Genomic DNA, 57,671 nt, shown 5'->3' with positions numbered 1-57,671 from the left:
GATAATCATTTACTTCAATTTCACGTATTATAACTTCCATATTCACACCGCCCAATATATTTAATTACAAAGGATTCGAACTATTTTTATCCCGACGATTTCAGGTAACGTTCTTAGTTGACTCTTCTTTGAGCAAGCTTCCTAATTTCAATGATCTTCTAAATAAGAATTTGTTAGTAAGCCAATTATTTGAACTACTTCAGCTTCTGCTACTCTTTTAGGTCCTTGCATAAAATATCCCTTCAACCCTACTTCTAATGTTCTTCTATGTCGAGCTCTAGAAATAGAACCCACATCCTTGCTGTTCCACTTGAGTTTACTTGTTTGTTTCATCCATAATAAGATTACCGTATTCATCCTCAAATTCTGGGTGTATCACTCTTAAATCTGTTGAATTTTTCATAAAATCCGATTCTATAGCAAAGTCACTTCTATATCCTTGAGTAGGAAGATTTCGTATACCACCTTCTTCAGGTGTATAAAAACAATTCTGTACAAGAAAAATCTAGAGGATGTTTTCTTATTGTTTCATAAGGAACCCACATAAGTATATCTTCCTTTCTTTTTTATAATGCTTTGCTTTAGGCAATTGCGTATAACGCGCGAACCCGAGAGGCTTAAAGGAGAGCCAGCGACTGGGTTCGACGGACTTAGCCTCACAAGGTTGTGAGTTGAATTCACTTCTCTTGTTCCCCGAAGCGTAGATACGATGTTATACGATGGACCTTTTGAGTAAAGCACCCTATTCTTTATTCCATTTTGTCTTGTTTATTTCTTCTTTTATTTCAAAGCTTATTTCAAACCTATTTCGTACACATTGGTAAGGCTGCTACGTAATATAATACATCATATCAATTTGTTACCCATTGGAAAAATCCAATGGCGGTGACCAGATCACTCAAGTAGTGTATGAGTGGCTCAAGTCGGTGAGTAGAGATAAGGAATGAAGTAAGGGACAGTATAAGGAAGAACATAAAATAAGCCGAAGCGTGTAATACTGAGGCTTCGGCTTATTTTAGTTCAATTCAAGGTTGTTTCGCTTTATGGACATTCGGCTTTTCGCTTTCTCCATCTGATCTCATCGAATGACTCAGCAAGGATACAGTGAGTTGAATGCCATCCCGTAGCCCTTGCATGTACAGCAGCTCATTCTGTATCCCTTTGCTTATGATATGATGATTCTCCCACTCTGCATATTCAGGCATCCGCTTCACGTCCTTGCCTGCAAACAACGCTTCAAACGTCTCGTCTGCTTCCCCACATACCTGACTTAATTCAGGATCATGTTCGATTCGTGCAGACACTTCATCCAGTCTGCTTTGAATCGCTTGTTGAAACCACGGTGGAAATTCCATTGTTTTGCCTCCCCTACCTCTCATTTACAGTACTCATCGTGCAACCCGATTACGTCTCGCTTTCATGTCTTCATATCGGGCTACCAGTTCATCGACCCTTCGGCTCTGTGCCAGAACCTCAGGGTTATCGGATAACGGAATCGACTGCTTCACTGACTCTTCTCCAAGCTTATTCAGCTTTCGCCGTTCCTCCTCCAATAAGTTGTGCAACCGGCTCATCCATCCACACCTCCGATGTGTCTAAAATTCATCTTCTCTTGTTAATGCTAGAAGGAGCAGTCTTTTTAATGCGATTATCGGTTTATTTTATTTTAATTCGATATTCGCATTAAAACAACCGTAATTTCTCTTACAATTTGGATGAAATGAGGGGTGTTACTGATGAAGCATAGACAAGAACCACCTGGGAACAAAAATATTATCGGTTCCCGAGTGATAGCTATCCGGAAAAGTAGAGGGATCAAGCAAAGAGAATTCCTTGCCAGATTGCAAACATTAGGGCTAGATATCAGTCAGACCAGTCTCTCACGTCTGGAGGGTCAAGATCGTCTCGTTCAAGACTATGAAGTCGTGATGATCGCCAAAGCTTTGGAAATCTCTGTGGGGTATTTACTTGGGGAAGAAACTGAGTAAAGAAAGTAAGGTTGCACTACAGTACCATCATTCCGTACACGATCTAGCATTTCCCTCATATCTATAAGCACCATAAAATTAATAATATATCTATTCGTCAACGACCGGATCCTGGTAATTTACTGGTTACTTCTTCTATGACTGTCGGAGCAGTTACAAAAGCCAAAAAGAGGCAGTACGATAATTACTCCCTCCTTACAAGCAGACGACCTTCCAATAGATTGAGCTGATTCACGAATAATTGATTAGAGTGGAATTAAGACAAGAGTCTTCTACAAAATATTCCAAGTTCTTCTCCCGCTCATTTTGTATACAAGTAACCATTAAATGACCTTCTGCGCAAACAGAGGGAGTTAGTCATGAATGTAAGCGATTAAAATTGATAATGAAAGTTTTTATTATCAGAATATTTAGAACTTAAAGGAGGGCGTCCTTCAGCCATGTAGATGGCTGAGGGACGCCCTCTTTAAAATGTAACACAAGGAAATCTGTCTTTGGTAAAGAAAGAAGTTCTTGAACAGTATTTACCCATGTGCTGGAGTTTCTCGTTCAAAAATAATATGCTCACAGGAACATTATTTTTAGTTTGGAACAAGAGCGAAGCGAATACCTACTGTAACCATTATTTTTTAAAAAAAGTACATATTCTGTTCCGAACCTTTGAAGCCGCTGAAACGAGAAAGACGCACTTCGTGCGGACACGGACCTCCCTGAACTCGGTGAAGCGTCAGCCGTTCGGCAGAAAAAATGGAGCGTTGCGCCAACTGCTAGGATCCTGTTGCCAAGGCTTTAAAAGGCTTGAACATCACATTAAAACCGCAGGACAGCACAACAGCTACTCATTTTACGATGTTCTTAAAAAATGTTTTAATAATAATTTCAGCACATTCTTCTGGCGTATTCAAACTGGTATTGACAGAGCAACTATAGTTAATGTTTTCCGCCATTATTTTACTCTGCCAATCTGATTGATCTTCTGTTCTGTCACCACGCCCTATATTGCGTTTCCGACATATATCTAAAGGACAGTACACCTCAACTACTTCCAAAGGATACCCCTTGAAAATATCTTTGACTTTTTCATAATGTGGCTTTAATTCAGGTCTATCAACAAGTATCCCATCAATTAAAATATTCTTTCCGCTATCTGAAAATATTCTGGCTATTTGATACATCATAATTATTACTTCACTTAAATGCTCCCAATAATCTTCTTGGAGATGCTTATCGCCTATCATTTGTTCAAAAAGATCATTAGCAACGACATAAAAAAACGGTTCAGAATATGATTGAATGGCATCTACTATGGAAGTTTTACCGGAGCTTGTCACTCCATTCAAAAAGATAATTTTCCCTTTATCTATGTTTCTCATCTCCCTTAGATGGGTTAAATTAATAAACTAAGTCTATGTTGATATCTCCTCATAAAAATGCCAGTGCTCTATATAAAGGATAATAGTACCATCTTACTTGTCCCCTATGATATATTGATAAATCTACCTTAATAGTATTTGTCTGCGATTTCAATCATTTTATCGACCCATAAGTCAAAATACATTGAACCTCATTTAGGGTTCTTACGATTAACTTTAAAACACATTTATCATAACTATATTGGCTTCCAAGTTAATATTGTTCAATTAAAAGTGAAATCTCTTTTCCGCTCATCCCATTGCACCTCACCGATAATAAAAAAAGCCCCACACAAGCTTGAACTCGTGTGAAGCCTCTTATTTACTTCATATTCCCTACGACTTTTACTCTCAGTCTTGTCGCATTTCCCGGATGATAAGCCAGAGGAGTTTCTTCCACTTCCACCAACTCAACCGTCGCCGGATCAGCGCCAGCCAGTACCGCCTGTTTCACGGCTTTTTCGCGAGCATCTTTTAATGATTCCTCACGTGGCTCTGTAGAATAGATGTAAATTTGCTCATATTGTCCGCTGATTTGGGCAATACACGCCCCAATGGCGTTAGCCACGCCCCCGTTCTCAGGCTTGATCATATGGGATACCCCGCGAATGGTATCAGGGATCACGACACTGCCTCCACCTACCAACACAAGCTCAACATCGCCTGAAGATGTCTTCATTTTATCAATGGCCTGCTCAACGATGGATGCAATTTCAGCTTGCACATTTTTAGCGAAGTCTTCATCCAGATGCGCTACCAAGCTCTTATCCCCGACATCCGCGAGACCCAGCCGAACGGCAATGTCTGTTGTAGTCAGCGTATGCCCGCCAAAGACCAGCGCTTCCTGTCCAATCTTGTATCCTACGCTGTCGGGGCCAACCGTAATTTTGCCGTTCTCCGAGCGAACAATGCTTCCGCCGCCCAGCCCAACGGAGATAATATCCGGCATGCGGAAATTAGTGCGAATATCGCCAACCTCGACCGCAACCGAGGATTCTCTCGGGAAGCCGTCCTGCAAAACCCCGATGTCCGATGTCGTCCCGCCCACGTCGAGAACCATCGTATCTTTGATCTTCGCCAAATAAGAGGCACCGCGTATGCTGTTCGTTGGCCCGCATGCAATGGTTAGGATCGGAAATTGTTTAGCGAAATCTATCGACATTAAGGTACCGTCATTCTGGCATAAAAACACCGCTGCGTCTGTGATGCCTTCTTCTTCTAACGCCTGCACAAATCCTTGGGTCGTCGTTTCAATAACCTTACACAAGGCTGCATTGAGTATGGTCGCATTTTCCCGTTCGATTAAACCGACAGAACCGATCAGGGATGAGCAGGAAACAGGGAATCCCGCTCCATACACTTGATGGATGAGATCGCGAACCTGGAGCTCCTGATCATTTTTAATGGATGAAAACACCCCGATGACTGCGATGGACTCGACACTGCTCCGCCATTTCTCTAATAGAGCTGTAATTTCAGCTTCATCGACTTCTCCAAGCACTTGGCCGTCATATTCATATCCGCCATGAACGAGAGCATATTTACCCGACAGCTTCTGAACCATATCCTCAGGCCAAGACGTGTACGGAGCAACGGAAGCCGTTGCCGGGTAACCCAGACGAATGACGCCGACTTGGGCCAGCTTTTTGCGCTCAACAATGGCATTCGTGCACTGTGTTGTACCTAACATAGCATGCGTTATTTGGGTTTTATCAATTTTCGATTCCTGCAGTAAATTCCGGAGCGAGGTTTCAATACCCGCTTTAATATCCAGGCTTGTTGGTGATTTCACCGCATGAATCAAATGATAATTCTCATCCAAAATGATGGCATCCGTATTGGTGCCGCCTACATCGATCCCGATTCTATACATTCTCAACCACCGCCTTTTTCACCAAATCCTCAATAGGAACATAATCGTAATCATACCCGAAGTATCTTGGTCCTGCCGTCTGGATCCCTTTTTCCGTTCTCCACTTTTCATGTGCAGGCAGTCCGACCACCCGTACGCGCTTCCCATATTTCAGGCTCTCCGTGGTCACTGGCAACAAGGTTTCGTAATCGACCAGACAGATTAAATCCGGGGTGATTGCAGCGACTTGACCGTTCTTTTCGGCAACCAGGTTTTCATTTTGAAAATGAACTTTCATCTCTCCGCCTTTAAACGCCTCGATTCCTTCGAGATGCATTCGTCCAAGATTAAATCCGCCCTTGGTTTCCCGGATGACATCCACGATTTTACCTTGGAAAAGTTCATAGCCGGACACAAGGTTCAGCAGTTCTTGAAGCTTATCGCCCGCGTCCCGATTCTTCGATGTAATGATTTCTCCAATCTGTTCGGAGAGGGTCACAATATGATGAACGCCGCTTTGCTTTATTTGAGCACCCGTTGCCGGGTACAGGCTTACCAGAGCACTTGCGCCCATTTCAACCGTGGCCACTCTGGCGAGCCGTTCCGTCCATTTATTATCAATGGTCTCAAAGATGCCGATGTTCCCTTTTTCATCCGAAATCGCCATCGGTGTCGCCGGAATGCCGTCCAGGTTAAACGTCACCATTTGAAGCTCCGGGAACGCCCGCCCCATACCGTCACAGTCGATCAGAGGCAAGCCCAGCTGCGCCGCAACGACGATGGGAATCATGGAATTGACGCCTCCTGCTTCCATCGGAAACGTGCCGGCGATCTGATCTTTTCCCAAGTAATTCGCTAATTTTTGGAACACCTTAACAAACTCGTCCCCTTTAGGGAATTTCTCCACTAATACGGAAGGCGCCCCCATCATCGCGGCCGGAATGAAAAAGTCCTCATCCTTAATCTCATCGACTGAGCACAGTTTTACAGGTCCAAACTTCTCAATGGCCGAGAGAGCCATCAATTTTCCGATGTAAGGGTCTCCCCCTCCGCCGGTTCCCAGAAATGCTGCGCCGACGGCGATGTTTTCAACAGCTGCTTTATCTAAATATCTCATTCATTTCCCCTCCAATGTAACTGCCTTCTGAGCCGATAAACGATAGCCTGCATAATACACGACAAAAGAAATAACAATCCCGATCAACGGCTGATTCGGTACCTGCGGCAAGCTTGGGAACAAGGATAACACAACAGGGGTACTAGCAATAACCGCGCCCAATAGCCAGGAAACGACGCCAAGTGTATTCACGCCTTCGACCTCATGCCAGCGGCTCTTATCCCCTTTGCCAAGCGCCCAGTAAGATGCGATCATCACGCCTGCAACCGGCGGAATCATGGCCGACAGGATGGACATGATCGGAGTAAAATAGTTCAGTATACCGACGACGGCCAATACGGTCCCAATGGTTCCCGCGATGCCGACGGCCCATTTCTCTTTTTCCTTCGATACGTTGAACACGTTAATCAAGGCAAATCCGCCTGAAATAGCGTTAACGAGGTTCGTCTTCCACGTAGCCAGGATCAGAACCACGCCGCCAACAAACGGAGTCGTGATGCTCAAAAAGGTTGCTGTAATATCGCTGGTTTGGTAAGCAATCGTCAGGACAGCTCCTGCACCGATCATCAGCAAGCCTGCCGGAACAATCCCGAATAGAGCGGCTTTCAGGACATCGGACCGTTTTTTTGAAAATTGCGAATAATCTCCTGCGATGACTGCACCCAGGGCAAATGAACCCAGCGTTATCGCCAGCCCATCCGTAAAGGTCATAGCTCCCTCAGGCTTATAATTCTGAATGATCTGCAGTGAGTCACCGGTCAAAGCTTCGATAAGACCATATATGCTGATTCCCACCAATAAAGGAACGGCAATATAGCTGATGACGCGCAGCACTTTAACGCCATAGATCGCCGAGACCACCATCACAAGACCGCAGATAAGAGAAGCCAGCGGAACCGGGACATTCATTCCACCTACGGCTAACAAATTGGCCAAGGCCGCACCGCACACATTCGCCTGAATTCCGAACCATCCAAGGCACGCAATGGCGAGGATGATCGAAAGAATCGCCCGAGACCCTTTTTTGCCAAACACCTGACCTGCAACCTGAACCGTCGGCCTTCCTAAATCCGTGCTTTGAATACCCTGCAAAATCATGAGCAGCACAATAATGGAATAACCTGCTAACGTGACAAGCAATGCCTTCGATAGTCCCATGCCTGCAATAAGCGCATTCCCTACCAACAAACTCGGGATGCTGATTACCGCGCCAGCCCAGATGATCCCGAGACTGAACCAGGATTGATGCTCTTTAACGGCTTTCATATGATCCCCCCAATCCTGTTCGTTCGAATATTGTTTTCTTATTGTAAAAGATGAAGTAGGTCAGCGTCTTTTTCAGAAAACAAAAAAAAATCCGATGTTTTTGTCTTATTGGACAAAACATCGGAACTTTTTAGTTATGGATGAGACGGTAGACCATGCAAGCGGTATAAACATCGTACGATTCCGAATTGATGGTCACATCATATCCTATGAGCTCGCAAATTTTTTTAATGCGATATTTCACCGTATTTTTGTGGACGAACAACAGCTTGCTGCAGTCATCCATATTCCCCTTCGCATCCAGAAGAAAAGTCATCAGGGTTTTCAAAGCGTCTGCGTCGTCCATAATTGGCTCCATGACGGACAAGCATTCTTCAGTGATCTCTTCCCCTTGTTTGCTGAGGTCTATGGCCCGTTTCATGGAACGGACTTCAGCCGTGGTGTATAGTTTGCGGTTATGATAGATGCGGTGAACCTCTTTTGAGACTCCGTTTACGAGCTGGTACATTCGGCGTACGTCCTGTGTGTTCCGCATTCTAGGAGAATATACGATGCTTGATATGTCAGCCATGAGACTCGTGGTTTCGATATATTCCGCTGCGATTTCAAACTCATTGTATTTATACGAACAATTCCCTAGCAAAACGACAACGCAGTGATCGATCGTTTGAATGACCGCGGTTTTATAATATTGCGAGAGATGCGCTTTTAAGTCTTCCCTTATCCTTCTTTCCTCCGACAAATCCCGAATGTAAACGAGCCACATCATCTGGATGGCGGAAACGTCAATATAGAGCAAACTGGCCAATCTGCGCATTTTTTCGCTTTCATCATTCACGATGGCTTTAACCAAAGCGTATTCGCTGACCTCGTTATGCTTATCTCCCCACAAATTGATGGCCACCTGCACCACCTCGCTGATTTGATCCATCGTCTTCGGAGGCAGCTTCGTATTCTCTTTAATGAGAAACAGGTAAAGGACCTCCCCGTTTTTTTGATGAACACGTTTGTAATCAACAAAGCAGGACGAATCCAGCTCTTCTCCTTCTCCCATTCTGCCGTTCAAAATGGAAGGCGCCATGGACCGGATTAGATTCGCAACATCGAGCGATGAATTGCGCGGCCACATGACACGATTGATGATATCCAGGTTGCTGTTTGTCAGAACGATGTTCGCTTTCATCCGGTCCGACAGCAGTTTAAGGGTAATTTCCACGCTTCGCAAATGTTCCGGCAGCAGCGAGACCTTTTCCAGTGATTCATTCACGAAATGCTCATTCACATTCTGATTGCTTACGATTGCCTCCATGACTTCATAAATGACTTCATTATACCTAAGCGAGTAATCGTTTCTCGGCATGCAAATGATAATAAAATTCAGAGATTCGGCCAGCTCGAGCACTTCATCGGCTATATCTGGCATGATAATGCCAACATAGTACAAAATCAATCCCACTTCACCAAGGTCATGCAAATATTGAACCGTTTTGCATTGCTGTTCCACGCTGTCCTTAATGGAATAAAAAGAGCTAATGACCAGCTCTTCGGCATACCACTCTTCTTGAACGGTTTGAATAATTTGCGAGAAGAAATTGACATCCGCCACCTCTAAAACAGATAAAGAGGAAACGGTCTGATGAAGCCTGCTTGTTCCAGTGACCACCTGAGCTCCTCTAAATGAAGGCAGCTGCAGTAAATCTTTAACGGTTACCCCAATTCAACCACCACTTTTTTGTTCGATTCAAGCTGGTCGCATAACGATGCAGCCTAAGATAGGCTTCATTAACATTAGTATAACCCTCATTATGATAAGCAACCAAGTATGTTCCTTTGCCAACTATGAAATTTTTTGCATACTCGGCCTGGCCCATTAAGATGCTGAGTCAAAAATCGACTCGTACAAATATTCATCCCCTGTTAAGGATTTCTTATAACGCACCCGCATTCACGATGCGTCCCGGTCTTAGATAGCATTTATCTTAGGCCGGGTCGCGTAGCGTCTGAATCATAACCTTCATTAAACTAAGTCTCCATATATCTTCTTACTCGAATTTATATAACCAACTATATAAAATGAACTAAAGTTTAACCTTGCTTCTCCTTGATTCCATCTGGAATACAGCGAAGTGCTTTCCTTTCTTTAGTTTTTTCACAGGGAGTCTTAGCACCGTTGGCCGCGATGCGGTTAGTCATTGCGGATGTGTCCGCCTGATCCAATTTCTCCGAACTCGGGAGGACCAAAGGGCGTAAGCCCCAAAGCGTGAATAAATTGTTATGCGATGTCTTATGCCCTCTGCGACTTATCTTAACATTTATAAAAAAATCATTCTGCTCTATCTTTAGGATATCCATGTTTAGCCCTGTAATGTTTTCTTTCCTCGGTAAAATCCCACCATTGCTTTTCACTGCTATTTTTAATAGCGTAATGTATAATTAATCTAAATTGATCCTCAACACAAGGGTCAATCCTTTCCCCATATAGTTCTTCTAAATCCTCAAATAATCTAGCACCATTTTTATCTCTTAATTCATCCAAAGAATAATAACCTAACATTAATAAATCCTTTGCAAATTTTGGTCCGATCGAAGGTACACTTTGAAATTCCGATAATGCCTTAATTTCCTTCGCTCTATATTCTGGAACTTTCAGAATAGAACACAATTCGTTAGGTGTTATATTATGAATTTCGCTTATGAGTATTTTATTTCTCCTCAGCTCTTTTCTCTCAGAGATAGTCAAATCAAGCTTTGGAATCTTGTTCTTTTTCATTCTCTCACCCCTGGCGTATAAAGTGTTTTAGCCCTTGCAATGTTCATACCCCGATTTAGCTGGTTGGGCTTCGAGCCCGTATCACCGTGCCAACCTGTCGAGAGCATCTGCTTTGGGTCATAGTGTTCTAAGGAGGTTATATGAATCAACCTGTTCTAAGTATCGATATTCCGAAAGGGAAGAGTGTTGCCGCTGCTTTCTCATCTTACGGTAGTCTAGTTAAAAAGCCTTTTTCATTCTCTCATTCTCCGGATGATATTTCAGCTCTTCTTCCTTTGCTTGAGCAACTTGAAAAATCTACAACTCAGCGCCCAGATTCCCCCAATTATCATGAAAAGATACTTCCCATTTATTCAGATCTTCGAACACTTTCTTCGTTGGATGATTCCAATGATCTAAATCAACTATTTCTTTTGTTGCTTTATTGACTATAGTCTAATCAGACTATATACTATTTTTAGTCTAATTAGACCATAATAATGATGTAATGGAGTGAAGACTAAATGATACAGTCATTTTTAATGTTGGGTCAGTCGAATATGGCGGGCCGTGGATTTTTGCATGATGTTGATCCTATCTATAATGAAAAAATAAAAATGCTGCGCAATGGACAGTGGCAGATGATGACTGAGCCGATTAATTACGACCGTCCGGTTTCCGGTGTAGGCCTAGCGGCGTCTTTTGCCGATACCTGGTCGAAAGCCAATCCCGATGAAGAAATTGGTTTGATTCCTTGTGCGGAAGGTGGCAGTTCCTTGGATGACTGGCATCCGGAAGGCGTCCTTTTTCAGCATGCTTTGTCCGAAGCCCGCTTCGCCCTGCGGTCCAGTCAAATCTGCGGAATCCTTTGGCACCAGGGTGAGAGCGACAGTCATCGTTCGCTGCATGAAACTTATTACGAGAAATTAACCCTTATCATCGAGACTCTAAGAAACGAATTGAATCTTGATGAGGCGCCGTTGATCATTGGCGGACTTGGTGATTTCCTTGGGAAGACCGGTTTCGGACAGCATGCGACAGAATATCAACAGGTCAATGAGCAATTACAGCACTTCGCCAATAAACAGAAAAATTGTTATTTTGTAACAGCAGCAGGTTTGACCGCGAATCCTGATGGCATTCATTTAGACGCGGTTTCGCAACGCAAATTCGGCTACCGCTATTTCCATGCTTTTTTGAAAAAGTGTCATGTCCTGGAACCCATCCCGGGGGAGGAGCAATCGCTAAAAGTGGAGCGCGACTATTCGAAAACAGAACAGATTTATCTTCATAGCATGGATTTGGCTTCGGGTAAAATCACGTACGCGGAATTCGAGGCGCAGATGGTGAAGGTGATGCAGCCTTGATCCCCTTACTCATCCTTGGCTTGCTCATCCAAAACCCCGGCGCTCACGGCTACGAACTATTGGCCTTAATGGAAAAACGCCATTACAAATACATTGTAAACTTCACGAAAGGCTCGTTTTATTACAATCTGCAGCAACTTGAAGAAAAAGGTTGGATTGAACAGATTCAGCAGGATCCTTCAGCCAGTGGGCGCGAAATTCGGAACTTTAAAATCACCGAATCGGGAATGGCTGAATTCGAAAAATTAATGGTCAAATACGGCACCAAATCGGAATATGTGAACCTGCAATTTTATGGGGCGCTACTCTTTGCCGATGAATACGACAAAAACAAATTGTTGGAACTGATCCAATCGCAAATCGACCAGACTAAAACCCGAATCGCTTTCCTTGATGAATACCTGTCCAGCACACAAGAACTTCCCGGCACAATTAATTACTACCGCCGAATGAACGAAAATTCCCGTTCCCATCACCTGGTTAACTTAGAGTGGTTTGAACAATTGAAAGCAGAGATAGAGGGACCTGTTGCATAATAAAAAAGAAAGCTAATCACTTTCTTTTTATTATGCAACGTATTCTGCCTTGTAAACTCGTCGGGAAGGGGATTTCAATTAAAAAGCCACTCTTCATAGATATTCTGTTTATTATTTTGATTACAAGATGTGCAAACGAAGGGCGGCCGCGATGCGGTTAGGTGGTGCGGATGTGTCCGGCTGAATATGCCTCCGTACTACTGAAATGCCTCTTCGAAACTACTTCTAACTTCAGCCGGGCTGAGGGGCGAATGCCCGAAGTGTGAATATAGTGTTATATGAGGCACCCGACTTCTTCGAGTTACTTTCACACTGTCTTCTGTTTCTATTTTCACTCTATTACTTTATATTCCAGTAAATTCCTTTTATAAACCGTCACCTACTTATTTGTTACCGAGTTGTTCCGCCAAACCGATTAGAAGTCCTTCGATTCCTCGAATGTAGCAGAGCCGATACGAGTCCTCGTACTGAACCACTTCGCCAACGAGCTGCGCACCATACTTAGTGAGTCTGGATACCATTTCGTCAATGTCTTGAACTGTAAACATAACGCGTAGATAACCGAGGGAGTTAACAGGAGCAGTCCGGTGATCTGATATAGTAAGCGGGGTGAGAAATCTCGAAAGTTCAAGTCGGCTGTGCCCATCTGGGGTAACCATCATAGCAATCTCTACGCACTGAGAACCTAGTCCGGTTACGCGACCAGCCCATTCACCTTCGACAGTGGCTCGCCCTTCGAGGTTCAAGCCAATCTCCTCGAAGAAAGAGATCGCGTCATCAAGGGATTCTACAACGATGCCGACATTGTCCATTCTTAGTAATTTGTTTTTTATCATAGTTTTATCTCCTCGTGTACATATTTACTATCTGATCATCTTCAATATTTTTCAAGGAATAATTATTTAATTCTAAAACAAATGCTTTGTAACAATTGTTGACAACAATAAGTAGTCATAGTATTGGAAAATGTGAAATTGGGTTCTCGGGTATGCCATATAACGTTCTCGTATTCCTAACGTTCAAGCGGCTTAAGTGACCAAAGGGAACGGGTCGTTAGACTTACTCTGGCTCCGATCGCATTAGTAAATACTCTTTGAACTTCTCAAATATCAGTTCTTTTTTTGGCAAAATTCCTTCTTGTACCAGATGAGTCGAACCTTTTTCTTCTCGTGTGATGTTTCCTCTAACATGCACTTCCTGTATTCCTCATCTCGCGAACCAAGAGCCGAATGGATCGTAGCGTTGATACCGTGTTATTGGAGTCTGCGCCATCCTTGAGTTTACTTTCATTGACTCGTTATCCAATCAACAAGTTTATTTATTATTTCCTTTGAATCCCCGTTCATTCTATATTCCTTTTCATGACTAATAATGATCCCCAATTCACGAATATCAACAGAGTAGTTATTACTTACTCCATCCTTTTCCCTATAAACGACTGTCATGATAATTACATCACCAAACCCGCCTCGAAATGTATTGAATTTTCTAGTGTATGTAATCGCACCTAATATTTGAATTACCTCATCAAAGTTTATCCCCTGATCTTTGGATAACAAGTATTCAGTAGAGTTACCATTAGAAATATAAATAACGTGAATCCTCTCAATATTATCCGTATGTTGTAATACAATTTGAATCTTTAATGGGTAAGTGAAATAGAGGATTAATCCGAGTATAGACAAAACAAAAATTATGATTAATATCCGTGATACTTTGAAAAATCTCCTTAGTCTTTCCAGGATTTTCACCTCCTTTTTTGCGTTGATTTCACCTAACGTTCTTGTATTCACGGAACGACCCAGCCTTAGATAGCTCTTATCTTAGGCTGAGTCGTTTGTTGTGTGAGCTACTTCCGTGATTATACATCTGGACAACCAAAGGACGATATCCCTGCAGCGCTAATACGTTGTTATCGATGACAACGACATCTATGAACTTGCTGGAATTAATTATTTCATTCCATCTATTCATTAGATTCTGTACTTCTTAAATCGTTCTTAATATACTTCACTTTCATACCATTTTTATCATAATTCTCCATTGGGCGAGTCTTCATGATGTTATCCAATGAACACTATAGCTTCATCACTATTGAATACTTCTATTAAGTTAACAATGAGAAAATCAATCCTTCTTTTCAGATAATTAAAATCATCATTATTTAAATTTACCTCAGCCCATTTTTTTATTACTTCTAATTCTTCTACTAGAGGAAAAAGGTCATTTTTAGTAAGATCTAATCCAGGATTAAATAAGGAAATTATTTTCAGATTCAGCTCTTTGATGGCTGGCAACCAACATCTCTGAAAAAAAGCCTCAGTTGAAACAGGTACATAGAAGTTTGTATCTTCTGGCTTAATGATAATTGCTGCTATAGACAAAAAATCGCCTCGTTCTGTTTCTATTGCTGGTTTCGCATAATGTTCACACGACGTCGATCCCCCCTTAGATAGCTCCTATCTTAGGGGGGATCGATATGTCCGGCTGAATCCACTTCCTGCTGCTGAAATCCCTCTCCGAATCACATCTAACTTCGTGCCGGACCAAGGGCTAATGCCCGATGCGTGGATATAATGTTATCCGATTCTGCTGACTTCTTCGATTAGCTAATACGAATTCACCCATTTCCTTCGTAGGAGAAAATATACGAATTCGCTTTATGTTCCCATATATATTATTAGACGAAGAGAGGGCTAATCCTCCATCTCCGGCAGGTTGCTTCTCATGAGTCGGTCCAGAGGGCTTGAATACGTTGGAGCTGTTAAGACCGACATGTGTGTAAATCTCGGTTGTCTTCAGGCTTGAGTGGCCGAGGAGTTCCTGAATCTCCTTATTATTGTTTGTAATTGTTCCTCTTGGCTTCATTAAATAATACTTAGTAATGCAAGTGTCAGGATTGGAATTCTCCTTGAGTTTGAGTCACATTATTGAAAACCTATTTTTCGTAATTAAGGTTTACAATTGTATCAAATCCACAAACTATCGTTCCATCTGCCTTGCGAGCCTCATTATTATGCAGAACGCATTGGTAAGCAAAAAAGGCAGCTTCTGCTTTACACATCGCTGCCTTTTTGCTTATTAACTTTTTTCCAACGGACCTATCGATCGTTATCGATCGTTATCTACATAAGAATTGCGGTCGCCGATTTGGATATACTGCGAAATCGGCTTTCCATCTTTTTCGGGTTGGACGAAGAATACGAACCGCTCCGTTTTGCCGTCCGCAAATTTAAGCGTAATCGTATTTCCGAAAATGCTGTATGTTCTGCGCCTCCTACGCCCCACACCCTTACGTTTAATCAAATTCAGCCTCCCATTTCTGCCTTTGGTCCGTCCTAACATCCCCAGAGTTCCGCATCGCTGGAGCTTAATTCATACAAATGATGTTCAACCTTTTATACCGCTAAATGTAATGCCGCTAATAAACGTCTTTTGAAGAAAAAAGAACAAAACAATAATAGGTAATGTCATCAAGGTGGATACGGCCATTAATAGACCCCATTCGGATCCCTTTTGACTCTGAAATTGCTGCAATCCAAGCGAAACCGTGTAAGATGGTTCATTGGTTAAATAGAGCAAGGGGCCCATGAAATCAGTCCAGCTCCCCATAAATTGAAACAATGCCACGGCTAAAACGGCGGATTTGGCTAGTGGAAACATGATCTGTAAATATATGCGGAACTCACTAGCGCCGTCTAAGCGGGCCGCTTCGCGCAGGGCATCAGGCAGTCCCATGAAAAACTGTCTCAATAGAAAAATGTAAATTGGCACTCCAAAAAATTGGGGTACAATCAGTGGAAGAGATGTTCCTACCCAACCTAATTTAGTAAACAACAGGAATAGAGGAATCATCGTCACCTGTCCGGGAATCATCATAACAGCGAGGGTAACAAAGAAAAGTATGCCTCTCCCACGGTACTCTAACTTGGCAAAACTATATGCAACCAAGGGACAGGATATGATCACACCAAGCGTACTAACGATTGTTATAATCGCCGTGTTTTTCAGATATGTCCAGAAAGGGATATACTCAACGGCACGGGAATAATTACTCCACAGAATTGGATGCGGAATCCACTCTGGTGGGAATGTAAAGACTTGTGTGAGTGGTTTAAGAGAAGTCGAAAGCAGCCAAATGAACGGAATAATGAAAAATGCAGAAGCAACAATTAGACATAAATAGGCTAACGCACGATTGATTCTTTTGATAGCGATAGGATTCATCCCTTACTTCCTCCTCCTTATTTCCCTTGATAATGAACCCAGCGTTTAGATGTAATAAAAATAATTCCGGTTAATACCATAACTATAATAAATAAGATCCAGGCCATTGCGGAGGCATAACCCATTTTGAAATACCTGAATCCGTTCTCATATAAATACATGACGTAAAAAGTCATGGAATTTGCAGGAGTTCCTTGCCCTTTGGTCAGCGTATAGGGAAGAGTGAACTGTTGGAATGCACCGATCATTCCCATGACAAGGTTGTAGAAAATAACGGGAGTGAGCAAAGGCAGAGTTACCTTTCTCGTTTTCTGAAACCAGTTAGCTCCATCGATTTGCGCCGCTTCATAGTACTCATCAGGGATGTCTCCTAATCCAGCAAGGTAGATGACGACGGCTTGCCCAATACCCCAAAGCGACATCAAGATGAGTGAAGGCTTGGACCAAGCTTCACCACCAAGCCAAGGAGGCCCATCGATACCGAAATGCGCTAACATCCCATTTACCAATCCGAAGTTTGGATGTAACAGCCACATCCACAGAACAGCCAAAGCCACTTGTGGCACAAGTGTAGGTAGGAAAAAGATCGTTCTGAATACAGCCATCCCTTTGACCTTCATATTCAACATCATAGCAAGTGCCACACCAATAAATATACTTAATGGAACAAAAAATACGGTGAAATAAATCGTGTTGTATATAGATTTCCAAAATAAAGGATCATGGAAAAGATCTCTATAATTATTCATTCCGACAAATTCACCAGGCTGCAGAATGCTGTAAGTAGTGAAGCTGAAGTAGATGGACATTAGCATCGGAATTGCATAAAAGCATAGCAGCCCTATAGCCCAAGGTGAAGCAAACAGCCACCCAATCACGTTAGTTCTGCGGAGTGCTCGTTTCCTTGCCGATGGAATTGCGTTTACTTGAACTGAATCGGCCAGTTTCGCCATGTACATTCTCCTTCCAATTGTCATTCATTAATAGGCAAGGAGAGAAAGGTTCGCTCCCTGCCTACCGAGCACCCTATTTGTCGTATTTTTCTAAAGCCTTATTAACAGTCTCTGTTACTCTATCCAGGTTCTCTTTCGGAGTACCGTTACCGCGGGTAGCCTTTTCCGTTGCGGAAGCTAACTCATTCCACAGCAGTTGTCCTTCAGGAATAACTGGGCGGTTATGTGAATTGGGTAAAATATTGATAAATTCTTTCATAATCGGATCGTCCTTGTAACCGTATTTGTCGTTAACCGAATCGATAACCGAAATTTGAGAGTCAGCGTTTAATAACGTTTGCCCCTCTTCTTTCCCTAAGAACTCGAGGAATTTCCAAGCAGCAGTGACGTTCTTGGCGCCTTTAGGGATAATAGCGGACCCTCCTCCCGACCATGTCGTAAAATTAGTTCCTGTTGGGGTCGGTATTGGTGCAACACCGTAATTTAAATCCGGCTTAAATTTTTCGATACCCTTCACCGTAAAGTTTCCACTTATCTTCATGCTGATTTGACCGGAAATGAACGGATCCATTTCCTCCGACCCAGCTGCGCTTGTGAATCCGGCAATATCCTCGACATTGTATTTTTTGCCGAAGTCGGTCATCCATTGCAGCGCTTCAACGACTTTAGGATCATTTGCGGTAATTTTGCCGGTGGCAGCGTCCTGGAATTCTCCTCCAAATGCCCATCCCCAAGTATACAGCCAGCCTTGCGAATACCATGGGATGAACCCGATCCGTTTGAAACGTTTACCTTCCTTGATGGTCAACTTTTCGGCGGCCGCTTCAAGCTCGGCGATTGTTTGTGGGGGTTTGTTGGGATCCAGCCCTACTTCTTTGAAATGATCCTTATTGTAAAATAGCAGGCGAGAGTCCGTATCCATCGGCATTGCATAAAGCTTTCCTTGATAACTGGACTCCTCCCAAGCAAATGGATAATACAATTCCTTACGAATTCCGGATTCTGCTGCCATCGAGGATAAGTCAGTCAGAGAACCTTGCGCAGCCCAAGTACCGACCTTAAACCGGTCGAAAAGTGCAACGTCAGGAGGATTGCCGCCTGCGACTGCAGTCAGCAGCTTCTGATCGGATCCCTCGCTGGATTCTGTATAAACCAATTTCATTTTGATGGTAGGGTTTTTCTCCTCAAATGCCTTTACGACTTTATTCATATTATCTAAATCAATTGAGGTAAGACCATGCCACATCGTAACCGTTGTAATCCCCTCTCCCGCCTGATCGCTTGAGCCTCCCTTCGTTGAGCAAGCGGTTACAAGTAATAACATAGCCAGAAAGTAAACAAGAATTGGAAATGCGAATTTTTTGGATCTCCTCATTCAAAGTCCCCCTTAGTTAAATTAATTAGTTTACCTTGAATTCCTATAATACTCACTTCATTTTTCTGATTCACATTTACATGTACATAATAGAAACATAGTCAAATTTAGATATATGTAAGCGTTAACATGATTGGTGATATGAACTATTAAAAACAGAAAATGAGGAACGAAGTGAATTTGTTATAAGGAATCTACTGGTTATACTAAGTATGTTAATATGACATCATGTGATGTGTCAATTGCAATATTACGACATAAAAATTCATGATGCATGGCTATAATTAGATATAAATCGACTTTTCGAGGTTCGTTAATCTCCGATCTCCTAACCAATTCCCTGATGTGGAACAAGCTTTACCATAAGAAAAACGTCTATCGACGTATTTTCTCAGAAGACAGACCGCATATAGCGGAAGTTTTTCTTGCGATATCAGGAAGGTCCATGCTTCGAAGTTTATTGATAACTTAAAAAAGTGCCGAAAAGCCCCCGGGGACTTCTCGGCACATTGAACAAGCGATATCCTTGCTTTTGTTGAATTGCAGTTCTATTTCCCTATCCGTTATTTTTCACGATCATACGATGTTCAATGATGTTCAGCTCGGGAACTGCTGTTCCATGCAACTGAGAGATTAGCATATCCACGGCTAATTCACCCATCTGCTTCTCATCCTGCTCAATATGAGTGAAGATGGGTTGACCCAGGTGATCGTTCAAGGAGTCGAAACAAACAATCTCGAATTCCTCCAGAGATTTCCCCATCGAGTTGATGACCTGAGCCAGCATGGTAGCTATTAGAAATTCCGACGCGACAAACGCCTTTACATCAGGGTGTTGTTTCAAAAAATACTTTACTGTTTCTTTATCACTTTCAATCGCTGTTCCGTTTATGTTCTTGGGAAGGGTGCCCTTCAAGTTCGTCAATAAATAATCTTTGTTCAAGTTCATTCCTTCTTGGGTGAAGGCAAACGTATATCCGAGCAGCCTTTCCTCCAATGTTGAAGTGTTCTCTTCCGGCGGAGATAAAAAGGCAATTTTTTTATGACCTTTGTTAATCAGATGGCGCGTAAGATCCATGGCTGCTTTCTTATTGTCTGTGTAAACTGAACAAACCGGAATTCCTTTTAGATATCTATCGACCAAAACAATTGGAAACCGATCCAATACAAGACGAAGCAGCTCCGAATTATAGTGTTGACCATGAATGGGGGTCACGATTAATCCTTTGATTCCTAAACGAATAAATAAGTCGATCGCGCGTTTTTCCTCATCCCGATCCCCGCAAGTTCGCTTGATAATGAGTTGATAATTGTGCTCAGCACTCCGTTTTTCCATCGATCTAAGAAGTTGTAGGCCGAACTCGTCAGAAAAATTCGGTATAATAAACCCGATCAACCGCTTATCATCCTCAGAAACCAAGGTCGTTCTTACCTCTGAATGGTGCTTCGGTTCTTGTCCTCCAATTATACCATCGGCCACATAAGAGCCTTTTCCTTGTATTCGTTTGATAACCCCAGAATCCGCCAATTTCTCCAGAGCCTTTTTAGATGTAATACGACTGACGCCAAATTTTTCAGCCAACTCTTTTTCAGAAGAGACTCGATCTCCTTCTTTTAATCGGCCTTCTTTAATCTCTTGTACAATATAGATATATATCTGCTCGTATAAATGCAATTCCACCAAAACCACCCTGACATCATAATATTAATATACTAAGTATATTACACGAGAATTAATTCGCAAACTTAATCATCGATAATATCATCTTTCATGAGAATAACGTGGAAATAACACTGTCTTAATCAAATGGAAAAGATCTCGTTATCATGGGGACTTAACCATCTCCCTTATGGAGATGGTGATCAACGGGGTCTCCACTCGCAAAGTTACTCAGATTACCGACGAATTCTGTGGCATGGAACTATTTATTTGACATCGGCATTTCGCCTAACGCTCTTGTATTCACGAACCCTCACCGACTTAAGCGACCAACGGGAGCGGCCGTGATGCGGTTAGTCGGCGCAGTGTTGTCGCCTTAATCCTCCCTCAGTCCCAGCTCCTGGCAGCCAAGGGACGGCGTAGCAGCCCCGCAGCGTGAATGCATTGTTATGTGGATGACAGTGCCATCTTCGAATTACTATCAGGTTCTTTCAATGCTATATACAGCCTGCTCTGCTCCAAATCTCATTAGTCTGTTCTCAAGTTTCATGCCAACCCTCTCTAGCAACTTGCACGAAGAAGCATTGGCAATTTGAGTTTCAGACACTATTTTAGGTTGATCTATTTCTGTGAATGAATAATCAATCATTTTTCTAACAACTTCTGTAGCATATCCATTACCCCAATGTTGAGGAAGGAATTCATAAGATAACTCGATGTTCTTTCCGTCATGATAACGGTCTAACGAAACAAAACCAATAAATTGATCGTCCTTGATTAATCGTACACACCAAAAATAAACTCCTGGCATCTTTGATTTACTCAATACCTCTTCAAACTTATTCTTAAGTAGTAACTCATCGTCTGTTGTTCCTCCTAAGTATCTTCTTACCAGAGGATCTTTGTAAATTTGTATCACATCATCGAGATCTCCCGAAGCCAATTTTATTAGTTTACATCTTGGAGTAACTATCATAAAGTCCTCCGATTTTCATTTATATTAGGTTTTTACTGATTTCACATAACGTTCAGGCATTTCACGAACCCTCACTGGTTTAAGCTGCTGGCCGATTCCCACAGGATCAGGCCGCCGGGTCGAAGACTTTACCTGTGCTGGGTTTTCCCCTGAGCTTACTCCTATGTTTCGCCTCGGGAGACCGAGGAAGGCTGCAACGGCCCGATACGTGAATGTGGAGTTATACGACGGTCTCTCTTCATTGAACAGCTTACATAGTTGTTCTTTTTGATATTATGTAGTTCTAATGTGCTCAACATTGCTAATTCTCTCTGAATGATTCGCAAGCAATAGGTCCAATAATCCATCCGGTACTAGTTTTTCCTGTTCATTATTCTCGAATTCATTAATTGATTTCCAAACTGCTTTATATGGATTTATACCTTCTATGCCTTCGATAACTTCTCTTTTGTATAAGTCATTATCAACAAGATCGGCTTCATAAATGAAATCTACTTCATGACCTACCTGATCCAACAAGTATGTAAATAGGTTTTCGATGACAAACTTTAGCTTGGGTTCTTGTATTTCGGCATTTAATTCTTCTTTTACTTCTCGAATTATCGTCTCTTTACTATTCTCACCATACTCAACCGTTCCACCAACCGGCCGATAAAAAGTCTTGTTTACGGCTTTATCATATGTTTCTTCAACTAATATTTGATCGCCTCTTCGAATTAGACATAATGAAACGGTCCTAATGATCATTCAATAATTCCTTTCTATGTTTTTCTATGTATTTTAGAGACTGTCGTATAACGTTCCTGTATCTACGACGTCTCACCGACTTAAGGCTCCGTCAGGAGTCGGCCGTGATGCGGTTAGTCGGTGCAGATGTGTCCGCTGATTCTACTTCCCGGCCAATCGCTTCTCGCGGACCGAGGAGCCGCCAGGCTCCGATGCGTGGATATAATGTTAGACGAAGCACTTGGCTTCTTGACTTAACTGTCCAAATATAAATCTTCTACACATGTTTCCATAACAATTGACTTAGTACTTCTATTTCTAATTCTTTTAAAACCGCATTTCTTATAGTAATTTGATAATCTACTTGAACTTTTAAAAACATTAGACTTCTTTGATAGTTTTGATTTCATTGGTTTTGCAATTAGGAATACAATTCCATTCGCATTTCTGAGCATATATTTAAAAGTATGTTGTATTAATTTTAAACCTACCTCTTGCCCTCTAAATTCCGGGTGTACGTCTAATCTCTGTATGTAATATAAACTCCCGTATTCGAAAGCTTCTCCATATATATCTTCATTTACAATTCTATCTGCTCTTTCACCAATTACTGCATAATCTCCGTCTAATGCATCAAGCCAATTAAACCAAGAATCCCCCATTTCCTCTTTCCATTCATTTGGAAATTCCGTTATTTCTAATCTAGCAACAACTAATTGATCTTCATTTTCTTCCAAATAATATTTTTCTTTTAATTGATTTTCCACCTCTTGCGTCAATGTACATTCCATATCGATTTGTTCCATTGAAACTACAACAGAGATTGTATGATAAATTGGTTGATACTCTTCATTAAATTCTGAATGAGGAAACTCATAAAGTGTTCCATTAGATTCATAAACCATTTTCGGTGAAACATCTATTTTCAATACTCTTTCATCCACAGATATTTCTAAAATCATTTTGGTTTCTCCTTTTATCAAGTATTTCGTATAACGTTCTTGTATCTACGAACCCGAAAGGCTTAAAGGAGCGTATGCGACTGAGTGGCTACGCCACTTAGCCTTGCAGGGTTGCATGCTGACTCCGCTTCTTCGAAAATCCTCGGCCAGACCAAGGAGCAAACGCGACACGGCGTAGATACATTGTTATCAGAAGTTCTTGACATCGTGGATTTCACATAAAAGTTCATTGTATAAATACCCCAACTCTCACATACAACCTAAGTTCCCGGAATTTATAACGAGGTCAATTTGAGAATGTTGTAATATCAAGGCCTTGCCGTAAATTTGTTTATCAATCCATCGTTATACTTAAAATATTTATAACAATGGAACTTTCCAGTATTTACGCGGGGTTTCGAGGTTTCTCGTTACACAATTCGGGAACTCAGGATACAAAATATTGGTTTAGCAAGGTATACGCAAAATAAAAAGAGAGCCTGTTTTTATACAGCCTCCAATTTCAGTATATATCTATTTCTGATAAACTAAGAGCTTATTTGTAATTGTTTTTCAGCTTGAAGTCTAGAGAGTTCGTCATTTAATAGGAAAGATAAAGTTGCTTTTTTTCTAAAGAAGATATGTTCTACTTCATTAGAAAACCTTCTAATTAACAGTTCACTAACTCTTGTAAGCAGTACACACATCTGGTCAAAACAGTCTTCAGTTATTTCTGATTGCATTGTTTCTTCTTTTATTTTTTTATAAAATTGATGAATTTCTATGCCTGCCATAAGATTACTGTGAACATAATTGTTACTAATAGTGTACTTACTTTCTAGTAAATTAATTATTTCTATCTCTTCATCTTTTTCATTACAAGCTGATCTTGATTGCCTAAAGAGTTCGTTTACTCCTGTCCTATCTGAGTCATCAAGTAGTAAAATAGTTCTTAAAATATTTTCTATAAAAGATCTAATATTAAAATGATAATACCTCTGTTTATGTTCCTTAAGAGAATTTAAAGCGCTTAAAATATCAAATATCATACTTTTAGGATAATGAGTAGGATTATGATTATCCACAAATAACTTAATAAATATTATTTTTTTAATAACACATTTTAATTTGTTATTCCCTGAAATAGATATATCCATATTATACATTTCTATGAATAATCTAATAGATTCTTTTGTCCCTAATGGATCATATTCAAGTATATTCCTATTCATTTTGATTATTTAATCCTCTCATCCACTTCTTCATGTTCTCATTTGCATTAGTTTTCCCCTCACTATTGTTCTTTTTAATGGTAGTATCATCGGATAAATTCCCTTGAAAATATTGAATCATTTTTTTCATAACAGAATTTTTCTGATTTTCATCATAGTAATAAATTTCTTTAGAAACTCGAGCAAATATTAGAGTTCTAGAACGAATTACATATGGTAAAAAATTTATATTAAATACCTTTTTAATGTATTCATCAACTTCTTCGTTCTTGCCAAATATGTCTTTAGAATATATTAACAGACTATTTAGACCTATTAATTCGCTGGTATCTATGTGAGATTTAGTACGATTATTATCTATTTTTTTGAAAATTTCAGTATTAATATTATTCATTATCCCCCACCTCAACCCTAGCGATTAGTTCTAAACATACCAATTCAATATCTCTTCTGGACTTTTGATACTTTGATGAGATATTTTCATTATAACCGACCAGTAAATCTCGAACATACGAAGTTTTCGATTTAAATATGTATAGATCCTTAACAGATTCTTCTGTTTCAAAACTTTCTTTAATCTCTTGTGTTTTTTGAGTTAAATTTTCATCCACCATGGTATATATAATACCTAGCAATTTTATGGATAGCTCTTCTTCATCAACCAATCTCTTAATAACTGATTGCAAGGATGTAATGCCTAATGAAGAATATCTATCAATTCTGTTAGGGACTATATAATAGTCGGAAGCCATCAATGATGCATCTGTATAGAATGAAATGGTCGGAGGGCAATCAATTAATATAAAATCATATACATCTTTCAAATTATTGTCTCTTATAAATTTTCTAATTCTTTTTGTACGAGAATTATCTTTCGAATTATCATCAAATATTAAGTTAATGTTACCGCAAATTATATCTAAATTATCATCTAGCTTAACTATAACATCTTCAGCTTTGGCATATTCATTTGGTTCATAAACACTTGTTGTATTCTCGAAAAGTTTTCTGATGGTCATATTTTTTTTAAGAAAAGTATCTAAGTACTCATCAACCCTATTGTATACTCCCATCAGCGATTGAGTAGCATTAAATTGAGGATCAACATCAATCATCAGCACTTTTTTATTTAGAAAATTAGCTAAATATTCACCCGTTCCGATACATAAGGTCGTTTTTCCAACCCCACCTTTCATATTGATAAATGAAATAACCGTTCCATCTCTCTTCATGTTGCATCCCCCTAGGTACCGTTTAAATACGTGTCGTATGGATAATTAAACCACATTTCTTTATGACTTATCCATGTAAAAGATGTTAATTTTGGTATTAGAACTCTCAGTAATTGCATTATTCGAATTCATTTAACTACTATAATCAATCTCAATTTGACTTTCAAAGTAAAAGGTACTCAAGAATTTCTGATAACGTTTCCGTGTTCACGACGTCCCACCGACTTAAGCGACCAACGGGAGCGGCCGCGATGCGGTTAGTCGGTGCGGATGTGTCCCGGCAATCGCTTCCTCGACTTTTCTTCCGGGACCGAGGTGGCTTGTCCGCCGATGCGTGAACAAATTGTTATCGGATGGATATGCCTTCTTGAATAAACCCTAGATTGTCTTAATAATCTTTTTTGCTCTTATTGATAACTGATTAATGATGTAACTCGTATAATCATCCTCCACCTTATTCAAACAGAACATTAATGCCTCAATAAAATCTAAATCTATACTCGGACTACCTTCATAAAAATATCTCCATATAGTAAAAGAATCTTTGTGATAAGTTAATAAATTGTCAAAATCATTCTCATCAATCCGTGCGTCTACCTTAAGAATTTCAGATTTAAGGTTGTACGCAGTAATTGTTCGGTTCATAATATCTCTTCGAGTAGATTCATCAAGTGTCTTAAAAAGTTTATTTAGATCATGACCTTTTGGTACTTTCCCATTGAGAGACTGGCAAATACTCTTTAGAGCAAGCTCACATGAAAATGCTGCTGTAGTAATTGCAGGAACAAAATAAGCTGAAAAATAATCGCTATTATATTCACAGTCTTCTAAGTGTTTATTCATTAAACATTTGTACGATAAATAATATGCCGTTGCAGTTGCATCAACTACTCCGTTGACTATCTTCATTGATCCACTTCCTCAATGGTTTTTATAAATGCATATCTTTCCGATAACGATTCGTATATTCACGACGCCCGACGAAATCGGGTGTGTCCGGCTGAATCTCCCCACGTCTCTTCCTCATCGGTCCGGACCGAGGGCCAAATGGCCCGAAGCGTGAATATAGTGTTATCTGATGGAATCGGCTTCTTCGAAATAATCCTGAGTCTTTTCACCAGGGATTACTTACTGTAATAACTTAGAATAATGTCTCCGTTCTCTTCTGTTTCTCCAGTATCCTGAAATCCGCATTCTTTATATAGTCTATTTGCCACAATATTGTGTGGACCGTGAGATACTCTTACTTGTTTACAATCCATTCTATTTTCAAGTTTTCTGATGATTTCCCTTATAGCAAGTTTCCCATATCCTTTTCCTTGATGCCTTTCGTCAATCATAAACCTAAGGATCCAGTAGTAACCATCAGTATATACTTCATTATCAAACAGTATAAATCCTACCATAATATCTTCCACATACACACCGTAAGGCTTTGAAGTAATCTCCTTAGCTGCATGCAAAAGTGAATCCGAATTCGATGCTACCAAGTTTAATTGGTCTTCTCTAGGTCTAAGGGATATACACTCTAGTTCACTTTCTTTTGTGATAAGATTTAGAGATACGTTTATTTGATCCATATTAGGTCTCCTGTGTATTGTGTTGTTTTGGATTTCCGATTCTTTCAGATAACGTTTGGCATTCCTGACGTTCAAGCAGATTAAGTGACCAAAGGGAACGGGTCGTCAGACTTAGCTGGTTGAATGTATCGCCTGAATAACCTCCCCTGAAAATCCTTCTTAGCGATCAAGGGCGAATGCCCGCAGTAGGAATGCTGTGTTATCTGCTGTTCCTCACTTCTTCGACTAAACCATCAAAATATCTTTCATTAACCAATCATTATAATTGCCATCTCTAGAAACAAACCAAACATTTTTATAAATGCTCGGTTTGTAAATCAGTTCCTTATCTCTTAAGAGGTCACTCATACCAAAGATAGGGGAAGCATTTCTAATCACTAATGATGTTGGATATGTACTTTCATACTTCAATATCTTTGCTTCTTTTTGTTTTAGTAATCTGTTTAAAGCATTCACCAGATCATCAAATTTTTCTGTTCCATGCATCTTATTATCAGACCTGCCTAGTAGCATTTTTGCTTCTTCAGGATCATAAAATAAATGTGCTACTTCAAGTCCGAGTAATTCACCTTTCAAGCCACTTAAGACGAAATCTGGACTTTCTCGTCTTTCTACTAATTCGAACTGATCTTTGTGATTAATATTAAAAAGGTTTAAAAATATGTCTACTGCTGCATTCTCCAGAGCGAATTTCTCTTCATTATGATTTTTCATCTTATTTCCTTCTTTTTCATTATTTGAGGAATTGCAGATAACGTTTCCGCATTCCTGACGTTCAAGTGGCTTAAGTGACCATATGGAACGGGTCGTCAGATTTAGCCGGTTGAATGTGTCGCCTGAGTCCACTTCTAAGATGTTCCTCTTGGCGACCAAGGAGCCTTAGCGACGCTGCAGGAATGCATTGTTATGCGGAGTAATTCTCTACTGTGAATTTGCTGAATTAAGAGTCTCCCTTAATTTTTGCATTAGCACTTCACTTTTAGTGTTACTTTCATTGAATATAAATACTTCATTAACTTCGATATTTCTTATATACTCTTCGTAATTAATTATTGCAAGGTTCATACCTTCTTCAAAGCGCACACTCGGATATCTAATGGCATGAAATCCAGCTGCTTTAGCACAATCAGCAACAAATCTCGTAAATACATAATGAGGTTTATGCCATCCTTCGCCTTCACTAGGGGAACTCATTAATGATGACCATCTTATTAAGTTAATTATGTTTGACTCAATAGATTGCATTGTTAAGTCCAAAATTTTGATGGGTTCTTTTATTTTGACCTTTGCAATCATTACACCCTTTTTTGGCGATCGTAGTTCATGAAAGCATGTTTCTGGTTCCTCAGAAAGGTATAATACTTGTTTTCCAGCATGGTTATATCTTCCCTCACCAACTTTCTCTTTAGGAGGAGCCAGAAAGTCCATAGCTGTATAAACAGTTTCATCATTGATTATCCGCGCTCTATAGACTGTATCAGAAGAAAATTTCGGTTCAGTTATTAGAGATATTTTAGATATCTCTTGATATACCTCAAGTGCAAAAACATTTGATAAAAGTAAAAAAGGTGTCTCATAAGCTATTTTTGCAATTTCCTTTATGAGTTGCTCAAATCCATGTGGAACATCAAATGGCATATTGTAGGGATAAATAAATCCATTTAATTCATGGTTACACCGAGGACAGACCAACTCAGAAGAAAATTTGTTGAATTCTTCCTCAGATATTAAATCAGAAAATCGCATCATTGAATATAATGATGAAATTCGTACTGAATATCTTTGAAAATCAATATCGTTAATATAGACACCCGGCCAATACTTTATAAATTCGTTTACACAATTTTCACAGCATATAATATCAGCTGAGAAAATTGAATCAAACTCTTCTGAAAAAACTAAATGAAACAATTGGAGTTTTTCTTGTAGTGTTATTTCATCTTCGCTCAAATCAATCACCTTTTAGTTTTAGAATTATTTCGTATAACGTCTTATCTACGAACTTCGCGAATACTTCCATATTACGTGTATTCCCGTACTTCGTAAACACTCCCTTCAGCAGGATATCTACGAACTCCCTCTCCGTAATACCCCGATTTCAATAATCCAACCGGCTCTTAATCTATCTGGCTCCTTCATAGACACATGAGTATAACGCACTGTTGTTCTACTGCTTTGGTGCCCGAGTAACTCTTGTATATACCTCGGATCCGTACCTCCTTACAGTAAATGCTTTGTAAAGGAATGTCACAACACGTGAATGCTCACCTTTTTCGCTACATTGGACCGGTTTTTCGCATGTTAAAACACACAGAAGGCTCTGTCAAGTGCCCTTCGTGCGATTGGCCCGAGAAAATCCATTCCTCGGGTTGATACACTCATTTCTACAAAAAAAGACCCGCAGATCACATTTGTGACACCTGCAGGTCTCCGGTCTCCAGCCTTTTATTCATATCTCTTTCACTGTAGCCGTATATCTCTAAACATTTATAATTTGATATTACGAATACTGAGACAGATTCCTCGTAAAAATAGAACTTTTCGCATTCGACTTTCAAAAAAATATAATTCTTTTTATCATTTCAACTGTTCAAGAGCGTACTCCGTTGTAATCGTAATATTATCTGGCATGTCATGAATAGAAACCATTGTACTTCCTGTAAAGCATGAGGCTCTTTATTGAATTCTATTTTTGAGTTGTGTTTAACATACTTTTAAACCTCAGCTTGCTCAGTGCGTAATTATTCATTCTGTTATTGTTTCTTAATCGATACGGAAAACAGGACCTTTTGGAGAAAAAGGTAGTTCATTTCCTTTTGGCAATAAATAAGCATGTTCTCGTCGAATGGTTAGTTTGTCGCAATAACCATCGGTAATAATTAAAAGTGGTCCATTTTTCGGAAAATCCTCAGCATGAGTGATTAAATCAATAGCAGGCTGCAAAACGGTCCCCCCTCTACCTCTAACTTGCACACGATCGGCGATTGTCTCTGGGGCAACATAACCCGCATCATAAGGAGCTGCATCACAAAACACAAGTCGCGCGAAAGGCACATCTCGAGCTTGTGCATAACTAGCAATGGCACCAAGCGCCTTAGCCAGCAATTTTTTATCCATTGAACCAGACGTATCCAAAATCACACCAAACGTACGTCCATCCTCAGATGAACCGCTGTAAACCCATTGAGGTCTTGGGATATCTGGCGTTGATGATTGGCGACGGCTGACACGGGCATAGGACCGCGTTTTTTCAAGTGGAGAAAAATATGAATCAAACCATTTGGCAAGCTCAACATCCCATTTAATCGGTGGTTGACCAAGTGCTCTAATTTCTTCAACAAGCCCAGAAGGAAGTAAACCCCTAGCTTGTTCTTCGTGATACATTAAACCTTGTTGAAGAGCATTCTTGCAAAAATCATCAAGCGTTTGCCCATTTCGAACATCCCAGAGCGACGGATCACCTTTGCCAATCATATCGCCTAATCCATTGCCACGAAGCGTAGCTAGTTTTCTATATAAGCGAATATCTCCAACCATTTTGTCGTAAATCGATTCTGCAGATAAACCTTTCAACTCTGGGTCTAAAACCAGACCGATATTAGGATATTCACCAACTTGCATTTCAACCAACCAAAGGTTGATGACATAATCACAAGCGACATTCCACAAATAAGGATCGCGACCTTGGCAGCGTTCATGATGCTGTAGACCTGCGTGTAATAACTCATGCGCCATCACAAAAATACATTCTTCGTCCGTTAATCCAGCTGCTGGATTCATGTAAATTTCGCGTTCTACAACATCAATAGCCGCAACGGAAATGCTTAATCTTTGGCAGATAGCTTGGTCTTCAATAATTGAAAAACCGGAAGCAAGTGCGCCGAGCAATGGATAACGGTCCATGAACCACCGTTTTGCCCGCTGTGCAGCACTTTTAACACTCGTAGAATCTGTCAGGGAAGCGGAGTAACCTCCTGCAACACTTACAGCACTTGTGACCGCGTTAGATAACCCAATTGCAAAGTATTTTTCCCATTCGGGTTCTCCCCTCCAATAGCTACGCGCTGCTGTATCCCGAACATCCATATCCGAACTTGCTACACCTGCTGTGCCAAAATATTTCAAAACTTCCGGCACGCCCCGTGCACAAAATTGCTCATAAAGAAACTCCTCATCCTTTACGGTCATATCCGTCCGTGTTTCCATATCAGAAGGAGGTGTTCCTAGTTTTAAATCAGCAAGAAATTTGGCAATGTACAAATCACAAGCTGCATTCCATGCCACTGGATGATCTTTCGTTATTAAATGACCAAGTCCTAAATGCAACAAACAATGAGCAAGCACATAGACCCACTCCGAGGTTTCACCTCGGCGTTTAGGGTGCGTGTAAATATATCCACCTTTTGTAACAGTTGCCCAACCATTTATTGGATAAGGGGTCCCATCACGATGGACAATGCTGGTTCTTGAACATAAAGGCGAAAAAATAGGATGGTTTTCAATTATCTCTACTGCTGCTTGGAATTGTTTTAAAGCTGGATTTTCAGGTGTCGATTTTTTTGACATCATTACCCCTTATCTTTAACGGCGAGCCGTGGTAAGTCACGAACAATTTCCACCATGAGCCAGTCAGGAATATTAGAGGATTGTTCATTTTTCGCAATAACGAGCTGTGCAATTTCAAAACTAATGGCAGACAAGTCTTTAATCAATTTTTTCACCGTATGTGCAAACTGCCTATGGTTACCACTGATATCATCTTTTCGAGCAGGAAGTTCTTTAATAATTTGTGCTCGAAAAGATTGAGCTAGAAAATAGAGAACATCACGATCTTCTGCAGCAGACGGAAATGAAATTTTGCCCTCTAAAATAGCATTCAATTGATATTTACCACTTAGATTTTTGTAAAAAGCTTTAAATTGTGTTGCATGAGCAGGAGTTAAAGAACCACCCGATAAAATACCGACCACTTCTGGTGATAAATTATCGCCAAACTCGCGAAGTGCATCAGATAGCATATGCCAGGACCTTGGCGTGGAGAACGGTTCTTCCGTTTTCGGAGGGGCACTCCACAGATGGTCGGGGCGAGACTCTAAATATTCAATAACTATCGGATGAATTTCGTTTTCGTACGCCCAAGAAATCCAATCTTGAAACGATACATTAAGTTGGACATGAAACATACGATTAATGAGCGCAGAGGACATCGGTTTTACAATTGCACTATCTTGCGCACGGTTGCCGGCACCGATTACAATCGAGCCTTCTGGAAGATGATAATCACCAATTCGACGCTCATGAATAAGACTGTAAAAAGCTTTTTGGACTTCTTGCGAACAAGCATTAAGTTCGTCCAAAAATAAACAGTAAGGTTCCTTGCGAGCAATCATTTTGGGTGGACAAAATTGACTTTTGCCGTCAACGATCTGAGGTACGCCAATAATATCTTCTGGCGCAAGCTGAGAGCCTAAAAGTGAAACACATGGAAGTCCGACTTGATCTGCAAATGATTCAACTAAAGCTGATTTTCCAATCCCTGGGGCACCCCAAATAAAGACAGGGCGAATAACGGAAACGTTAAGCAATATCTGCATCAATTGTGACTGTGTAACGGGAACAGCAAGATTCAATAGATATACTCCTTTTTCTTGAAAGATAATCTTATTATAACAAAAACCACCATTACGGCGGTTTTAAGAAAGCGTAAAATATGTTGTATAAGTAACGGTGTTACTAAAGGGAATAGCGTTGCTGCTGCGTTCTTGCCTATCACGACTGTACCTACAAACCATTTCCATTTAATCGACTCTTTTAGTTTAGTGAAAGAAGGAATAAAATACTAAACAATAGAGACCTTCTTTAAGATAAGTGATTGAAAAAGAAGTGAACCATTTTTTAATGGTATAGCATTAAAATAGACCTCTTCAAAATGCTGACCTATGAGAGTCCTTAGTGAATCATCGGAGTATGACGCAAAAAAAACGTTTTGGTTCGAATGAATTATCATCGAAATCTAAATTACAAAAATCCATGACCTGAGCAGCTAGCCCTCTTTCCTTACAAAAACGAATCATCTCATTAGATAAGTCAATACACGAACAGCATCGTGTACATATCACCCCAGTTGGGAGCCTTGAAAGATTAGATTAAACACGGTCGGATGCTCCGGCATTTGTTCCAAAAATGCGCTGTCTTATTACATCATCGTTTTATTAGCATTTTGCATAGTTCAATACTAAATTCCAAGAAATAAAAAAGCCGAATGGATCGTTCTGATCCACTCAGCTCTTAGGGTTATTTTACAATAATTTGTATAACATCACGTACCGTTGTTCTACTTCCATTCATATACTCACTGCGATATTAATAAATGCCAGGAGATCTCCCAGAAATTTGTGTAATGGCCGATAGAGCACTTGGTATAGTTCCCACCAAGATCCCAGTTGTCGCTGGACAACACAGGTTTGCCGGGATTCACCTCAACACCGCTATTATTCGGAAAGTGTTGGTTTACCTGGCACCTCATTTGCAAGCAGCTCCGGACTAACGGAATGCCGTTCGAACTTAACTGCATCAGCCCTCGTATAGATCATATCGGCAGGAAGCGTTGGCGGATCTACCGTTGTTGGAGTCTCCCTGGTTAAACGAACATACTCGCTACCGTCTCCCGTAAAGTCGAACGTTCCTAGATTAACCCAACCCGATGAGCCGACCGTTGCATCGATATACGTCACCTCGGTACCCGTCTGATGTTTCACTTCCACTTTGACATGATTATCGTTTGCCGTCGTATGAACAAGCTTGTAGATGGAGACCGTATATTCCCCCTCTGGAAACTGGCCTTTCCACGTTGCTGATGATCCTTGAACTGTAGTGTAACGGGACTTAACCCCAATTTTGTATCCGGCTAAATTGCTTTGGCTCCAAGACCCTTCTGTCGTGTATAACCCCGTTGTATCTGTACTGTCGACGATAACCGTTAGGTCCTTGATCGTTATGGTCAATGGTGGCGTTGTTAAGGTCACTCCGTCAATCGTTACAGCGGCCCATACCTCAATGTGATCCGTTTCCCCATCGAGATTTAGAAGGGTCAACCGACCGCTGCTATCCACTTCAGCCAGATCCGTACGATCCACGAAATACTGCACATTGGCCTGTGTCAGATCACCGATCAAACCGTTATCCAAATAACCGGTTACACTCAGTTGTGCGTTTTGAGTCATCTGCAGCTCAATTCGATCAGATTGGATCACCGCCGACTCCAATTGCGGTATTCTGCTCGGGTCCACCCACATGATCGCATCGGCAACGACCCTGGTCTTGTTGGCCTTATTGGTAAGTTCCACGTACCCGCTATCGCCTGCTGTAAAAGGATAATCACCAAGGTGCACCCAAGTACCATTCGCCGTTGTCTCATCAACGGTAACCGTCTCGGAGCCCCCGCTATAATGAACGGTAAATGAGGCATTCGCTGCCCAGTTTTCACTCGCAGCTGTTATTTGCGGAATCTTGTAATACACACTGTAAGTGACACTTTCCGGCAGCTCAGGCCGCCATCTCATTTTGCTTGTCGCTGTGCCGGCCGTAGATTTGGCATACACATAGTTATCATAGTAATAGTTGTCAGCCGTCGTATCCCTTATCCAGACGCCTTCTGCCTCCGCCTCCGTATTATCCACAATGATAGATGAACCATCCTGCCCATCATCGGGTTGGACTGGAGTTTCCGTTACCTGATCAGGCAGATAGAGTGTCCGCTTGCGGGTCTGTTTCCCTTCCGATTCCACATAATACGTGAAGGTTTGGGATAAATCGTTCACCCGTATCGACCATTCCATCGGATATATCGTATCAGGGATGGTTGTATACGTAGCCCCGCCATCCAAGGAATAATGAATTGTCGCTGGTTTCGTCGTTTTGGCCTGCACATAAGCATCATAAACCGTTTCGTCAGGCTTGACGATCAGCATACCTTTAACTGCATCGATTGGACTGTGAATATCGAAGAAATAGCTTGCATCCGATGTATCAGCAGTTCTGACCTGGTGCAGCGGCACATCAATGTTGAGTCCTTCTACAATGATAGCAGTTATTCCCTTGCTTGAAACCGTGGCTTGAATGATTCCGCCACTCATAACCGCTTGTTCTGGTGTGCCATTATCGCGGATGATCGTTACGGTATAATCTTGTGCCGGGTTGAATCCAATGATTTGTTTATTCAATTCGATCGGAGTCTGAACTTCATCTGACGATACGTTGCTCAGCCCGATGTAGAATTTATCCCCGCTCTCACCCGTTATCCAGTTCAATTGAGGATGATTAGTCTTAATAATCCCCTTGGGCATCCAGAGCCAAACGTCGGAATTACCATAAAATTGGCCTGGTTTATTCCCATAGAGGTGATATTTGAACCATAAAAAATTCGTTTCGAATACGGAAGGAAATGTAATACTCCCGTTCGATTTCAACGATTGTTCGCTGATCAAATAATCCATCGTTTGCCCGAGCTGCCCCGGTATATGGTGATAATAGATGGATGTAGCCCCGCTTGGGCCTTCCAGAGGGAAATCCGGTTCAAGTTGGCTAACGGCGAAGCCCTTATAGTAATAACCCGGGTAACTGGAAGATCGACCAATAACCGCATTATGAGCAATATCCTGCAGCAGTTTATCACCTGTATAGAGCGACAACCTCAGCATGAATGGGGCTTCCTGGGCATTCATCCGATAATAGCCGGTTGTACTTCCCGCCTCAAACGTCAATCCGCTCGGTGAAACAAGCCAACGATCCGCTTGTACGCCTCCGGCTATATCTTCTGGGAGCTTGGTTCTAGGATACTGGTATTTACCGCTTTCTGGCCAATGGAACGATTCCGCGTAATTATACGTCTCGGGCTGCGGAATTGTAACGGTACCTTCAGGAACCGGACGAGCAACGAACATGGTGGCATACCGTTTGGCTTCCTTATATGCAGCATTCAAGTATTTGGGATCCTGAGTTTCCTCGTAAAGCTCCAAAATCTCCATCCACAGCTTGCTATAATAATAAATGAACTCATTTTTACTCACATTCACGGATGCAGGCGTATCGATATGTTGCATGATATAGCTGTCGGCTGCATCCTTGGCAGCCTGCAAATACTGCGCATCTCCCGTCATACGATACATCATCAGGGGCTGAATGACAGGACCGCGGTCTTTCTGGTCAGGATCACGCACGAGGTACTCTTCCTGTGCCAGCGCCCCAATTCCTGCCGAAGTGCCCATCATCTGATTGATAGCGGCGACGCTTGAAACATCGAATGGCAGGGTGGCCATTTTCCATAACGAAGGCACGCCGTATACTTTCTTCTGCGTCGGCGACCAACCGATACCATTTCGCGATACGCCATACTGGACGGAGGGCAATGCTCTCGTATCGTAAAGCTGGTCATCCCCGGTCAAATAATAAGCCCCCAGAAGAACCGCATTCGAGCTTGTTCGAACGCTATCCTCGTTTTCGATATCAATAAAGCCCTTGGCACGGCTCCACCACCCGCTGGGTGACGGGACATAATCAACAGAGTCGTCCCCTTGCGGGTCAATCTTAAGTAGATCGATCATATTGAACATCGCGTCAGTAAGCGACTGGTCTGAGACATTTTCCCGGTATGCCGAGTAACCGTACTCGTTGCGAAGAATATCCGCATAGGACTCATACAGATTGCTTTTTTGAGCGATTAACCCCATATGAAATTGATAGGTGTTTTCTGCGGTCATTTGCGAATAAGTCCCTAATTGAGGAGCATAGAGGATTGGCTGCACGCTGCCTTCATTGTTGACTAGGCTCATGCCAAGCCGTTGTTTCGTAACGCCTCCCGTCGGTTCAAACTCAACCGGAAGCTCTTGCGAAGGTACAAATACTCCATACGTCAATGGATTCCCCGAACTGTCATTCTTCTCAACCAGACTCATTGGAGCGCTCAGTTCCCTCAAGCTTGTTGATTCCACCGTACCTACCATTTTGGCGTGCGACCTGAATCCATTTAACACTTCATTGATGCCAGAGACTACCTCTGTTGTGAAGGACTGATATCCAATCACATAATTGCCATCGCGGCGAGGCGTAAAGGCGAAGGAAACATCAGGTTTATCCCCTGCCATGGACCAGTTCACTTCAAAATCGTAATCACTTCCATTCATAGAATCGGTTAATACCGCCGTGCGGCTGTCGGGAAAAGTGATCCCGTCGAATGTAATCCAGCGTTTGTTCATCGTATCGTAGTAATTGGTTCGGCTCCCTGCATTCCCATCCAATAAAACCCATTGCTCCTCAAGTCTTTCCGACACATTATTTATTGGCATCCAGTTTCCTGTGTCCGTGTTCCTGTAGAACATGTCACGAACGATGGATTTGCCCCCATCCCATGCTGCTTCATAGAAGGTAGCCTTATAGTTATCATTTTCGATGCTGCCCTTTTCCGTGTAACTGAGATTCGCTAATGTGCGGCTCCGCAGCGGGGGCAACGGCGGTGCTTGCTGCCTGATATTTCCTTCGAACTTGACTGCATCGGCCCGAGTAATAATCGTGCCCGTCGTAGGTTGCGTTCGAGTCAGCCTGACAAATTCGGAATCATCACCACTAAATTCATACTCCCCCAAATCAACCCATCCGACCGATGGACCCGACGAAGGTCTAAGATCCATAAACTTGACATCCGTAATCCCGTTATGAACAATTTCAATCTTTACATTACTATCTGCTTTATCCGCCCAGTCAAGCTTATAGAACGATATTCTCGCCGTCCCTGCTTCCAAGCGTGGATTCCATGTGATGCTTCTACCTACGGCATCCGTATATTTTGAACTGGAATTATTGTATCCCTTCACTCCTGCGCTTGTGGTCCAATAAGGAGCGGAGAACCCGTTATTGGCGTTACCCGCATCAGGTGTCACAACATCATTGATCGTGATGCTCCCGTCATCAATGATAATCGTCTGATAAGGTAAGGTCTCCGCATAAGCGGCCCTTATTCCGATCAGGCTGAAAGGAACTACTATCGTCAACATGAAAACGATGAAGAAAAACAGCTTCCTTTTGACCATACAACTCACAGCCTCCCTTAAATTGATAACGCTTTCAAAATAATAAGGCCCTCCTTTGTTCGAAGATCGTAAAGAAGCAATTAGCCTTATCCTTCTGGCTAATCCCGCTCCGTCGTTTTTATCATAGCATGCCATATCACCGTGAAATTTCTTTCATTTCAAGAATTTCTTATAAGATTTTAAGTAAAAAAAGAAACCTACATTCGAATTGATCGCTCCATTGCAATCAGATAGAATGTAGGTCTTCCAAGTGGAAAAATCAATTATAATGGCGGCTGCACCAATAGCAGCTTTCCAATCTGAATGACCGTTTGATCATACCAAGCTGGATGCTGCCGAACATGCTCCATACTTCTTTCATTGCCGCTTGCCTCAAACACGGCCGCTTTGTCTGTCTTCTTGTGATCAACTTCGAAGCGAACCGTATGTTTCCCATTCGGTAGCTCAGGTAAGAAAACATACTGATTTCGATTATGGTCGTTATATGGTGTGAATCGATCGATAAGGAAGGGTTCCCCTCCATCCACCGACACCTTCAATCTGCCAGAATCCGGCCCCCCGATATCGAATAATCCGATGTGGGTCCCCTCAAACTCCACTGTGATCGTCTCTCCGGGATCGACTGCTCGCCATAGACCGGGAAATAACCAATCATACTCGCGCATCAAAGAGAAATCACCGGGGGTCATGTAAGACCATCCTGCCGAAAAATGAGTAAGACAATCCAATGGCAGCATGGTCGCATACTCCCAAGGATTGGCCGGGACCAAAGTATTCTGAGGCAAGTGATGTTCGATCTTTCCCACGCGATCTCGAAGTTCGCTGATTTTCTCAAACGACCGGGTGATTGTATCCGTGTAAATCTGGTGTCCTTCGGGAATCGTCGGATGGATCGAATCATGCGTAAAAATAACGGCTCCGGGAATGGACACGTCTGCCCTTGAGGTGAAAATGAGCTTTCCATCCGAAACCAATTGACTGACTGCTACGCCCAGATGAATCGAAGGAATGCCGTAATAGTCCGCGACTTCCTCTTGCATAATAGCTCCCTTCTGGTATTCTCCAGACTGAAATAGGGCCACATCTCGCTCCTTCAGCGTATATACGAACAGGATATCGGTAAACCGGCTCCGCTTGCGGATCTGTCGGACAATTCCTTCGATCCGCGCCTTGGACTCCGGAACTCCGCCATCGTTACCAACAAATTCAACAAACACGAGATCAGGTTGATGACGCAGTACATCAGTCTCCAAACGGGCGCAGCCCAGGTCCGATCCTGTCCCATCAATGCCTGCGTTCACAGAGCGGATATCCGCTCTGGGATATTGTCCTCGAAGCCAATCCGCCGTCATGACCCTGTATCCTTCAGAACGCGTATTACTGCCACCGAAATAAACGATGGTCACCGTTTCCCCATTTTCCAACTTCTGAATGACATTAGGCAGCCCTCTTCGAGGGAAAATTTCCTTCATCGCAACTTCACCTGGCCTCACTTAGCGTTTTAGGAGCAAAAAATTTTACAGCAAACACTTCATAATAAGGCGAACCATACGTTGCACAGAAATCAAACCGGATTCGGGTTACCCCTTTTGCATGCACCTGATGTTTATTCAACGAAAGATAATTCCCACGGATATTAATTTCACTCTCGGTTCCGTCTTCTAAGGTTAAGGTCACATCATAATCTTGGATAAGTGGCTCGATCGGATCGTCGAAATGCTCCAAATTCAGCTGCGAGTTGAACACAAGATGGATTTCATCCAGATTCTTGGAGCTTGCAAAACCAAATTCCAACCATTCCTGTCCTTCCGTACGTTCAGAAATCCAGCTGTTTGGCAGACCATAAGGTCTAGAGAAGCCGTTGACGACATTCTCAGGGCTATACATATTTTGGGATGGCAATAGGTCTTTGAAGCAAATGCTCTTATTGAATTTCTTCAGCCTGGACGGCTCTTCCGGTCTATAATGAAAGCTGACTGCCCCTGTTATTTTCTCTTCATTGCCGTATACGGCAAGGCTCGCCGGGCCTTCCAAAACGATGTAGACCTTGTCATCAGCCGGTTTCTCGCAGCCCAGGTCCAGCGTAATCCAGTCATCGTGACCACCTGAAATAACCAAGCGGTAGTCTTTCAGCCCGCTTGTGGGAATATAGTTTTCCTTCCGCTCCCCGCCAAACAGCTTCACTTGCAATGTTTCCGAATGCTCGGATCTATTTTTAATTTTGATTCGCACGCTTTCAGCCACGGATGTCTGAATCGGCAAGACCAAACATAACGCTTTCTCCAAGGAGATCTCTTCGGTTGGATGAAGATTATCATAGCTTCGCTGAGACGAGGCACGAACCGTTAATCCGTCAGCAAAATAAGGATCCAACTGCTCTTGAAGCCCTACAATCGTTTGCCCGTCTCGAAGCAGCTGCGCTTGAAGCTCACCCATATGGGATTTGACTATGGCTGCAGGGTCGGCCTCGTATTTTAAGCATAACGCAGCAGCCGTTCCTACCGCCTGCCCCATACAACCGCAGGTTGCCATGACCCTTGTCGATCCAAAAGCCACATGGGTAGCGCTTATATTGCGGCCAGCGAACATGAGATTAGGAATATTGCGTGAAAATAAGCTGCGAAAAGGGATATTATACAATCCCGGCACGAAATTCCACGCTGTAGCCGGCCCCTCATCGTAGATGCCTTTATTCGCATGCAGATCCATATACCAGCCTCCGACGGATACCGCATCTTCGAAATGAGGCTTTGCTGTAAGATCGTTCTGAGACAGCATGTGTTCCCCTATAAACCGCCTCGACTCCCGCTTCCCCGGAATCGGGCATACATAATCCAAGATGAGATTGTCCACATCATCAAACTCGCCGCTATTTTTGATATAATCCCAAATCCCGTACACCAATTTTCGCAGTTCCAATGCGATGTCTTCATTATTCTTGATAATATCCATATGTCCGCCGTATTCCAGCCACCACAGTCCGCCGAGCCCGTTGATTTTCCTCGGAAAAGACCGATGGTTTAAGCCTTTTCTGATACTATCGAAAAAGGCCAACTTCGTAATGTCATACGCAAAGCCTGGTCTTTTGTAAGGAACGGGATAGTCTACGTCACGGGCTTGAAACAGAATCGTATCGCCCATGGTGTAATGATCCGCCACTTCTGGAGCCAACTCCTCCTTATATTCATGCTTCGCCTCTCTTCCCCATCGGAAGTGAGCACCTGCTTGGTATCCAACAATTCCATCGCCGGAGCAATCGATGTAGGTTGGGCTTTCAAAACGAAATTTTCTTTCGGAAGCTAATTGAAGGCCCTCCACCCATTTAATTCTGCCGTTCTCCATGCCCGTTTCATGCACACATGTATTTAGGAACAGAGAAATGTTAGGCTCATCATAAACCATGTCGAGCAAGACCGTATCCGAAAGCGAAAGCATAAGCTTCTTGTTGTATAACGGATTATAATGAAAGATCTTCAGCTTGAGTTCTTCTACCAACCCGCCCTCGCGAGCATAATAGGATGGACTGTTTCCGAGATATGCCGACCCGTTGATATGAACCCTGACCTCGCTGCTCGCATTTCCCCCAAGAACCGGCCGATCATTAATAAGTGAAACCTGCAGCCCTTGGCGTGCGGCAGCAATGGCAGCGCATAATCCCGCAATACCTCCGCCTACGACGGTTACATCTGCTTTTATAAGCTCCATTTTGATAACCTCCATGATTAGATGCTTCTATCATGGTAATTGTTTTGGTCCCCTTTTTTTTACATGATTTTGCGAAAAAATCATACATTTTTAGCATCCTTATTTGGTTTCGTAGCGTGTCATTTTTATCCGGTACTGCTTAGGGGTATCACCCGTATATTCTTTAAATAGTTTGCAAAAGTAACCTTCATTGACGATGCCTACTTCCTCGCACAATTCCAATAAAGAATAATCCTGAACTTGTAAAAGTTCGAGAGCTAATTGGATTTTTTTTCGGTTGATATAGCTGATCACGCCTTCATTCATTGTTTTTTTGAATAAGCTGCTAAAATACGATGGAGCTAGATTCACTTCCTCGGCAATCACCTCGAGCGTTAAACGCTGTTTCAGGTTTTTCTCTATAAAATGCATAGCACTCATGATTTCTGCACGATGTAATAGTTGACCAGCGTGTACGTACTCGAATGTGAAGTCGCCAATATAGGCAAGCTGCTCCTGAAATGCCATAAATTCCATGGGGAATTCTGCTGCTTCCGTGGGCAGCTTGTTCCCTGATTTAAACTTCTTGGTAATGTCTCTGTACAAGTCTCTGATCATTGGTGCCATGATGGATTTGTGGATTTTATGGTCCGTAACAAATTGGTTCAGATCGGCGAGTGCATTGTCCAGCTCTTCCTTGGAAATCTTTCTTTTCAAACATATCAGAAAATCAGCCAGCTTCTGCTGAAAGTCTGATTTTTTGTCATTATGATATTGGAACCGATGCATGGGTGTTTTTACTACTTTCTCTGTATGATAATAGAAATCGTCACTCACATTTTTAGCTTCCGTGTACGCTTGTTTGATCGATTCCCAGCCTCGGTACGGACCTCCAAAAGCGACGGATACCTTTTGATTCAAATATTGATGCAAATGGGAGACGATCTGCCCTCCCAAGGATTGGCAAGCATATTCCGTTTCCATATCACTGCGGTTATTTTCCCAGGATAAAAAGCCAATAAAACGATTATCGGACAGATCCGCAGCTACGCCACTGCCACCATTCATCACCGTTTCTTCGATTATATTCGTAATCGCATATTTCAAGATGTTTTGATCAGCGGCAGAGTATTCGTTTCGGAAACTTTCATACGTATTCATTTCAACGATGAAGCAGCAATAGTTGGCTTGAAAGAAATGAAACTGCATGCGATTGGCAAAATCCGATGCCCGATGAGAAGGAATTTCGCCTCTGATCAGCTCGTTAAAAAATTGCTTGCGGACTCTATATTTATTTTCAAGCACGGATACGTTTAACGATTGAAATTCAGCTTCTTTTTTCTTAAACTCATTTAAAATTCCGGCTGCCTTATCTAAAGCTCGATCCAAATCCACTTCCTTTAGCGGAACCTTTACAATGTACTCCAATACATTGGCATGAATAGCTCGCTGGGCGTATTCAAAGGACGAATAGGCGGTCAAAAGTATGTATTGGGTATGGGGGAGCTCCACCTTTAGCTGCTCAATCATGGAGATTCCATCCATTCGCGGCATAACGATATCGGATATGACGATATCCGGCTTAAGTTTTAAAATCTCCTCGATCCCATTCAGCCCATTATTCGCTTTTCCCACTAGAACAAATCGCCTATCCCTTTGGGAGAGCTCGTTAAAAAACAATTCCAATCTTTGAATGATTAGGTCTTCATCGTCAACAATGAAGCAGGTATAGTCTCTCACCATTATGCATCTCCTATTTGCAAGTCTGCCGGGAATAAGGCGCGTACACGGGTTATTTCCTTAGGTATGCTAATGATTTGGAGCCCGAATTGCTCTCCGTAGTGAAGTCTTATTCGGCCATGAATATTATTTAACCCGATTCTTTTCCTTTTTACTTCCACATCACTCGGTTCTGAAATTAAAATATGCTTTATTTGATCAGCTGGAATTCCCTCGCCTTGATCAACGACTTCTATGATGACGATGCCGCCCTCCTTGTACGCATGAATTGTAATCGGGCCTTCGATCCCCCCTCCGTTATAACCATGGAAGATACTATTCTCTACAAGGGGCTGCAGCAGCATTCGAAAAACCGGAAAATCCATTAACCCTGCTTCGATATGTTCAATCAAGTGGAAGTTTCTGTTATACCGGATGTTCTGGATCTCGATATAGTCCGCTACATTTCGTAATTCCTGGCGTAGGGAAACCTTCTCTGAAGCGTCATCTATTCCGTATTCCAATAATGAAATGAGCGACCCAATCACAACATCTACTTTCTCTATTTGTCCGAGACGTATAACATTGCTGATCGAACCAAGCGTGTTATACAGAAAATGAGGGTTTATTTGAGACTGCAGCACTTGGATCTCCAGCTTCCGCTCAAGCTCATTATGAAGCTCCGCTCGCCGAATCAGTTCCACAATTTGCTGCAGCATCCGATCGAAGGCTCGGGAAAGATCACCAAATTCATCGTTTCGGTTAATCGTTATGGTCGTTGTGAGGAAGCCTTGCTCCACCCGCTTCATTTTTGTTTTGAGCGCATAGAGTGGATTCCTAATATACTTGGCAATAAAAAAAGAAATGAACAAACTTAAGAGAAGACCTGCAGCTAGCAGCTCGATATAATAGGTTTCCAGTCTGGACAAAGCTGCTTTCAAGCGTGATTCATCGTTGATCGAGATCATGGTCCAGTTGAATTTCTCCGTCGGTTTTTTCAGAAGGTAGACCGGAATGCCATCCTTGGTATGCAGTTGAAGACTTGTTTCTGTCGTATCCAGAATTTGTTCCGCTGACGTTTCTCCGATTGAAAACGTATGATCTTGAATATTCAGCAGTCCTTTATTCTCAGAAAATCCGGCAATAATTTGACCCGATGCGGTGATCAGAGCCAGATTCATTTGTTCCTGTTTATTAATCTTGAACAAAGTCTCTTCAATGGCATTTAGATCCAAATCTACCGCAATAGCCATAGGAAACGGAGCTCCGTTCAGATATCGAACCATTGTAACTGTCCAGCCTGAATACTTGGATTTGTAAGGATCACTAACAAAGGTAGTCCTTCTGTTCTTGTCAGCCGCATCAAACAAAGGCTCTCTTTCCGATAAGGGTTCATCGAATATTCGGGTAGGTGTACTTCCCCCTAGAATGGATAAATCGCTTTTGATCAAATAAATATTACTTACGTAATTACTGTTGAGTTCATACAGCTCTCTTAATTGCTTTTTAATCACTTCTGTATTATCAATGTTGGCTTTTACCGATGTTTCGACCGAGAACAGGATCGTCTGGAAGGAGGAAAAATTAACGGTGAAATACTGGTCTACCTTGTCAAGTATTTGGTTGGTGTAATAAAGGTCATTGGTTCGTATTTCCTTTTGGACATAGCGATAAGACAATTGACTTATCAAGATGATGCAGCTTAATACAAATGCAAATACGATGAAAAATAATTTTAAAGGCAAGCTGAATCTTCTTCGCATCGATCATCTTCCTTTTACTTCCATAGTAAACTAAGAATAGCATATGACAATAAAGAGAGGGCTACGAATAGCCACTCTCTTCGTTTAAATTTTACTTGATGATGCCGGCTTCTTTAAATTGCTTGATTGCGGAATCCTTATATTTCTGCATGTCAAACTTGGTATCCAGCGTTTGGAGGAAATTGTCCCAGCTCGAAAGAGGCTCTTTGCCCGTCATAAATTTGACCAAGCTTTCATTAATGAAACGTTGGCGGTCAGCATCCAAGGTATCGCTGGGGTCTGGGGTCAATAAATTTCCGGGCAACGTTGGCCCCACATATTGCTGATTGTTCTTGAATGCTTCCACCGTCTTCGGATTCTGGAAGCTGAAGTACTCAGCATCATCACCACGTCGAGGCATTCTATAATGATCGACCCACAGGTACTTTTCCTTCATTTCCTTCGATAATTCGGAGGTTTTATTTTTGATCTTGCCGTCCACCACATCCCAATGAACCCCTTTAATTCCGTATGCAAAGTTCGGATAGGCTTCTTCGTCCGTAAAGAGATAATTCAGCATGGACAAGATCCGAATGATTTTGTCCTTATCCGCTTTCGCGGAAATAGCCCATGAATTGCCTTGGAACGATTTTCTCTCTACAATTTGATCACCGTAAGGACCTTTCATCGGAGGAATGACGATCCATTCCGGCACCTCTCCACTGATTTCTTTCATTTTCTGCTGATAATCCGGCTCCAGCCTCCGGGCATCTCTGATCATGAAGCCAACTTTACCCTTAAATAACTTCTGGTCCAACAACTCAGGCGAATTCATCGTCACCCAGTCTGGGTCTACTACATTGGCTGCCATCATTTTATTAATGTAAGCAAGCGCCTCTTTCATTTTGGGATCGATAAATAGGAATACCGGTTCATTATCTTTCACTTCAACGGCTGAAGGAGGATTGACGCCAAACATCCACATCAAGCTATCGAAGCCGTAGGTTTGCAGATTGCCTTCTTTATTCATACCGCCGATGAATCCGTACGTATCGTTCTTGCCATTACCGTCCGGGTCTTTCTCTGTAAAGGCTTTCATAACTTCGAACAGCTCATCAGGTGTCGTTGGCACTTCCATATTCAGCTTTTTCAGCCAATCGTTGCGGATGAAGAAGCTTCGACTGATACCGTTTACATTATCATAGCCTGGAACTCCAATGGTTTTTCCTTGATAGGACATCGCCTCCCAGGAGTCGTCGCTAAAACGTTTCTGCAATTCAGGAAACTGATCCAGATACGGTGTCAAATCCGCAAGAACGCCTTGGTCATAATATTGTGCGAGATCAGCACGGCTCTTCAAGAAGATCAAATCTGGAATATCCCCACCTGCAATGAGCGTATTCAGTTTGGTTGTTGCCTGCCCAGCTTGAGGAATCATCATATCCAAGTCGATGTTCATCTCTTTTTCTAACATTTGGCGTTGAATATCTTCATCACGTGGGGGTATCGGAGCAGCAGCATTGAAAGTACCTTGGTTAAACATTGAAATTTTCATTTTGGTTTCAAATTGGCTGGGCTGACCTTGCGAATTACTCGAAGCTGTCGAGGTAACTTCTCCCTGTTCCCCACATCCTGACAATACCGTTCCTAAACCAACTATTGCCGTCAGAATAGCAAATGAAATCTTTTTACGCTGCATATTGACCTCTCCTTTTGCTTATATATTATCACGGTTTCCCCGTAATAACTTAGGTTGCAATTCCTTTTAACCTTTAACTGATCCCAAGAGCACACCTTTGGTAAAATGCTTCTGCATAAATGGATAAACCATCAAAATCGGAACCGTAGTCACGACGACAGCGGCCATTTGCACAGCGAATGTGCTAACTGCTCCGGAATTGGCAATCGAATCAGCGCTTTGTGTTGCGACGTTAAGCAGAATGTTGCGCAAGACAACTTGAAGTGGCATGAGGTTCGAATCATTGATGTAAACAATAGCATCGAAATAACTGTTCCAATGGCCGACGGCGTAAAACAAGGAAATGGTGGCAAGGACGGGCAAAGACAGGGGTAAAATGATCCGCCATAACGACTGAAGCTCACTTGCACCGTCAACCCTCGCTGATTCCTCGATTTCGCCAGGCAATTGCTCGAAAAAGCCTTTAATAATCACCAGATTAAATGCACTAATGAGATTTGGAATAATCAATACCCACGGACTGTCTAGCAATCCGAGAGAGCGGATTAGTAAATAAGTTGGAATTAACCCCCCACTGAACATCATGGTAAACACAATGAATAGTAAAAACGGACTGCGACCCGGCAAATATTTTTTGGATAACGGGTACGCCGCGATTACCGTAAAAAACACATTTAACGCAGTGCCTACAATCGTTCGAAACAATGTAATTTTATACGCCTGCCCGATACCATGAGAAATGAATACTTCTTTATAGGCTATAAAGGTAAAGGATTCTGGTATAATAACAATCCCTTTTCTTAACACTTCCGATTCTGGCGTCACTGAGACAGCAACCACGTATAGAAAGGGTAGTAAGCAAAGTAGGGATAGAAAAATAAGAATCACATAAACGACGGCTTGCCAGACTTTTTCCCCGATTGTCAAATTGATCATTTTAAAAACCACCTCACCAAATTTGCCCATCGAATTTTTTGGCGAGCTTATTCGCTGCCAACACTAAAACAAATCCGATGACAGCTTTAAACAATCCTACAGCAGTAGCCAAGCCAATCTTAAGACGCTCCAACCCTTCACGGTATACCCATGTGTCGATAATGTCGATCTTCTCCTGGTTAAAGGTGTTGGCGAACATGAATATTTGGTCAAAGCCAGCATCCAGAATATGGCTTAACTTAAGGATCAGCATCAGAATAATAACACCTCGAATGCCAGGTAAAGTGATATGCCAGAGCTGTCTCCATTTGGAAGCGCCATCCATTCGAGCCGCTTCATATAAGCTTGGATCGATTCCTGCTAATGCTGCAAGGTACAATATCGCTCCCCATCCAATATCCTTCCATACTTCAGATAAGATGATCAGCAGTCTGCCCCAGGCAGGTTCCGTTAGAAATGAGATGGGTTCAACACCAATTTCCTTCAAAATCATGTTAAAGAGACCATCCCCTGGGGCTAATAATGCCACCAAGATTCCATAAACAATGACCCATGACAGAAAATGAGGCAAATAAGTGATCGTTTGTACGATTTTCTTAAACCATTGGCTATAAACTTCATTGAGGAGTAAAGCAAGTACGATGGGAGCGGAGAAACCGAACAATAGCTTATACAGCGATATGATAATCGTATTTCCCATGATGTCCCAGAAATAAACGCCGTTCATAAAATCCGTAAAATTTTTAAGTCCCACCCACGGGCTATCCCATAGTCCCAAAGCCAGGTTATAGTTTTTAAAAGCAATCATGATTCCCGCCATAGGAATGTATTTGAATACGGCAAAGTAAACTAATGCCGGCAATAAGAGAGCATACATCACTTTATACTTTTGTATCGTTCTTATCCATGACCTCCGTTTTTTGGAGCGGGGAATGGCGTCCGCTGCCAATTTCGTTTGCATATCATCACCTCATCTTTATTTGTAGTTGTATAATAGCACCCCCCTATCGGATAAATTTCTGAAATTTCAAGAATTTCTTATAAGATATTTAGTAAGTTCCATGGTTTCAACAAATCCACTAGAACATATGTAGCGTTAGTTGTTAAATAAATCATGCAATAAAACAACAAATAAAGTAAAAAGTACGATTATCCTAAAAATAAAAACGCCGCCTTATAGGCGGCAAAACTTCAATTTACGCCATACATCTGTTCGCATCCGATCAGATGCGTCCTTAAAGTCAGCTTCGTTGGAAAAAGAAGGGCGATCATCGCTATGTCGTTCCAGGATCGAATGTAGTTTCATGATCTCCATACCTTTTTGGAAACAGAAAGTCAAACTGCTCCCAGAATATATCAGCCCGGCGCGGATGGTTGAGATGCCCGATCGTTTTGATTCGAAGTTTCCGGCATGCGGATTTGGCCTTCTTCCCTACGGACACCACTTTCATACCGGGGAAAAGATCGATGACAAGCTGCAGAATAGTTATTCCCCAATCCAAATTCTCTTTCTAAGAAGTTCGATTCTTACCTTGTCCTTCAAAGGGGTGTAGGGGAAACGCGTTCCATCACCGATGAGCAGCTTAAAGTCTCGACGGAACCCCAAATGACGGTCGCAGACCGCTCTGACTGGTGACCCTGTACAACAAACCGCACCTTATCGACCTACTATCCATCCATCACCAAATTTATAACTCAATTTAATTACCAACTTTAATTGGAAGCAACCATGGCATTTTATATTTTAGAATAGTGTAGGAATTTGACATGAAACAGCATCAATAAATCTTGGATCAAACCCATAATAAGTCCAATAGGCCCCATTCCATCGATAACCTGAAGCTTCACCGTATTCAAGCCGGGTTGGGTAAAACCAGAATCTCTCCCCGTTCAATAGCCAAACATAAGTGTATTGAAATAAGCAGTCAACTATATAAGATACAGCAGGTTTTTCTGGGATGAATGTAGGGGGAGGAGATTGTGGCACTAATGACATTTGACTTCACTCCTTATAAAAGAGATTTGTTTGTACAATTGCGTTTTTTCTTCCAAGCTCTTTCGTTTTCCCATATATAATACGTAGGCGAATAACTAAATGACAGTGCAAATGCCTAGTTCAGAGAAAACCACAACGGCTCCTTGTCCCTTTTCACCAGTTTCCTTTTCAATTTCGATCTATTTCCGGAAATAAAGAGCTCGCCGATAAACGCATGGCAAGAGTGAGCCCTACGTCAAAATCACACTCAATTCGGTCCATTTTCCATGCCGATGCTTCTTGACTTTGCAGAAGATCCACATGAAAAAGCTACACCGATTCGCCTTGGTTTTCGAATTGGGCGCAATGAATTGTTAGGATTGCTTGAACTCTATAAAAATATTGGTGTAAATCACCTTTTCTTTGCTCTTTTTGATAGTCAGCGTCCGGCTGATGAGGTGATCCAAGAGCTAGGAGAATACGTATTACCGTACTTTCCGCCGCACAAAATCGAAAAAACATCATCGGATTGGCCCAAATCCTGATAGCGATTTTCAAGTTGTGAATTTATGAATAGCATGAAAAAGCACCCGGATATATATATCCGGGCGCTTTTTATAGCCAAGTTTTTAAGTGGGAATGCATTATATAAAAGAGGCAGACTGAGATTAACACCGCTGGCTTTAATTGCGATCCGAACTTCATCCGGGCTGAGTTTATGATCTGGAACTTCAACAATCTTTAGCTTTGAAATATCCCCGTATTCTTCGATTCCAATTCCCTGCATACAATACACCCTTAGTTGCGATCATGTAAGATTGTGCCTCTTTTCATATCTTCACCTTCTTTACGCTGATTTCTGATAACGTTCTCGTAGTAGCGACGTCCATTTCCCTTAAATAGCTCCTATCTTAGGGGAATGGATGTATCTGTCTGTCTCCTCTTCTTCGAAAAAACTCCTGGCAGATCAAGGGCCAACGGCCCGCAGCGCGAATATTGTGTTATAGGATGTCAGCGTCTTCTTCGAAATACAAAATCTTTGTTTCTTAACTATCGCTTCCCGTTAACGTAACTCATTCCGTGTATCAAATTAAAGCCTCTTACATAATTGTCCAATCATTCTCTTTTTGTTCAACATATCTTGGAGATATCAAATAAAAGGAGTTGATATTTTGGTACGTATTCTCGATAAAGCTGCCGTCCAGCCGCGCCGTAGATTCAACTTAGCAAACTCATTTATTATCCGTCGTTCACCAGCAAGATCTCGCCTTGCAACAATCACTATACGGATTCCAGTAAATTCTCAACGTAATCGGGTAGATTTGGTAGCAACCGTGGGTGTTCGAGGTGTCACTGGTATTGCACAAATACTCTTTAGAATCTTCCGCGATGGAAGAGAGATTTTCAACACACAACAAGGTATCGAATCTGCTGGCTCTGAACAAAATTATGTTGTTACGTTCCAGGCGGAAGATAGAAATGTATTAGCTGGTACCCATGTTTACACAGTCACAGCAGAAAATCTTACTGCAAATACAAGAGCCGATGTTGTTGGGCCGATATCGTTTAGTGGGTTAGCCGTTAAAACGAGAACCTAATACCGTATTGGCAATAATTTTTCGCACCTGAATAGAGAGCCCTGCAAAAACCTCTATTTTGAGGGAATGGGTACTTCCAAGATGGAAAAAGAGATAGAAAAGTAAAAAGCAGCTCGTTCCTCGTCAGAGGATAGGCTGCTTTTGCTCATTTACACTTAGCATAACTGCCCTTTAGGTTAATTCATCAATTAATTTCTTGCGCTGATTTCCTATAAGGTTTCTTGTGTTCACGAACCCGAGAGGCCTAAGGCGCGTAGCGCCGGGTTGAAGACTTAGCCTCGCAGGGTTGTCTGCTGAATCCACTTTCTCGGAAATCCTCTGCAGACTAAGGCGGAACAGCCCGCAGCTTAAACACGGTGTTATATGATCTCAGCGCCTTCTTCGAGAGACTTACAAATTCCCCGTTAGTTGAACAACATGGATTAGACAAATCCTATCGTATTCAAAAAATCATCTATCTTAAGAGGGGTATCATGGTATGACTTATTTTGGTTCGAGCGCACGATCCCTAGGTAATTTGTAGCTTGTGCTCCATGAGATTCTTTTGCCATATCGACATGTGATGGTCTTCAATGATTAACTATCTACCTCTTTAACTCTAAATAATTCATATTATAATCTTCTCCTAAGAAATTCATCACTCCAGAAAATCCATTTAATTCCCACTCTCCATGTTTGTTTGGAGTAAAAATGTATTCTCTTTTCCAACCCTTTAACTTCTCATCATCACCAACATATTCTTCCTTAATGCTTAATCTAGTTTGATTAAAAAACTCATGCTCGAAGTAACTCTTATAAATGACCGCATTTGTTATAGTTATTCCTTTATGAAAGACAGTTGGGTATAATGTAGTCTGTTGTACATACATATCTGACTCGGGATCGGAATCCATATTATTGATAAATAATATAGATAGAATATCCTTAGCACGGACTCCAAACTCTTCGGTAAAAGATTTCTCTAATTCCTTATACTCCAGTTTTGACACCTTTTCTCTCAATGCTAAATCAATGATCATTTTTTCTTTCTTCTCAACCATTTCAATTGCAGTGTTTATGTCGAAATCAATTGTTTCTTCTTTTATCGGCTTTAATTGTTCTGATGATTGACAAGCCGATAAAAACAAAATAACCATAATAAGTAAAAATAAGTAGAATCCCCTCACAAATAGCTACTCTCCCCTATGTTATTGGGAACAATTAGATTTCTTTAAATATTCATGTTTCAAAATACTCATCATTATACGATCGACATATTGACCATTTTTATAGACCTCGTCTCTTAGTATGCCATCCTTCTTGAAACCAGCCTTTTCATAACTCCGAATAGCACCAGGATTATCAGCATCTACCGTCAAATACACTTTATGAAGGTTTAAACGCTCGAACGCAAAATTCAGGACAACACTTGTCACTTCTGTTGCATAACCTTGCCCCCATACCATTTTGTTCCCAATCCAAATACCAAATTCAGCATGCTTGGACCAAGGATGGATCTTAAACAATTGGGTACTGCCAATCGGGATGCCGTCTTCTTTTATTATGGTAAAATAGACAGCTGATGAATCTGTTTGCGCGTACCTCCGTGTACGTTCTCTGACCACTTCCGGTGTTAGGGGCATACCACTTCCTGATGGTAACGTTCGGTTAACTACAGGATCGGACAGCCATTCATATCGTAGTTCCCAATCTTCTTCAACAACAGGTCGTAATGTTACTCGTTGTCCGTATAGCATATTTCCCCTCCGTGTACCTAGATAGTTAATTATTTTAGCCCACAATTATGGGTATACCATTTGTATCATAATAATGAATTTCATCTAAGCAAGTATGTTATATAATGTGCCCCCATTGACGAACCCTCACCGACTTAAGCTACCAACGGGAGCGGCCGCGATGCGGTTGTCGGTGCAGGGTTGTCGCCTGGTTCCACTTCCCTGAAATGCCTCTCGGCGACCATGGGGCAGCTTTCTGGCTCGCAGCGTGAATACAGTGTTATATGATGGGAATGCCTTCTTCGAGTTTAAGACAATTGCTTTACCCAATTTGGTATGTGATGACCAAAGTATTTAGTAATCTTCTCAGCTTCTGTTAATACATACTTGATACCTTGGTCATTTAAAAACCAGTTATTCTTGCTTATTCTAAAATCATCTTGCTTTACTTGGAAAACTATATTTGACGGGAATACTGTTTGATAAGTCATTAATGCACGTCTTGAGAAAAATGATTTACAAACTATAATAGCTCGAGTGACCATAATGTTATGTTCTTTTAAGACTTGCCATGAGTTTCTTGCATTATCGAATGTGTTCTTAGCTTGATCCTCTTTAAGAATTGCCTCTTTAGGAATTCCAAGTGACAAACCGATGTCTCTTTGAAATTCCCATTCAGTGATTGTTAACTTAGGATTATTACCACCGGATGGAAGTATATATGGTGCTAATCCAGATTTATATAAATCACATGCAATCTTCATCGGCTTTGTATGACTTCCTCCGGGAACAAGGATGACATCTGCCGGTAATAGCTCTTCTTCTTTTACAAATACTAGTTGAGTAATGCAATCAAAAGGATATTGCTTCAAGGTAACACCTCCAAATATGCATTCCTTTCATATAACGTTTCGGCATTCACGAACCCTCACCGGCTTAAGCGTGCAAGCGCGGGTCGTCAGACTTAGCCGGTGCAGGGTTGTCCGCTGACTCAGCTACTTTAGGTAATGCTTCTCGCGGACCGAGGGGCGACAGCCCTGAGACGTGAATGCGGTGTTATATGATGGATAGTCCCTCTTCGACTTAACTTACAAAATCATCTCGTATGATTGAATAAATCTTAACATCTTGAAAATCGCCCTTAGCAAATATATGTCTTCTAAGCAGACCCTCATATTGCATTCCAGACTTCTCCATAACTCTCGCCGACCCTAAATTCAAGGGATGGCAGCGAGCTTCGATTCTAACCAGTCCAATATCATGGAAGCCAAAAAGAATGATTCTTCTGATAACTTCACTCATATATCCCTTGTTCCAATAATCATAGGATAATACATATCCTAGCTCTGCTTTTTGGTTTCGATTGTCCCAACTTACAAAGCTGCAACTGCCAATAAGCTTATTGGTAAGTTTATCTTCGATTCCCCAAGGGCCGACTTTTTGACTCTCGTACCGGCTATGTACAAAATCAATGAAATGATTAGTATCATCAAGCGACTGATGAACATCCCAAACTGTGTACTTTGAGACTTCTGGATTCTTACAGTAACTAAACATATCATTCTGATCTTCATAAGTTATTTTCCTTAATCGGGTTCGTTCAGTTTCTAATACCGGAAATGGTTCAAAAAGTTCCTCTAACTGCATTTCTGCACCTGCTTTCAGTTAATCGTATGCCTGGCATTCATATAACGTTCGGCATTCCTGACGTTCAAGCGGCTTAAGTGACCAAAGGGAACGGGTCGTCAGACTTAGCCGGTTGGATGTGTCGCCTGATTCCACTTCTTCGAAAATCCCCTTGGCGACCAAGGATCGACAGCGACGATGCTGAAATGCATTGTTATGTGATGTTATCGCCTTCTATAAATACTCTTTCAAAATCTATTAATACGTATCGTCAATTCTTATATATCCATTTATTTGTTCTATAGTTCTTTGAAATATTCCTGATTTATTATAATAATTCCCTTCTGCTGTTATTATGTTACCCTGCTCTATTTTTACTACCACTCCGATGTGATCGTTTAGTCCATTCCCTAAAATGTTATCAAATATTATAAGATCCCCTTGATCTGGAAGGAACGACTGATCACTTTTATGATGATAAAAACTATATATTTGTCCCCATTCTAACCAAGCTTCTACCCATGCAAAATTACGTGAAACCGGCTCTGGATATCGTACTGGTAACTTCACGCCTGCCTCAGTACAGCAATGATATACAAATGCAGCACACCAATCGAAACCAATATTCGGGTTATCTTGGAAAACATCTAAGAATTGGTTCTAAATCTGGACCGTATTTATCTTTATTTCCTATCAATGGTCTTGAAGCTAATTCTTCTGCTATTTTAGCTAGAATTTGTCTTCTACTCACCGATTATTCCTCCTTGTTTTAACATTAGCGATAATTTCACATAACATTCTTCCATTCACGACGTCTCACCGACTTAAAGGCCGGAAGCCTGGCTGCCGCTTGCCGGCAGTTAGTCTGTGCAGATGTGTCTGCTGAAATACTTCTTCGAATTGAACCTGCTTCCCTGTTTTTGCTTCAGCTTCTTGGTAGACCAAGGAACGGCGGAGCCGGCCCGCAGCGTGAATGCTGACGTCGATTCTCCTTAGATTAGCTCATATTTTAGGGGGGGCGATGTGTCTGCCTGAATCTGCTTCAATGAAATTCCTCAAGCAGACCGAGCGACGACAGTCGCGAAGTTGGAACACTTTGTTATCGGATGTCTTCGTCTTCCTGAAATACTCTACAAAACATCTTTGTACTCATTCATTATCCTCGTAACAAATTCTGTCTTTCCTTCAGTATAGGCTTTGCGATTGTTTCTAAATTTATTTGATAGTTGGATCTTCAAATCTGTGTATTCAGATACCAATAAGGGATGCCTTCTTAATATGTCTCGGAACATTAAATGTCTTTTTAGCTCGTCACTTTCTCTATTGCATACGTATAGATGATGTTCGTGCTTCACATATCCTTCACTACTGTAAGGTACATAAACGTCCTTTCTTGCAAATGCTTCTCTATTCTTAATTCCTAAATCACCTTCGTGTACATATCCCAGTTCTTCTAGCTTCTTGATTACCTCTGACAGGTACTCCATAGATTCAATTACTACATCAATATCAATGATTGGCTTGGCTGCAAGATACGGCACCGATGTACTTCCAACGTGTTCAATTCGAAATGCTAGACCATTAATTTTATTTGATAAAATTGATTCTATTATATTGAATGCTTTTGGCCATTCTTCATTGTAATCTTCAATAATTACAGGCTTTTGATTCTTCATCGAAATTCTCCTTATATTTGATTTATATTTACGAAGATTTCCTATAACGTTCCTGTGTTCACGACGCCCCACCACCTTAAGCGAGCGTGAGTGAGTGGCCGCGGTGCGGTTAGGTGGTGCGGATGTGTCCCGGCAATTACTTCTCTGACTTATCACCCGGATCGAGGCAGCTCGTCTGCCGATGCGTGAACACATTGTTATATGATTGATCGGCCTTCTTGATTTACTTCAACAATTAATGTTTTTATACGTTTTGTTAGTCGGTTTAATCTACGAATAATATCCACCTTTTAATAAATAAGTTCTTGTCTCTTTATAATGTTTGTAGATTTTACTAAATGCCCTGTTTGCTTTATGCTGATAATCTCCATCACTTAGGCATGGTTTAATTACTCTCACTACTTGGGCCATGTTTGTATCACCTGGAGTCTCGCCAGATATTAATTTTTCTAAATCTAGTTCAAATATCCCCTCAAAAATTTCCGAACAATCCCCATATACATATATTGCTTTTGTATCATTCATTTTAAGAAATTTGTATTCGATACAGAATGCCATAGAATTACCGTCTTTCTTTGATTTGATTATTTATTTGCCGATCTTTCATATAACGTTCCCGTATCCACGACCTCAGCGAATGCTGAGATGTCCGGCCCTGCCGGACCAAGGGCGTATGCCCGCCGCGTGAATATTATGTTAAGCGTTGCTTCTGTCTTCCTGAGTTAACTTCAAAGCGGTTTTCATCGCCGGGCGTGCTTCGTTTCCGAGCCTGCTTCGTCGATCTTGCCAGACCATTAGCAATTCTCAGTTTCTAGGTTTGTCTCAATCATTCCCTTACAGAAGTTGCGCTTAACGTTCTCGTATTCACGAAACGACCCAGCCTTAGATAGCTCTTATCTTAGGCCGGGTCGTGTGTTGTCTGAATTTACGACTATGAGCTTGCTTCTGACAACCAAGGGGCGAATGCCCCGCAGCTTAGATGCATTGTTAAGTGATGTTACTGCCTTCTCTGTATTTACATTCTCATA

General features: G+C 41.7%; 50 protein-coding genes and 2 pseudogenes (1 of these 52 running past the window's edge). 7 read left to right on the top strand and 45 right to left on the bottom strand.

Annotation, left to right across the window (positions count from 1 at the left end):
- The 3 genes from AB4124_RS23680 to AB4124_RS23670 form a co-directional block, all read right to left on the bottom strand.
- Positions 1 to 40 carry the 5' portion of a GNAT family N-acetyltransferase gene (locus tag AB4124_RS23680; protein WP_430186760.1) on the bottom strand. 395 nt of this gene lie to the left of the window's left edge, so only the first 40 of its 435 coding nucleotides appear in the window; its start codon is at positions 38 to 40; its stop codon lies beyond the left edge, outside the window.
- A gap of 985 nt (positions 41 to 1,025) precedes the next feature.
- Entirely contained in the window at positions 1,026 to 1,355 is a 330-nt protein-coding gene (locus AB4124_RS23675; protein WP_441974371.1) for a hypothetical protein, read from the bottom strand.
- Between the two features lie 33 nt (positions 1,356 to 1,388).
- Positions 1,389 to 1,574: a Spo0E family sporulation regulatory protein-aspartic acid phosphatase gene (locus AB4124_RS23670; RefSeq protein WP_098743599.1), complete on the bottom strand. Its 186-nt coding sequence runs from the start codon at positions 1,572 to 1,574 to the stop codon at positions 1,389 to 1,391.
- Positions 1,575 to 1,736: 162 nt separating this feature from the next.
- Here AB4124_RS23670 and AB4124_RS23665 point away from each other — a divergent pair, with 162 nt between their 5' ends.
- A complete protein-coding gene (locus AB4124_RS23665) occupies positions 1,737 to 1,988 on the top strand; it encodes a helix-turn-helix domain-containing protein (protein ID WP_098743596.1) in 252 nt (83 codons plus the stop codon).
- Between the two features lie 839 nt (positions 1,989 to 2,827).
- On the opposite strand, the gene AB4124_RS23660 is transcribed toward AB4124_RS23665, so the two are convergent.
- The 6 genes from AB4124_RS23660 to AB4124_RS23635 form a co-directional block, all read right to left on the bottom strand.
- A complete protein-coding gene (locus tag AB4124_RS23660) occupies positions 2,828 to 3,352 on the bottom strand; it encodes a phosphotransferase-like protein (protein ID WP_441974481.1) in 525 nt (174 codons plus the stop codon).
- Positions 3,353 to 3,722: 370 nt separating this feature from the next.
- The gene (locus AB4124_RS23655) at positions 3,723 to 5,273 is read right to left on the bottom strand and encodes a hydantoinase/oxoprolinase family protein (RefSeq protein WP_441974370.1); all 1,551 of its coding nucleotides are present in this window, start codon (positions 5,271 to 5,273) and stop codon (positions 3,723 to 3,725) included.
- The gene (locus tag AB4124_RS23650) at positions 5,266 to 6,369 is read right to left on the bottom strand and encodes a DUF917 domain-containing protein (protein ID WP_379405015.1); all 1,104 of its coding nucleotides are present in this window, start codon (positions 6,367 to 6,369) and stop codon (positions 5,266 to 5,268) included. Before AB4124_RS23650 ends, AB4124_RS23655 begins: the two co-directional genes overlap by 8 nt.
- A complete protein-coding gene (locus tag AB4124_RS23645) occupies positions 6,370 to 7,635 on the bottom strand; it encodes a cytosine permease (RefSeq protein WP_441974369.1) in 1,266 nt (421 codons plus the stop codon).
- A gap of 130 nt (positions 7,636 to 7,765) precedes the next feature.
- Positions 7,766 to 9,298: a PucR family transcriptional regulator gene (locus tag AB4124_RS23640; RefSeq protein WP_441974368.1), complete on the bottom strand. Its 1,533-nt coding sequence runs from the start codon at positions 9,296 to 9,298 to the stop codon at positions 7,766 to 7,768.
- 660 nt (positions 9,299 to 9,958) lie between these two features.
- Positions 9,959 to 10,405 carry a helix-hairpin-helix domain-containing protein gene (locus AB4124_RS23635; protein WP_441974367.1) on the bottom strand — a complete coding sequence of 149 codons (447 nt, stop codon included), beginning with the start codon at positions 10,403 to 10,405 and terminating at the stop codon, positions 9,959 to 9,961.
- A 140-nt stretch (positions 10,406 to 10,545) separates the two neighbouring features.
- Between AB4124_RS23635 and AB4124_RS23630 the strand changes: the two genes are divergently transcribed.
- From AB4124_RS23630 to AB4124_RS23620, 3 genes are all read left to right on the top strand, one after another.
- The gene (locus AB4124_RS23630) at positions 10,546 to 10,833 is read left to right on the top strand and encodes a hypothetical protein (protein WP_441974366.1); all 288 of its coding nucleotides are present in this window, start codon (positions 10,546 to 10,548) and stop codon (positions 10,831 to 10,833) included.
- A 75-nt stretch (positions 10,834 to 10,908) separates the two neighbouring features.
- Complete coding sequence (locus AB4124_RS23625) at positions 10,909 to 11,751, top strand: sialate O-acetylesterase (protein ID WP_340390690.1); 843 nt, start codon at positions 10,909 to 10,911, stop codon at positions 11,749 to 11,751.
- Positions 11,748 to 12,287: a PadR family transcriptional regulator gene (locus AB4124_RS23620; protein ID WP_379405004.1), complete on the top strand. Its 540-nt coding sequence runs from the start codon at positions 11,748 to 11,750 to the stop codon at positions 12,285 to 12,287. The genes AB4124_RS23625 and AB4124_RS23620 overlap by 4 nt, the downstream gene beginning before the upstream one ends.
- A 383-nt stretch (positions 12,288 to 12,670) precedes the next feature.
- Here the strand turns inward: AB4124_RS23620 and AB4124_RS23615 are convergent, their stop codons facing one another.
- The 8 genes from AB4124_RS23615 to AB4124_RS23580 form a co-directional block, all read right to left on the bottom strand.
- The gene (locus AB4124_RS23615) at positions 12,671 to 13,123 is read right to left on the bottom strand and encodes a VOC family protein (protein WP_441974365.1); all 453 of its coding nucleotides are present in this window, start codon (positions 13,121 to 13,123) and stop codon (positions 12,671 to 12,673) included.
- Positions 13,124 to 13,573: 450 nt separating this feature from the next.
- Positions 13,574 to 14,080: a hypothetical protein gene (locus tag AB4124_RS23610; protein ID WP_076326448.1), complete on the bottom strand. Its 507-nt coding sequence runs from the start codon at positions 14,078 to 14,080 to the stop codon at positions 13,574 to 13,576.
- Between the two features lie 270 nt (positions 14,081 to 14,350).
- Positions 14,351 to 14,671: a hypothetical protein gene (locus AB4124_RS23605; protein ID WP_076326402.1), complete on the bottom strand. Its 321-nt coding sequence runs from the start codon at positions 14,669 to 14,671 to the stop codon at positions 14,351 to 14,353.
- A 727-nt stretch (positions 14,672 to 15,398) separates the two neighbouring features.
- Positions 15,399 to 15,593: a hypothetical protein gene (locus AB4124_RS23600; RefSeq protein WP_441974364.1), complete on the bottom strand. Its 195-nt coding sequence runs from the start codon at positions 15,591 to 15,593 to the stop codon at positions 15,399 to 15,401.
- Between the two features lie 84 nt (positions 15,594 to 15,677).
- On the bottom strand, positions 15,678 to 16,514 hold the full coding sequence (locus AB4124_RS23595; protein WP_076326400.1) for a carbohydrate ABC transporter permease: 837 nt from the start codon (positions 16,512 to 16,514) through the stop codon (positions 15,678 to 15,680).
- 17 nt (positions 16,515 to 16,531) lie between these two features.
- A complete protein-coding gene (locus tag AB4124_RS23590; protein WP_213644858.1) occupies positions 16,532 to 17,467 on the bottom strand; it encodes a carbohydrate ABC transporter permease in 936 nt (311 codons plus the stop codon).
- Positions 17,468 to 17,540: 73 nt separating this feature from the next.
- The gene (locus AB4124_RS23585) at positions 17,541 to 18,842 is read right to left on the bottom strand and encodes an ABC transporter substrate-binding protein (protein WP_441974363.1); all 1,302 of its coding nucleotides are present in this window, start codon (positions 18,840 to 18,842) and stop codon (positions 17,541 to 17,543) included.
- Between the two features lie 556 nt (positions 18,843 to 19,398).
- Positions 19,399 to 20,523, bottom strand: coding sequence for a GntR family transcriptional regulator (locus AB4124_RS23580; RefSeq protein WP_441974362.1), 1,125 nt, complete (start codon positions 20,521 to 20,523; stop codon positions 19,399 to 19,401).
- A gap of 139 nt (positions 20,524 to 20,662) precedes the next feature.
- On the opposite strand from AB4124_RS23580, the pseudogene AB4124_RS23575 reads away from it, so the two are divergent.
- Positions 20,663 to 20,764, top strand: a pseudogene (locus AB4124_RS23575) (hypothetical protein); the annotation flags it as partial.
- A gap of 219 nt (positions 20,765 to 20,983) precedes the next feature.
- Here AB4124_RS23575 and AB4124_RS23570 read toward each other — a convergent pair.
- The 21 genes from AB4124_RS23570 to AB4124_RS23470 all read right to left on the bottom strand — a co-directional run bounded on the left by AB4124_RS23570 (position 20,984) and on the right by AB4124_RS23470 (position 49,014).
- The gene (locus tag AB4124_RS23570) at positions 20,984 to 21,478 is read right to left on the bottom strand and encodes a GNAT family N-acetyltransferase (RefSeq protein ID WP_441974361.1); all 495 of its coding nucleotides are present in this window, start codon (positions 21,476 to 21,478) and stop codon (positions 20,984 to 20,986) included.
- A 273-nt stretch (positions 21,479 to 21,751) separates the two neighbouring features.
- A complete protein-coding gene (locus AB4124_RS23565) occupies positions 21,752 to 22,225 on the bottom strand; it encodes an NUDIX hydrolase (protein ID WP_441974360.1) in 474 nt (157 codons plus the stop codon).
- A gap of 233 nt (positions 22,226 to 22,458) precedes the next feature.
- Complete coding sequence (locus AB4124_RS23560; RefSeq protein ID WP_441974359.1) at positions 22,459 to 23,166, bottom strand: GNAT family N-acetyltransferase; 708 nt, start codon at positions 23,164 to 23,166, stop codon at positions 22,459 to 22,461.
- A 527-nt stretch (positions 23,167 to 23,693) separates the two neighbouring features.
- On the bottom strand, positions 23,694 to 24,377 hold the full coding sequence (locus AB4124_RS23555; RefSeq protein WP_441974358.1) for a hypothetical protein: 684 nt from the start codon (positions 24,375 to 24,377) through the stop codon (positions 23,694 to 23,696).
- The gene (locus tag AB4124_RS23550; RefSeq protein WP_441974357.1) at positions 24,370 to 24,771 is read right to left on the bottom strand and encodes a hypothetical protein; all 402 of its coding nucleotides are present in this window, start codon (positions 24,769 to 24,771) and stop codon (positions 24,370 to 24,372) included. Before AB4124_RS23550 ends, AB4124_RS23555 begins: the two co-directional genes overlap by 8 nt.
- A complete protein-coding gene (locus AB4124_RS23545; RefSeq protein WP_441974356.1) occupies positions 24,764 to 25,609 on the bottom strand; it encodes a ParA family protein in 846 nt (281 codons plus the stop codon). Before AB4124_RS23545 ends, AB4124_RS23550 begins: the two co-directional genes overlap by 8 nt.
- Before the next feature lie 378 nt (positions 25,610 to 25,987).
- A complete protein-coding gene (locus tag AB4124_RS23540; RefSeq protein WP_441974355.1) occupies positions 25,988 to 26,518 on the bottom strand; it encodes a HEPN domain-containing protein in 531 nt (176 codons plus the stop codon).
- A gap of 215 nt (positions 26,519 to 26,733) precedes the next feature.
- Complete coding sequence (locus tag AB4124_RS23535; RefSeq protein WP_441974354.1) at positions 26,734 to 27,189, bottom strand: GNAT family N-acetyltransferase; 456 nt, start codon at positions 27,187 to 27,189, stop codon at positions 26,734 to 26,736.
- Positions 27,190 to 27,414: 225 nt separating this feature from the next.
- Complete coding sequence (locus AB4124_RS23530; protein WP_441974353.1) at positions 27,415 to 27,903, bottom strand: hypothetical protein; 489 nt, start codon at positions 27,901 to 27,903, stop codon at positions 27,415 to 27,417.
- Between the two features lie 207 nt (positions 27,904 to 28,110).
- Positions 28,111 to 29,139 carry an RES family NAD+ phosphorylase gene (locus tag AB4124_RS23525; RefSeq protein WP_441974352.1) on the bottom strand — a complete coding sequence of 343 codons (1,029 nt, stop codon included), beginning with the start codon at positions 29,137 to 29,139 and terminating at the stop codon, positions 28,111 to 28,113.
- Positions 29,140 to 29,256: 117 nt separating this feature from the next.
- A complete protein-coding gene (locus tag AB4124_RS23520; protein ID WP_441974480.1) occupies positions 29,257 to 29,388 on the bottom strand; it encodes a hypothetical protein in 132 nt (43 codons plus the stop codon).
- A 564-nt stretch (positions 29,389 to 29,952) separates the two neighbouring features.
- A complete protein-coding gene (locus AB4124_RS23515; protein ID WP_441974351.1) occupies positions 29,953 to 31,758 on the bottom strand; it encodes a vWA domain-containing protein in 1,806 nt (601 codons plus the stop codon).
- Positions 31,758 to 32,819 (bottom strand): AAA family ATPase, encoded by a 1,062-nt coding sequence (locus AB4124_RS23510; protein ID WP_441974350.1) that lies wholly within the window; start codon positions 32,817 to 32,819, stop codon positions 31,758 to 31,760. Before AB4124_RS23510 ends, AB4124_RS23515 begins: the two co-directional genes overlap by 1 nt.
- A gap of 861 nt (positions 32,820 to 33,680) precedes the next feature.
- Positions 33,681 to 38,273 (bottom strand): golvesin C-terminal-like domain-containing protein, encoded by a 4,593-nt coding sequence (locus AB4124_RS23505; protein ID WP_441974349.1) that lies wholly within the window; start codon positions 38,271 to 38,273, stop codon positions 33,681 to 33,683.
- A gap of 263 nt (positions 38,274 to 38,536) precedes the next feature.
- Positions 38,537 to 39,745 carry a GDSL-type esterase/lipase family protein gene (locus AB4124_RS23500; RefSeq protein WP_441974348.1) on the bottom strand — a complete coding sequence of 403 codons (1,209 nt, stop codon included), beginning with the start codon at positions 39,743 to 39,745 and terminating at the stop codon, positions 38,537 to 38,539.
- 7 nt (positions 39,746 to 39,752) lie between these two features.
- Positions 39,753 to 41,978: an FAD-dependent oxidoreductase gene (locus AB4124_RS23495; RefSeq protein WP_441974347.1), complete on the bottom strand. Its 2,226-nt coding sequence runs from the start codon at positions 41,976 to 41,978 to the stop codon at positions 39,753 to 39,755.
- 99 nt (positions 41,979 to 42,077) lie between these two features.
- Entirely contained in the window at positions 42,078 to 43,700 is a 1,623-nt protein-coding gene (locus AB4124_RS23490; protein ID WP_441974346.1) for a response regulator, read from the bottom strand.
- Complete coding sequence (locus tag AB4124_RS23485; protein WP_441974345.1) at positions 43,700 to 45,439, bottom strand: sensor histidine kinase; 1,740 nt, start codon at positions 45,437 to 45,439, stop codon at positions 43,700 to 43,702. Before AB4124_RS23485 ends, AB4124_RS23490 begins: the two co-directional genes overlap by 1 nt.
- A gap of 91 nt (positions 45,440 to 45,530) precedes the next feature.
- Positions 45,531 to 47,117, bottom strand: a complete 1,587-nt coding sequence (locus AB4124_RS23480; protein WP_441974344.1) for an extracellular solute-binding protein — start codon at positions 47,115 to 47,117, stop codon at positions 45,531 to 45,533.
- 66 nt (positions 47,118 to 47,183) lie between these two features.
- The gene (locus AB4124_RS23475) at positions 47,184 to 48,053 is read right to left on the bottom strand and encodes a carbohydrate ABC transporter permease (protein ID WP_213644881.1); all 870 of its coding nucleotides are present in this window, start codon (positions 48,051 to 48,053) and stop codon (positions 47,184 to 47,186) included.
- A 13-nt stretch (positions 48,054 to 48,066) separates the two neighbouring features.
- On the bottom strand, positions 48,067 to 49,014 hold the full coding sequence (locus AB4124_RS23470; RefSeq protein WP_430186181.1) for an ABC transporter permease: 948 nt from the start codon (positions 49,012 to 49,014) through the stop codon (positions 48,067 to 48,069).
- A 1,286-nt stretch (positions 49,015 to 50,300) separates the two neighbouring features.
- Here AB4124_RS23470 and AB4124_RS23465 point away from each other — a divergent pair.
- Positions 50,301 to 50,573, top strand: a pseudogene (locus tag AB4124_RS23465) (hypothetical protein); the annotation flags it as partial.
- Here AB4124_RS23465 and AB4124_RS23460 read toward each other — a convergent pair.
- Positions 50,468 to 50,815, bottom strand: coding sequence for a hypothetical protein (locus AB4124_RS23460; protein ID WP_441974343.1), 348 nt, complete (start codon positions 50,813 to 50,815; stop codon positions 50,468 to 50,470). The pseudogene AB4124_RS23465 and the gene AB4124_RS23460 overlap by 106 nt on opposite strands.
- Positions 50,816 to 51,200: 385 nt before the next feature.
- On the opposite strand from AB4124_RS23460, the gene AB4124_RS23455 reads away from it, so the two are divergent.
- A complete protein-coding gene (locus tag AB4124_RS23455) occupies positions 51,201 to 51,626 on the top strand; it encodes an exosporium protein C (RefSeq protein WP_441974342.1) in 426 nt (141 codons plus the stop codon).
- 584 nt (positions 51,627 to 52,210) lie between these two features.
- Here the strand turns inward: AB4124_RS23455 and AB4124_RS23450 are convergent.
- From AB4124_RS23450 to AB4124_RS23425, 6 genes are all read right to left on the bottom strand, one after another.
- Positions 52,211 to 52,792 carry a hypothetical protein gene (locus tag AB4124_RS23450; protein ID WP_441974341.1) on the bottom strand — a complete coding sequence of 194 codons (582 nt, stop codon included), beginning with the start codon at positions 52,790 to 52,792 and terminating at the stop codon, positions 52,211 to 52,213.
- A 21-nt stretch (positions 52,793 to 52,813) separates the two neighbouring features.
- Positions 52,814 to 53,362: a GNAT family N-acetyltransferase gene (locus AB4124_RS23445; RefSeq protein ID WP_441974340.1), complete on the bottom strand. Its 549-nt coding sequence runs from the start codon at positions 53,360 to 53,362 to the stop codon at positions 52,814 to 52,816.
- Positions 53,363 to 53,649: 287 nt separating this feature from the next.
- Positions 53,650 to 54,213: a YdcF family protein gene (locus AB4124_RS23440; RefSeq protein WP_076326626.1), complete on the bottom strand. Its 564-nt coding sequence runs from the start codon at positions 54,211 to 54,213 to the stop codon at positions 53,650 to 53,652.
- A 211-nt stretch (positions 54,214 to 54,424) separates the two neighbouring features.
- Positions 54,425 to 54,988: a GNAT family N-acetyltransferase gene (locus tag AB4124_RS23435; RefSeq protein WP_430205761.1), complete on the bottom strand. Its 564-nt coding sequence runs from the start codon at positions 54,986 to 54,988 to the stop codon at positions 54,425 to 54,427.
- Positions 54,989 to 55,225: 237 nt separating this feature from the next.
- A complete protein-coding gene (locus tag AB4124_RS23430) occupies positions 55,226 to 55,591 on the bottom strand; it encodes a CHAP domain-containing protein (protein ID WP_441974479.1) in 366 nt (121 codons plus the stop codon).
- Positions 55,592 to 56,097: 506 nt separating this feature from the next.
- The gene (locus AB4124_RS23425) at positions 56,098 to 56,643 is read right to left on the bottom strand and encodes a GrpB family protein (RefSeq protein ID WP_441974339.1); all 546 of its coding nucleotides are present in this window, start codon (positions 56,641 to 56,643) and stop codon (positions 56,098 to 56,100) included.
- Positions 56,644 to 57,671 lie beyond the last annotated feature (1,028 nt).

This window comes from Paenibacillus sp. 2KB_20 (assembly GCF_052115765.1).
GTDB lineage: Bacteria > Bacillota > Bacilli > Paenibacillales > Paenibacillaceae > Paenibacillus_AQ.
This window is presented reverse-complemented; position numbering and strand designations above follow the sequence as displayed.

What these genes read in the sequence shown, in the direction of transcription:
- AB4124_RS23565 (WP_441974360.1), bottom strand. Translation starts at nt 22,225, where the DNA reads ATGATCATTAGGACCGTTTCATTATGTCTAATTCGAAGAGGCGATCAA.
- AB4124_RS23545 (WP_441974356.1), bottom strand. Translation starts at nt 25,609, where the DNA reads ATGAAGAGAGATGGAACGGTTATTTCATTTATCAATATGAAAGGTGGG.
- AB4124_RS23635 (WP_441974367.1), bottom strand. Translation starts at nt 10,405, where the DNA reads ATGAAAAAGAACAAGATTCCAAAGCTTGATTTGACTATCTCTGAGAGA.
- AB4124_RS23560 (WP_441974359.1), bottom strand. Translation starts at nt 23,166, where the DNA reads ATGATTTTAGAAATATCTGTGGATGAAAGAGTATTGAAAATAGATGTT.
- AB4124_RS23650 (WP_379405015.1), bottom strand. Translation starts at nt 6,369, where the DNA reads ATGAGATATTTAGATAAAGCAGCTGTTGAAAACATCGCCGTCGGCGCA.
- AB4124_RS23445 (WP_441974340.1), bottom strand. Translation starts at nt 53,362, where the DNA reads ATGCTATACGGACAACGAGTAACATTACGACCTGTTGTTGAAGAAGAT.
- AB4124_RS23495 (WP_441974347.1), bottom strand. Translation starts at nt 41,978, where the DNA reads ATGGAGCTTATAAAAGCAGATGTAACCGTCGTAGGCGGAGGTATTGCG.
- AB4124_RS23555 (WP_441974358.1), bottom strand. Translation starts at nt 24,377, where the DNA reads ATGAATAGGAATATACTTGAATATGATCCATTAGGGACAAAAGAATCT.
- AB4124_RS23570 (WP_441974361.1), bottom strand. Translation starts at nt 21,478, where the DNA reads ATGATAGTTACTCCAAGATGTAAACTAATAAAATTGGCTTCGGGAGAT.
- AB4124_RS23675 (WP_441974371.1), bottom strand. Translation starts at nt 1,355, where the DNA reads ATGGAATTTCCACCGTGGTTTCAACAAGCGATTCAAAGCAGACTGGAT.
- AB4124_RS23485 (WP_441974345.1), bottom strand. Translation starts at nt 45,439, where the DNA reads ATGCGAAGAAGATTCAGCTTGCCTTTAAAATTATTTTTCATCGTATTT.
- AB4124_RS23615 (WP_441974365.1), bottom strand. Translation starts at nt 13,123, where the DNA reads ATGATAAAAAACAAATTACTAAGAATGGACAATGTCGGCATCGTTGTA.
- AB4124_RS23670 (WP_098743599.1), bottom strand. Translation starts at nt 1,574, where the DNA reads ATGAGCCGGTTGCACAACTTATTGGAGGAGGAACGGCGAAAGCTGAAT.
- AB4124_RS23490 (WP_441974346.1), bottom strand. Translation starts at nt 43,700, where the DNA reads ATGGTGAGAGACTATACCTGCTTCATTGTTGACGATGAAGACCTAATC.
- AB4124_RS23425 (WP_441974339.1), bottom strand. Translation starts at nt 56,643, where the DNA reads ATGAAGAATCAAAAGCCTGTAATTATTGAAGATTACAATGAAGAATGG.
- AB4124_RS23655 (WP_441974370.1), bottom strand. Translation starts at nt 5,273, where the DNA reads ATGTATAGAATCGGGATCGATGTAGGCGGCACCAATACGGATGCCATC.
- AB4124_RS23475 (WP_213644881.1), bottom strand. Translation starts at nt 48,053, where the DNA reads ATGATCAATTTGACAATCGGGGAAAAAGTCTGGCAAGCCGTCGTTTAT.
- AB4124_RS23550 (WP_441974357.1), bottom strand. Translation starts at nt 24,771, where the DNA reads ATGAATAATATTAATACTGAAATTTTCAAAAAAATAGATAATAATCGT.
- AB4124_RS23540 (WP_441974355.1), bottom strand. Translation starts at nt 26,518, where the DNA reads ATGAAGATAGTCAACGGAGTAGTTGATGCAACTGCAACGGCATATTAT.
- AB4124_RS23625 (WP_340390690.1), top strand. Translation starts at nt 10,909, where the DNA reads ATGATACAGTCATTTTTAATGTTGGGTCAGTCGAATATGGCGGGCCGT.
- AB4124_RS23630 (WP_441974366.1), top strand. Translation starts at nt 10,546, where the DNA reads ATGAATCAACCTGTTCTAAGTATCGATATTCCGAAAGGGAAGAGTGTT.
- AB4124_RS23435 (WP_430205761.1), bottom strand. Translation starts at nt 54,988, where the DNA reads ATGCAGTTAGAGGAACTTTTTGAACCATTTCCGGTATTAGAAACTGAA.
- AB4124_RS23480 (WP_441974344.1), bottom strand. Translation starts at nt 47,117, where the DNA reads ATGCAGCGTAAAAAGATTTCATTTGCTATTCTGACGGCAATAGTTGGT.
- AB4124_RS23530 (WP_441974353.1), bottom strand. Translation starts at nt 27,903, where the DNA reads ATGAAAAATCATAATGAAGAGAAATTCGCTCTGGAGAATGCAGCAGTA.
- AB4124_RS23665 (WP_098743596.1), top strand. Translation starts at nt 1,737, where the DNA reads ATGAAGCATAGACAAGAACCACCTGGGAACAAAAATATTATCGGTTCC.
- AB4124_RS23595 (WP_076326400.1), bottom strand. Translation starts at nt 16,514, where the DNA reads ATGAATCCTATCGCTATCAAAAGAATCAATCGTGCGTTAGCCTATTTA.
- AB4124_RS23460 (WP_441974343.1), bottom strand. Translation starts at nt 50,815, where the DNA reads ATGCAGGGAATTGGAATCGAAGAATACGGGGATATTTCAAAGCTAAAG.
- AB4124_RS23590 (WP_213644858.1), bottom strand. Translation starts at nt 17,467, where the DNA reads ATGGCGAAACTGGCCGATTCAGTTCAAGTAAACGCAATTCCATCGGCA.
- AB4124_RS23500 (WP_441974348.1), bottom strand. Translation starts at nt 39,745, where the DNA reads ATGAAGGAAATTTTCCCTCGAAGAGGGCTGCCTAATGTCATTCAGAAG.
- AB4124_RS23470 (WP_430186181.1), bottom strand. Translation starts at nt 49,014, where the DNA reads ATGCAAACGAAATTGGCAGCGGACGCCATTCCCCGCTCCAAAAAACGG.
- AB4124_RS23505 (WP_441974349.1), bottom strand. Translation starts at nt 38,273, where the DNA reads ATGGTCAAAAGGAAGCTGTTTTTCTTCATCGTTTTCATGTTGACGATA.
- AB4124_RS23515 (WP_441974351.1), bottom strand. Translation starts at nt 31,758, where the DNA reads ATGATGTCAAAAAAATCGACACCTGAAAATCCAGCTTTAAAACAATTC.
- AB4124_RS23585 (WP_441974363.1), bottom strand. Translation starts at nt 18,842, where the DNA reads ATGAGGAGATCCAAAAAATTCGCATTTCCAATTCTTGTTTACTTTCTG.
- AB4124_RS23535 (WP_441974354.1), bottom strand. Translation starts at nt 27,189, where the DNA reads ATGGATCAAATAAACGTATCTCTAAATCTTATCACAAAAGAAAGTGAA.
- AB4124_RS23645 (WP_441974369.1), bottom strand. Translation starts at nt 7,635, where the DNA reads ATGAAAGCCGTTAAAGAGCATCAATCCTGGTTCAGTCTCGGGATCATC.